At 64.2% G+C, this 56,811-nt stretch carries 49 protein-coding genes, 3 pseudogenes and 1 riboswitch (2 of these 53 running past the window's edge); of the genes and pseudogenes, 18 read left to right on the top strand and 34 right to left on the bottom strand.

What is annotated here, in order from left to right; genetic code table 11:
* Both AK81_RS15250 and AK81_RS15255 read right to left on the bottom strand, forming a co-directional pair.
* Window positions 1–434, bottom strand: the start of a protein-coding gene (locus tag AK81_RS15250; RefSeq protein ID WP_043200143.1) for a rhodanese-related sulfurtransferase. Its footprint begins 1,153 nt before the window's first position; 434 of the gene's 1,587 nt are visible here — the first part of the coding sequence; the start codon lies at window positions 432–434; the stop codon falls past the left edge of the window.
* Window positions 431–1,039: a cysteine dioxygenase gene (locus AK81_RS15255; protein WP_043200144.1), complete on the bottom strand. Its 609-nt coding sequence runs from the start codon at window positions 1,037–1,039 to the stop codon at window positions 431–433. Before AK81_RS15255 ends, AK81_RS15250 begins: the two co-directional genes overlap by 4 nt.
* Window positions 1,040–1,343: 304 nt before the next feature.
* Here AK81_RS15255 and AK81_RS15260 point away from each other — a divergent pair, with 304 nt between their 5' ends.
* Together AK81_RS15260 and AK81_RS15265 are read left to right on the top strand one after the other, a co-directional pair.
* A complete protein-coding gene (locus tag AK81_RS15260; protein ID WP_043200145.1) occupies window positions 1,344–2,279 on the top strand; it encodes an ABC transporter substrate-binding protein in 936 nt (311 codons plus the stop codon).
* A gap of 139 nt (window positions 2,280–2,418) precedes the next feature.
* Window positions 2,419–3,726, top strand: coding sequence for an LLM class flavin-dependent oxidoreductase (locus AK81_RS15265; protein WP_043200146.1), 1,308 nt, complete (start codon window positions 2,419–2,421; stop codon window positions 3,724–3,726).
* Here AK81_RS15265 and AK81_RS15270 read toward each other — a convergent pair.
* Complete coding sequence (locus AK81_RS15270) at window positions 3,720–4,910, bottom strand: type II secretion system F family protein (RefSeq protein ID WP_043200148.1); 1,191 nt, start codon at window positions 4,908–4,910, stop codon at window positions 3,720–3,722. The two genes, AK81_RS15265 and AK81_RS15270, sit on opposite strands and share 7 nt — an antisense overlap.
* Window positions 4,911–4,921: 11 nt before the next feature.
* Window positions 4,922–5,347, bottom strand: coding sequence for a type II secretion system major pseudopilin GspG (gene gspG, locus AK81_RS15275; RefSeq protein ID WP_043200230.1), 426 nt, complete (start codon window positions 5,345–5,347; stop codon window positions 4,922–4,924).
* A gap of 185 nt (window positions 5,348–5,532) precedes the next feature.
* Here gspG and AK81_RS15280 point away from each other — a divergent pair, with 185 nt between their 5' ends.
* The 4 genes from AK81_RS15280 (at window position 5,533) to AK81_RS15295 (ending at window position 10,928) form a co-directional block, all read left to right on the top strand.
* Window positions 5,533–6,126 carry a lytic transglycosylase domain-containing protein gene (locus AK81_RS15280; protein WP_043200149.1) on the top strand — a complete coding sequence of 198 codons (594 nt, stop codon included), beginning with the start codon at window positions 5,533–5,535 and terminating at the stop codon, window positions 6,124–6,126.
* 149 nt (window positions 6,127–6,275) lie between these two features.
* Window positions 6,276–7,733: a sensor histidine kinase gene (locus tag AK81_RS15285; protein WP_043200150.1), complete on the top strand. Its 1,458-nt coding sequence runs from the start codon at window positions 6,276–6,278 to the stop codon at window positions 7,731–7,733.
* A 305-nt stretch (window positions 7,734–8,038) separates the two neighbouring features.
* Entirely contained in the window at window positions 8,039–9,532 is a 1,494-nt protein-coding gene (locus tag AK81_RS15290; RefSeq protein WP_043200231.1) for a sensor histidine kinase, read from the top strand.
* Window positions 9,501–10,928 (top strand): sigma-54-dependent transcriptional regulator, encoded by a 1,428-nt coding sequence (locus AK81_RS15295; RefSeq protein WP_043200152.1) that lies wholly within the window; start codon window positions 9,501–9,503, stop codon window positions 10,926–10,928. The genes AK81_RS15290 and AK81_RS15295 overlap by 32 nt, the downstream gene beginning before the upstream one ends.
* A gap of 48 nt (window positions 10,929–10,976) precedes the next feature.
* Here the strand turns inward: AK81_RS15295 and AK81_RS15300 are convergent, their stop codons facing one another.
* The 3 genes from AK81_RS15300 to AK81_RS15310 form a co-directional block, all read right to left on the bottom strand.
* Window positions 10,977–11,279: a hypothetical protein gene (locus AK81_RS15300; protein ID WP_043200153.1), complete on the bottom strand. Its 303-nt coding sequence runs from the start codon at window positions 11,277–11,279 to the stop codon at window positions 10,977–10,979.
* An 84-nt stretch (window positions 11,280–11,363) separates the two neighbouring features.
* Window positions 11,364–12,716, bottom strand: a complete 1,353-nt coding sequence (locus tag AK81_RS15305) for a GntP family permease (protein ID WP_016499892.1) — start codon at window positions 12,714–12,716, stop codon at window positions 11,364–11,366.
* A 111-nt stretch (window positions 12,717–12,827) separates the two neighbouring features.
* Window positions 12,828–13,367, bottom strand: a complete 540-nt coding sequence (locus AK81_RS15310; protein WP_043200155.1) for a gluconokinase — start codon at window positions 13,365–13,367, stop codon at window positions 12,828–12,830.
* A gap of 207 nt (window positions 13,368–13,574) precedes the next feature.
* Here AK81_RS15310 and AK81_RS15315 point away from each other — a divergent pair, with 207 nt between their 5' ends.
* The 3 genes and pseudogenes from AK81_RS15315 to AK81_RS30800 all read left to right on the top strand — a co-directional run.
* A complete protein-coding gene (locus AK81_RS15315) occupies window positions 13,575–14,594 on the top strand; it encodes a LacI family DNA-binding transcriptional regulator (protein WP_043200157.1) in 1,020 nt (339 codons plus the stop codon).
* A 129-nt stretch (window positions 14,595–14,723) separates the two neighbouring features.
* A pseudogene (locus tag AK81_RS30795) lies at window positions 14,724–15,506 on the top strand (PAS domain-containing protein); the annotation flags it as partial.
* Between the two features lie 105 nt (window positions 15,507–15,611).
* A pseudogene (locus AK81_RS30800) lies at window positions 15,612–16,043 on the top strand (methyl-accepting chemotaxis protein); the annotation flags it as partial.
* Here the strand turns inward: AK81_RS30800 and AK81_RS15325 are convergent.
* The 19 genes and pseudogenes from AK81_RS15325 to AK81_RS15415 all read right to left on the bottom strand — a co-directional run bounded on the left by AK81_RS15325 (window position 16,018) and on the right by AK81_RS15415 (window position 39,025).
* Entirely contained in the window at window positions 16,018–19,287 is a 3,270-nt protein-coding gene (locus AK81_RS15325; RefSeq protein WP_043200161.1) for a transporter substrate-binding domain-containing protein, read from the bottom strand. The pseudogene AK81_RS30800 and the gene AK81_RS15325 overlap by 26 nt on opposite strands.
* Before the next feature lie 13 nt (window positions 19,288–19,300).
* Window positions 19,301–19,915: a response regulator transcription factor gene (locus AK81_RS15330; protein ID WP_043200164.1), complete on the bottom strand. Its 615-nt coding sequence runs from the start codon at window positions 19,913–19,915 to the stop codon at window positions 19,301–19,303.
* A gap of 222 nt (window positions 19,916–20,137) precedes the next feature.
* Window positions 20,138–20,380 carry a DUF1272 domain-containing protein gene (locus tag AK81_RS15335; RefSeq protein ID WP_043200166.1) on the bottom strand — a complete coding sequence of 81 codons (243 nt, stop codon included), beginning with the start codon at window positions 20,378–20,380 and terminating at the stop codon, window positions 20,138–20,140.
* 66 nt (window positions 20,381–20,446) lie between these two features.
* Complete coding sequence (gene cobM, locus AK81_RS15340; RefSeq protein WP_043200168.1) at window positions 20,447–21,199, bottom strand: precorrin-4 C(11)-methyltransferase; 753 nt, start codon at window positions 21,197–21,199, stop codon at window positions 20,447–20,449.
* A 33-nt stretch (window positions 21,200–21,232) separates the two neighbouring features.
* Window positions 21,233–21,622 carry a cobalamin biosynthesis protein gene (locus AK81_RS15345; RefSeq protein ID WP_043200170.1) on the bottom strand — a complete coding sequence of 130 codons (390 nt, stop codon included), beginning with the start codon at window positions 21,620–21,622 and terminating at the stop codon, window positions 21,233–21,235.
* Entirely contained in the window at window positions 21,622–22,308 is a 687-nt protein-coding gene (locus AK81_RS15350; protein ID WP_043200172.1) for a CbtA family protein, read from the bottom strand. Before AK81_RS15350 ends, AK81_RS15345 begins: the two co-directional genes overlap by 1 nt.
* A gap of 9 nt (window positions 22,309–22,317) precedes the next feature.
* Window positions 22,318–22,506, bottom strand: coding sequence for a CbtB domain-containing protein (locus AK81_RS15355; protein ID WP_016499882.1), 189 nt, complete (start codon window positions 22,504–22,506; stop codon window positions 22,318–22,320).
* A 94-nt stretch (window positions 22,507–22,600) separates the two neighbouring features.
* Window positions 22,601–22,824: riboswitch (cobalamin riboswitch) on the bottom strand.
* A 195-nt stretch (window positions 22,825–23,019) separates the two neighbouring features.
* On the bottom strand, window positions 23,020–25,494 hold the full coding sequence (locus AK81_RS15360) for a TonB-dependent receptor plug domain-containing protein (RefSeq protein ID WP_154100793.1): 2,475 nt from the start codon (window positions 25,492–25,494) through the stop codon (window positions 23,020–23,022).
* Window positions 25,495–25,746: 252 nt separating this feature from the next.
* A complete protein-coding gene (locus AK81_RS15365; RefSeq protein WP_043200176.1) occupies window positions 25,747–26,847 on the bottom strand; it encodes an LLM class flavin-dependent oxidoreductase in 1,101 nt (366 codons plus the stop codon).
* Between the two features lie 26 nt (window positions 26,848–26,873).
* The gene (locus tag AK81_RS15370; protein WP_043200178.1) at window positions 26,874–28,208 is read right to left on the bottom strand and encodes an LLM class flavin-dependent oxidoreductase; all 1,335 of its coding nucleotides are present in this window, start codon (window positions 28,206–28,208) and stop codon (window positions 26,874–26,876) included.
* 432 nt (window positions 28,209–28,640) lie between these two features.
* Window positions 28,641–30,223 (bottom strand): annotated as a pseudogene (locus tag AK81_RS15375) (dipeptide ABC transporter ATP-binding protein).
* A complete protein-coding gene (locus AK81_RS15380; protein WP_043200180.1) occupies window positions 30,220–31,110 on the bottom strand; it encodes an ABC transporter permease in 891 nt (296 codons plus the stop codon). Before AK81_RS15380 ends, AK81_RS15375 begins: the two are co-directional and overlap by 4 nt.
* Window positions 31,111–31,112: 2 nt before the next feature.
* Entirely contained in the window at window positions 31,113–32,063 is a 951-nt protein-coding gene (locus tag AK81_RS15385; protein ID WP_043200182.1) for an ABC transporter permease, read from the bottom strand.
* The gene (locus tag AK81_RS15390) at window positions 32,060–33,688 is read right to left on the bottom strand and encodes an ABC transporter substrate-binding protein (RefSeq protein WP_043200184.1); all 1,629 of its coding nucleotides are present in this window, start codon (window positions 33,686–33,688) and stop codon (window positions 32,060–32,062) included. Before AK81_RS15390 ends, AK81_RS15385 begins: the two co-directional genes overlap by 4 nt.
* 154 nt (window positions 33,689–33,842) lie before the next feature.
* Window positions 33,843–34,637, bottom strand: coding sequence for a class II aldolase/adducin family protein (locus AK81_RS15395; RefSeq protein ID WP_043200187.1), 795 nt, complete (start codon window positions 34,635–34,637; stop codon window positions 33,843–33,845).
* 24 nt (window positions 34,638–34,661) lie between these two features.
* Window positions 34,662–35,606: a D-isomer specific 2-hydroxyacid dehydrogenase family protein gene (locus AK81_RS15400; RefSeq protein ID WP_043200188.1), complete on the bottom strand. Its 945-nt coding sequence runs from the start codon at window positions 35,604–35,606 to the stop codon at window positions 34,662–34,664.
* Complete coding sequence (locus AK81_RS15405) at window positions 35,603–36,739, bottom strand: acyl-CoA dehydrogenase family protein (RefSeq protein WP_043200189.1); 1,137 nt, start codon at window positions 36,737–36,739, stop codon at window positions 35,603–35,605. The genes AK81_RS15400 and AK81_RS15405 overlap by 4 nt, the downstream gene beginning before the upstream one ends.
* Window positions 36,740–37,003: 264 nt before the next feature.
* Window positions 37,004–37,894, bottom strand: a complete 891-nt coding sequence (locus AK81_RS15410) for a LysR family transcriptional regulator (protein ID WP_043200191.1) — start codon at window positions 37,892–37,894, stop codon at window positions 37,004–37,006.
* A gap of 84 nt (window positions 37,895–37,978) precedes the next feature.
* On the bottom strand, window positions 37,979–39,025 hold the full coding sequence (locus tag AK81_RS15415; RefSeq protein WP_043200193.1) for a LacI family DNA-binding transcriptional regulator: 1,047 nt from the start codon (window positions 39,023–39,025) through the stop codon (window positions 37,979–37,981).
* A gap of 261 nt (window positions 39,026–39,286) precedes the next feature.
* On the opposite strand from AK81_RS15415, the gene AK81_RS15420 reads away from it, so the two are divergent.
* From AK81_RS15420 to AK81_RS15435, 4 genes are all read left to right on the top strand, one after another.
* On the top strand, window positions 39,287–41,503 hold the full coding sequence (locus AK81_RS15420; protein ID WP_043200194.1) for a TonB-dependent receptor: 2,217 nt from the start codon (window positions 39,287–39,289) through the stop codon (window positions 41,501–41,503).
* 165 nt (window positions 41,504–41,668) lie between these two features.
* The gene (locus AK81_RS15425; protein WP_043200195.1) at window positions 41,669–43,003 is read left to right on the top strand and encodes an LLM class flavin-dependent oxidoreductase; all 1,335 of its coding nucleotides are present in this window, start codon (window positions 41,669–41,671) and stop codon (window positions 43,001–43,003) included.
* On the top strand, window positions 43,000–44,043 hold the full coding sequence (gene mgrA, locus AK81_RS15430) for an L-glyceraldehyde 3-phosphate reductase (RefSeq protein ID WP_043200196.1): 1,044 nt from the start codon (window positions 43,000–43,002) through the stop codon (window positions 44,041–44,043). Before AK81_RS15425 ends, mgrA begins: the two co-directional genes overlap by 4 nt.
* 3 nt (window positions 44,044–44,046) lie before the next feature.
* Entirely contained in the window at window positions 44,047–44,976 is a 930-nt protein-coding gene (locus AK81_RS15435; protein ID WP_043200198.1) for an aliphatic sulfonate ABC transporter substrate-binding protein, read from the top strand.
* Between the two features lie 165 nt (window positions 44,977–45,141).
* Here AK81_RS15435 and AK81_RS15440 read toward each other — a convergent pair whose 3' ends face one another.
* Window positions 45,142–45,621, bottom strand: coding sequence for a GNAT family N-acetyltransferase (locus AK81_RS15440; RefSeq protein ID WP_043200199.1), 480 nt, complete (start codon window positions 45,619–45,621; stop codon window positions 45,142–45,144).
* A gap of 124 nt (window positions 45,622–45,745) precedes the next feature.
* On the opposite strand from AK81_RS15440, the gene AK81_RS15445 reads away from it, so the two are divergent.
* From AK81_RS15445 to AK81_RS15465, 5 genes are all read left to right on the top strand, one after another.
* A complete protein-coding gene (locus AK81_RS15445) occupies window positions 45,746–46,375 on the top strand; it encodes a LysE family translocator (protein WP_043200201.1) in 630 nt (209 codons plus the stop codon).
* Window positions 46,376–46,396: 21 nt separating this feature from the next.
* Entirely contained in the window at window positions 46,397–47,269 is an 873-nt protein-coding gene (locus AK81_RS15450) for an alpha/beta fold hydrolase (protein ID WP_043200202.1), read from the top strand.
* Window positions 47,270–47,365: 96 nt separating this feature from the next.
* Window positions 47,366–48,253 (top strand): pirin family protein, encoded by an 888-nt coding sequence (locus AK81_RS15455; RefSeq protein ID WP_043200204.1) that lies wholly within the window; start codon window positions 47,366–47,368, stop codon window positions 48,251–48,253.
* 186 nt (window positions 48,254–48,439) lie between these two features.
* Window positions 48,440–49,366: a DNA-3-methyladenine glycosylase family protein gene (locus AK81_RS15460; RefSeq protein ID WP_043200206.1), complete on the top strand. Its 927-nt coding sequence runs from the start codon at window positions 48,440–48,442 to the stop codon at window positions 49,364–49,366.
* A gap of 186 nt (window positions 49,367–49,552) precedes the next feature.
* Window positions 49,553–49,813, top strand: a complete 261-nt coding sequence (locus tag AK81_RS15465) for a DUF1652 domain-containing protein (RefSeq protein ID WP_043200207.1) — start codon at window positions 49,553–49,555, stop codon at window positions 49,811–49,813.
* Window positions 49,814–49,833: 20 nt separating this feature from the next.
* Here the strand turns inward: AK81_RS15465 and AK81_RS15470 are convergent, their stop codons facing one another.
* From AK81_RS15470 to AK81_RS15500, 7 genes are all read right to left on the bottom strand, one after another.
* On the bottom strand, window positions 49,834–50,448 hold the full coding sequence (locus tag AK81_RS15470) for a Yip1 family protein (RefSeq protein ID WP_043200208.1): 615 nt from the start codon (window positions 50,446–50,448) through the stop codon (window positions 49,834–49,836).
* A gap of 86 nt (window positions 50,449–50,534) precedes the next feature.
* Entirely contained in the window at window positions 50,535–50,822 is a 288-nt protein-coding gene (locus AK81_RS15475; RefSeq protein ID WP_028612962.1) for a hypothetical protein, read from the bottom strand.
* 168 nt (window positions 50,823–50,990) lie between these two features.
* Window positions 50,991–51,638 carry a DNA oxidative demethylase AlkB gene (alkB, locus tag AK81_RS15480; RefSeq protein WP_043200209.1) on the bottom strand — a complete coding sequence of 216 codons (648 nt, stop codon included), beginning with the start codon at window positions 51,636–51,638 and terminating at the stop codon, window positions 50,991–50,993.
* A gap of 234 nt (window positions 51,639–51,872) precedes the next feature.
* Window positions 51,873–53,318, bottom strand: coding sequence for a curlin (locus AK81_RS15485; RefSeq protein ID WP_043200210.1), 1,446 nt, complete (start codon window positions 53,316–53,318; stop codon window positions 51,873–51,875).
* Between the two features lie 16 nt (window positions 53,319–53,334).
* A complete protein-coding gene (locus tag AK81_RS15490) occupies window positions 53,335–53,808 on the bottom strand; it encodes a curlin (protein WP_043200211.1) in 474 nt (157 codons plus the stop codon).
* 15 nt (window positions 53,809–53,823) lie between these two features.
* Window positions 53,824–56,055: an Ig-like domain-containing protein gene (locus AK81_RS15495; protein ID WP_043200212.1), complete on the bottom strand. Its 2,232-nt coding sequence runs from the start codon at window positions 56,053–56,055 to the stop codon at window positions 53,824–53,826.
* Between the two features lie 32 nt (window positions 56,056–56,087).
* Window positions 56,088–56,811: the 3' portion of a hypothetical protein gene (locus tag AK81_RS15500; protein ID WP_043200214.1), read on the bottom strand. 605 nt of this gene lie beyond the right edge of the window; only the last 724 of its 1,329 coding nucleotides appear in the window; its start codon lies off the right edge, out of view; its stop codon occupies window positions 56,088–56,090.

The raw sequence follows: 56,811 nt of genomic DNA on the forward strand, positions 1-56,811 counted from the left end.
ACGTCGGCCTTGGCGTCCAGCAGCGCCTGCACGTGTTCAGCCGCCAATGACGGGGTATGGCGGACGCTTTCAACCAGCTCGCCGAAGGCTTTACTCGGCACGTTTACGTCACGGAACAGCTCGCCACCGGCCGCGCGCCAGCCGGCCAGCCCGCCTTCGAGCAATGCGATATCGCTGTACCCCAGCGTCAGCAGGCGTTCGGCGGCCTGGTGTGCCAGGCCTTCACCGTCGTCATACACCGTAATGGCGGTGTCACGCCGTGGCACGCGGGCGTAAATCTCCAGTTCCAGCTTGGACAAGGGGATGTTGGCAGTGAACAGGGGGTGTTCCTGGGCGAACGGGTCTTCCTCGCGCACATCGATCAGCGCCAGTTCTTCATGGGCCAGCAAGGCCCGGCGAATGTCTTGGTAGGAGCGGGTGGCAACGGTACTCATGAGGCAGGGTTCTCTTTGGACAGGTCCCAGATGTTGGGCAGAAGGCTGTTGGAATAGCCGGAAATGAACGGTTTTTCGCTGCCGTCGGGCAAGTACACCGCACGGCTGACGGCGCCGATGTTGGCGCCGTACACGTGGATGCTGATCGACACCCGGTCGTCGAACGCGTTGCTGACTTGATGCACATCGCCGATGCGCGGCGAAACGGCCTCTACATGGCCGGGATCAAGGCGCACGGGCTCACCCGCTGGCAATAACGCGCCGTGTTCGCTACGGGCGAAGCCTTGCGAGTATTCGGCGCCGCGCAGCATGCCGATCAGGCCCCAGACCCGGTGGTCGTGGATCGGTGTCTGCTGGCCTGGCCCCCAGACGAAGCTGACGATGGAAAAGCGCTGGCGCGAATCGCAATGCAGCAAATATTGCTGGTAACGGGCCGGGTCTGGCTGCGCCAGTGCTTCGGGCAACCAGTCGTCATGGGCGACCAGGCTGCGCAGCAGGCCCTGGCCGTGGTCGAGGAGGGTGGCTTCGTCGGTTTCTTGGTCCACCAGTTGCGCAAGGGCGTCGATGAAGTGGCGCAGGCGCTCAAGGCGCAGGGGTTGGCTCATGGTTCAGGCTCGGCTGACGGTTTGGTTTAACCCTAGCAAACGCACTGAATATTCTCAAAAGTAAAAATACGAATAAGCTAATATGCAAAAGACGCATTTACAGATTGGCTGATCTGTTTTGAAATGGGTGCATGGGGAAAGCATTAGGTTATGCCCAAAACGAATTTCACGGCGCTGCGCTTAATCGATAACTTATAAGCATTGTGCTGTTTATATTCAAAGTGAATATGCCAGCCCCCATGACCCCCACGAGACCGCACGCGCGGATCGGCCTGATGTACCCCTTCGGTACCTGGAGACGAACGTGCGATATCTCAAGCAATTGGCCGCTGGTGTGCTGGCCAGCTCCCTCAGCCTGGCCGCTGCCGCGCAAACCTTGGTGGTCGGTGACCAGAGCTTCAATGCCCGTGCGGTGATGGAAGCGGCCGGGGTGCTCGACGACCTGCCGTACACCCTGGAATGGAAGCAGTTCACGGCCGGCTCGCCGGTAGCCGAGGCGCTGAACGTGGGCAGCCTGGACATCGGCCTGCTGGGCGATGCGCCGCCGTTGTTCCTTGGCGCCCTGGGCGCGCCGATCAAGGTGATTGCGGTCAGCCGGCAGAACCTGGATGGCGTGGCGATCCTGGCGCGCAAGGACTCGAACATTCACAGCCTCGAAGACCTGCGCGGCAAACGTGCGGCGATCTGGAAGGGCTCCTGGAGCCAGCAGTTGTTGTTCAGCGCGCTGGACAAGGCCGCCGTGCCGCGTGATGCCCTGGAGCTACGCTACCTCAGCGCCCTGGACGCCTCGCATGCCCTGGATGGCGGTTCGGTGGATGTGATCGCCACCTGGGAACCCTATGTCACCCAACAGGAACGCCAAGGGGCACGGGTGCTGGCCACGGCTGAAGGGCTGATCCCTGCGCAGAGTTTCGTGGTGGCCAATGCCAAGGCGGTGGAGGCCAAGCGGGCGCAGATCAGTGATTTTCTGCAGCGCCTGAAAAAGGCCCGTGACTGGACCCTCAGCGACCCGGCCCATACCGAGGCTTATGCCGATGCCTGGGCCAAACGCACCCGTGCCGACCGCGACATTGCCCGCATCTGGTTTGCCCGCGCACGTACCGATGTCGCGCCGCTGAACCCGCAGGTGATCGTGGATGCGCAGAAGACCGTGGACTTCTTTGCCGGGCTGGGGCTGATCAAGAACTACCCGGCGTCGAGCCTGTTCGATACCTCGTTCGCGGCAGCGTTCGACCACTGATTTTTCCTGCAGTGGCCCAATCGCCGGCAAGCCAGCTCCCACAGGATCACCACAGGCCTGGGTTTAGTGGGAAACCTGTGGGAGCTGGCTTGCCGGCGATTGGGCCGGTACAGGCGACAACTGTTATGAGGAGCTGTACATGACCACCCGCAAAATCAAGCTTGGTGCCCTGACCATGGGCTGCGGCGGCCCTGGCCGGCACAACCTGTGGCTGGACCCGGAGCTGCCCGCCGACGCCAGCGTCAACATCGACTGGTACATCGACATCGCCCGCCAGGCCGAAGCGGCATTGTTCGACCTGATGTTCATCGTCGACAGCCAGTACATCACCCCTGGCTCGCCGTCTCACTACCTCAACCGCCTGGAGCCGCTGACCCTGCTGTCGGCACTGGCCGTCACCACCCGCAACATCGGCCTGGTCGGCACCCTGACCACGTCCTACAACGAGCCCTTCAACGTCGCCCGCCGCCTGGCCTCGCTGGACCTGATCAGCAAGGGCCGGGCCGGCTGGAACGTGGTCACCAGCGGTGACGCTGGCACCGCCGGCAACTATGGCCGTGACGAGCACTACGACTACGACACCCGTTATGCCCGTGCCCTGGAGCATGTGGCGGTGGTGCAGGGCCTGTGGCGGTCCTATGAAGATGGCGCGTTCCCGCGCAACCGCGCGACCGGGCAATTCCTTGATCCGAGCCGGATGCATGCCCTCAACCACAAGGGCGAGCACTTTTCGGTCGTCGGGCCGTTGAACATCCAGCGTTCTCCCCAGGGCCAGCCAGTGATCTTCCAGGCCGGCGACTCACAGCAAGGGCGCGAGCTGGGTGCCGCCACGGCAGATGTCATCTTCACCCATGCCGCCAGCATCGAGCAGGGCCAGGCGTTCTACCGCGACGTGAAAGACCGCGCTGTGCGGCTGGGGCGCGACCCGGAGCAACTGCTGGTATTGCCCGGTGCCGAGATCTACGTGGGCGACACCGACGAACACGCCCGCGAGATCGAACGCCACTACCACCAGCAGGACCACAGCTTCGAGCTGGCCCTCAAGGAGTTCGGGCGCAACTTCGGCTGGCACGACTTCAGCCAGTACGAGCTTGATGCTCCGTTCCCGCAACAAAGCCTGGAGCACGCACGCAGCAGCTTCTTCACCAACGCCAAACGTATTGCCGACCAGGCCCGGGAGCAAGGCTTCAGCCTGCGCCAGTCGGTGGAGTTCGGCCGTAAGCTGCGCCCTGGCGCCTTCGTTGGCTCGGCCGAAACGGTAGCGGCAAAAATGACCGAGTGGTTCGAGGCGCGGGCGCTGGACGGCTTCAACATCTACATCGGCCACCCCGGGCAGTTCCGCCGGTTTACCCAGGAGGTGGTACCGCTGCTGCAGGCGCGCGGGGTGTACCGCACCGCCTACGAGGGCAGCACACTGCGCGAGAGCCTGGGCCTGGCCATTCAGTGAATGCTTGAGGCCAGTTCGAAGATCGGCATGTACATCAGGATCACGATCAGGCCGATCAGCAGGCCGATGAACGTCATCAGCAGCGGTTCGAACAGTTTCACGAACCATTCCACCCAGCGGCCGATTTCCTGGTCATGGAAGTCGGCGCAGCGTTCCAGCATCTCGCCCAGGTTGCCGGACTGCTCGCCGGCCCGCAGCAGGCGCAGCGACACCGGCGTGACCAGGTGCCCGGCTTCCAGCGCATCGGACAGCGGCAGCCCTTCGCCCACCCGTTGGCTGGCCTGGCCCAGGCCCTGGGCTGCTGCGCTGCCGAGCAGGCCGCGGGCCATGCCCATGGCGGTGAGGATGGGAATGCCGCCTTGCAGCAGGATGCCCAACGAGCGATAGAAGCGCGCCAGCTCGTACATCATCAGCCGTTGATGTAGCGCCGGCAGGCGGCGCAACTGGCAGGATGCCCAATGCCGTACCCGTGGGTGGCGGCGTAGCAGCCACAGCGCCGTGACCCCACCGACCGTGCCCAGCGCGAGCGGCAGTTGCTGGGCATGTAAAAACAGCCCGATCTGCATCAACACCCGTGACAGCCAGGGCAGTTCGGTACCCATGCCCTCGAACACCTGGCTAAAACGCGGCACCACGTAGCCGAGCAGGAACAGCACCACGCCGCCACCTACCAGCAACAGCAGCAACGGGTAGACCGAGGCCCCGACCAGCTTCTGCCGTACCAGGTCCAGGCGCTGGCGGTAGCTGATGTAGCGGGTGAGGGCGTCGCCCAGCGCACCGGTCCGTTCGCTGGACTGCACCAACGCCACATACAGCGGCGGGAATATCCGCGGTTGCTGGCCCAGGGCCTGGGACAGCGAACGGCCTTCGTACAGCTGGCGTACCAGCTCGGCCAGCACCTTGCGTGTGGCAGATGCAGGGGCCTTTTCTGCCAGGCTCTCCAGTGCGTCGATCAGCGGCAGGCCGGCATTGAGCAGGGTCGACAGTTCCTGACTGAACAGCACCAGGTCGAATGCCGCTTCGCGTCGCCAAACCATGCCGCGCAAGGCGCCGCCGTTGCTGCGCAGGCTGAGTACGCGCAGGCCTTGGTCCTCGGCCTGGCGGCGGGCCTGGTCAGCGTCCTCGGCGTCAATCTGCAACTGCACCACGCCCTGTCTGCCCAGGGCCTTGAGGCTGTAGCGCATGGCCACTCTCCTTACTGCCAGCTGGTAATTTCGGCGTTTTCCCCATCACCACCGGGCTGGCCGTCCTTGCCCATCGACAGCAGGTCGTATTCACCACCGTTTTCGCCAGGTTGCCGGTAGATGTACGGGCGGCCCCACGGGTCCTGCGGCACGGCTTTTTGCAGGTACGGGCCGGTCCAGCGTGCCTCGCCATTGGGGGCGATTACCAAGGCCTGCAGGCCTTGCTCGCTGTTGGGGTAGTGGCCGACTTCCAGGCGATACAAATCCAGCGCCTTGCTCAGCCCTTCTATCTGCGCCCGCGCCACCTTGGCTTCGGAGCGACCGAGCTGGCTGAAGTACTTGGGCGCGACGATGCCGGCCAACAGGCCGAGCACCACCAGCACCACCAGGAGTTCGAGCAGGGTGAAGCCACGTTGCGGGTTGGTTCTGCGCTGCATGGTGAAGCCCTCCACTGCATGGGGACACGGGTTGACAGGCACCATGCAACAGCCGTGCACGTCTGCCTCGGGGCCTTGCGCCATGCGGTACAGGAAGCGGCACAGTGCTTGCGTCGTGGTCATCGACCTCGGGTTTTCCGGGGCATTTCCCCCACTTCGGGGGCCACGACGAAGAGGCAACCGTCATGCGTGGACTCATCCTCGGTTTGATCTGGCTGGCGGCAGGTGCTGCCCAGGCCGATGTGTACATCTCCATCGATGCCAAGGGCGGCTACGTACTGACCAACGTCCATCGACCCGGGCGCCACTATGAAAAGGTGATCAGCGAACAGTTGGCCCAGGCTGGCCCGGCCAATGCGCAAATGATCACTGGCCGGCCTTACGCCGAGGTGGTCGCCACGGCAGCGCGCATCCACAACGTGCCGCCGGCGCTGCTGCATGCGCTGATCAAGGCCGAGTCCGGCTACAACCCGAAGGCCCGCTCGCGGGCGGGGGCGGTGGGGTTGATGCAGCTGATGCCGGATACCGCCCGCGAAATGGGCGTGGAAGATCGGCTGGACCCGGAGGACAACGTGCAGGGCGGGGCACGCTACATAAAGCAGATGCTCACCCTGTTCGACAACGACATCACGCTGGCCGTGGCGGCCTACAATGCGGGGCCGGATGCCGTACTGCGGCGCGGCGCTGTGCCACCGTTTGCCGAGACCCGGCGCTATGTGCCCACGGTGCTGCGCGAATATCGCAAGTTGCAGGGGTTGGCGGATGATGGTTCTTTCTAGGTGGCCGGGGTATGGCTGCCGCTCCTGCGGTGATTGGGTGAACTAAGTGAAAAAAGCGTTACCCTTCGGCGGATGCCATCAATTTAGCACTATGGTTTCCCCAGGTCTGGGCTATAACCTTCAGAAGGTGCCCAGCTGTGGAGTCCGCCATGGACATCGCCCCTCGTTCCGACGCCATAGAAGTGCCTGCCGGTAACGAGCTGGCTGCCCCACGCAAGCCGTTCAACCTGCTGCGCTGGTATGCCTGGGTCAGCCTGGCCATCATCCTTTCGGTGGCTGCCGGACTGGGGCTGATTTCCAGCCGTTTCATCATCGATGAGAGCGTTGAGCGCGATGCCTTGCTGACCGCACAGTTCATCACCTCCATCGCCGACGCCGAAGTACGCCATGTGTCGATCCCCAACGTGCGTACCATGGGCGAGCTGCTGGACCCGCGCACCGACCGCAGCAACCTGCCGGACGTCGACCCGGATGCCCGGCGCAAGGCCCGCGGCGAGTTTCTTGACCATATCGCCCACCTGCCAGACATGCTGCTGGCCAATATCTATGCCCCGGACCGTACGGTGATCTGGTCCAGCAACCCGGCGCTGATCGGCAAGCTGATTGATAGCGACGATGACCTGGAACGGGCTTTCGAGTACAAGATGCGGGTCTCGGCCAGCTACCACAACTTCGAACAGGCCCGCGCCGAGCAGAAGTTTGTCACCCCGCCCGAGCAGCTGTTCATCGAAAACTACATTCCGCTGTTCGATGCCGATGGCGAGCACGTCACGGCGATGGTCGAGATCTATAAAGAGCCCCATGACCTGATCGTGCGCATCGAGCATGGCCTGATACTGATCTGGCTGGCGATCACCGTCGGCGCCGCGCTGGTCTACGTCGGCCTGTACGGCATCATGCACCGCGCTGCGCGGTTGCTGGCGGTGCAGCAGAAGCGGCTGATCAACAACGAAACCTACGTGGCACTGGGTGAGGTGTCCTCGGCGGTAGCCCACAGCCTGCGCAACCCGCTGGCCAGTATCCGCTCCAGTGCCGAGCTGGCCCAGGCGTTCGACGAAGGCCCGGCGCAGCGCAATATCAATGACATCATCAGCCAGGTCGACCGGATGTCGCAGTGGATCCGCCAGATGCTGCAGTCGCTGCGCCCACTGAACGATGAGGCGGTGGCGGTGGACTTGCCGCTGGCCTTGCAGGAAAGCCTGCAGAGCTACGCCGTGCAGTTGGCACGTGGCGGGGTGAGCCTGGACCTGCAACCGTTACCGGCGGTACAGGTATTGGGGCATCCGGCGTTACTGCGGCAGATTTTCAGCAGCCTGATCGCCAATGCGCTGGAATCGATGGAGCAGGGCGGGCGGTTGCGTATCGAGGTGGTGCGCCATGACCGGCGCAGCCTGACCCTTCGCCTGTCCGACAATGGCAAGGGCATGAACGAGGAACAGCAGCGCATGGCCTTCCGGCCGTTCTTTACCACCAAGCAGGGTGGCTTGGGGGTGGGGCTGGTGCTGGTGAAACGCATCATGGAACGCTTCGGCGGCACCGTCAGGCTCAGCAGCAGTGAAGGCCATGGCACGCGGGTGTCGTTGAATTTTCGTCTGGCGTCGACTTGATGTTTGGCGTTAAGAAAACTATTTAACCTATTGATATAAATAGTTTTATTGTTTTTCTGGGTAAATATTACCCAAATGTGGGGCCTGTTCTTCAAGTCGAATTTAACAATGCTTCTTAAGTGACTGAAAAACAAGGCTTTAGAGTTTCTTGGTGTTGGCTGGCCAAGTTCTTGCTAAGTGATCTGTGGAGCGCAACACGCGACAAATGGCAGCTACGGCTGCCCAGGCGGGGTGCTATCAACTGGCTGCTGATGTTGTCGGCCTTGATGCATTTCTGAATGGACGCCCTGTGCGGGAACCACGCGATGCAGATGCTGGAAAACGAAGTTCGCGACAAGGCCAGTGCGACTGCCAGCGGTCTGGCCGTGCCATTGCGTGAGTTCAACCTGCTGCGCTGGTTTTCGGTCATCAGCCTGTTGATCATCACGGCGGTGGCGGGTGGGTTGGGTTATGTGTCCACGCGCTTCGTGGTACGCGATAGCGTACAGCGTGATGCCATGCTTACCGCGCAGTTCATCCAGGCCATGGCCCAGGCCGAGGTGCGCCATTCGCAATTGCCACCGGGCACCACCATGGGCGAACTGCTCGACCCGCGCCTGGACCAACAGCACCTGCAGTTCACCCCGGCGCTGGCCGAATCCACCCGGGTCGAATTTCTCGACCATGTCGAACACCTGCCTGATACCTTGCTGGCCAATGTCTACGCGCGTGACCGCACCATCGTCTGGTCCACCAACGTCGAGCTGATCGGCAAACGGATAGAAGCCGATGGCGATCTGGATCGCGCCTTCCGCTCGCGCAAGGCGGTGTCGGCCAGCTACCACAAGGCCGAGGATGACCGCGAAGAACAGAAGTTTCTGCGTGAGCCGCGCTACCTGTTCATCGAGAACTACATTCCGCTGTTCGACAGCCAGGGCGAACAGGTAATGGCCATGGTGGAGATCTACAAGGAGCCGCAAGACCTGATACGGCGCATCCAGCGCGGCTACGTGCTGATCTGGGCTTCGACCTTGGTGGGCGGGGCGCTGATCTACTTCGGGCTGTTCTGGATCGTGCGCCGGGCGGCGCAGATGCTGCACCTGCAACAGGACCGGCTGGTGGCCAGTGAAACCTACGTGGCGCTGGGCGAGATGTCGTCTGCAGTGGCGCACAGCCTGCGCAACCCGCTGGCCAACATCCGTTCCAGCGCCGAACTGGCCCAGGAAATCGCCAACCCCGCAGCGCAGAAGAACATCACCGACATCATCAGCCAGGTAGACCGCATGTCGCGCTGGGTGCGCGACCTGCTGGTGTCGTTGCGCCCGCTCAGCGACGAGGCCGAGGCGGTGGACCTGGTGGCGGCCATCGAGGACACCCACCTGGCGTTCGTCCAGCAGATCGAGCGCAACGGTGTGCGCTTTCATTTCGAAGGGCCTGATGAGCAGTGGGTGGCCAGCCAGCCGCTTCAGCTCACGCAAATTCTCAACAGCCTGTTCTCCAATGCCCTGGAGGCCATGCCGGCGGGCGGCATGCTGACTGCCCAGGTCAATGTACAGGACGGCCAACGTGCCGAGTTTGTACTCACCGACACCGGCAAAGGCATGAGCCAACAGCAGGAGCGGATGGTGTTCAAGCCGTTCTTTACTACCAAACAGGGTGGCCTCGGTGTAGGCCTGGCCCTGGTCAAGCGCATCATGGAACGTTTTGGCGGCTCGGTAAGCCTGAGCAGCCGCGAAGAGGAAGGAACCCGCGTCAGCCTTACATTCAATATCGCAGCGGGAGGGGACCATGGAGCACAGCATCCTGGTAGTCGAGGATGATGAAATCCTCGCTGACAACATTCGCACCTACCTCAGCCTCAAGGGCTTTGAGGTCACCGTGTGCCACAGCGCAGAGCTTGCGCTGGAGCAGATCAAGCGGGCCCAGCCCGACGCGGTGCTGACCGACAACTCGTTGCCAGGCATGAGCGGGCATGACCTGCTGCGCAATCTGGTGGTGCAGGTGCCGGGCCTGAAAGTGATCATGATGACCGGCTACGGCAATGTCGAAGACGCCGTGCAGGCGATGAAGGAGGGCGCCTTCCATTATCTGACCAAGCCGGTAGTGCTTGCCGAGCTCAAATTGACCCTGGACAAGGCACTGGCTGCCGAGCGCATGGAACGCACGCTGTCGTTCTACCAGGAGCGCGAGGCGCAGAAGTCCGGGTTGCAGGCGTTGATCGGCGATTCGCCGGTGATGCTCACCCTCAAGCACACCCTGCGCCAGGTACTCGATGCCGAGCGGCGCATGGCCAGCGACGACTTGCCACCGGTGCTGGTCGAAGGCGAGACCGGCACCGGCAAGGAGCTGGTGGCCCGCGCCCTGCATTTTGACGGCTCTCGTGCCAAAGGGCCGTTCATCGAGTTCAACTGCGCCTCGATTCCGGCCAACCTGCTGGAGGCCGAACTGTTCGGCCACGAGAAGGGCGCCTTCACCGATGCCAAGGAACGACGCTTGGGGCTGGTGGAGGCCGCCGATGGCGGCACGTTGTTCCTTGATGAAATCGGCGAGATGGACCTGGTGCTGCAGGCCAAGCTGCTCAAGCTGCTGGAAGATCGCAGCATCCGCCGTATTGGCGCGGTGAAGGAGCGCAAGGTTGACCTGCGCGTGATCAGTGCCACCAACTGCAACCTGGAGCAGATGGTGCAGCAGGGCAAGTTTCGCCGGGACCTGTTCTTCCGCCTGCGCATAATCGCCATAAAGGTGCCGCGCCTGTATGCCCGTGGCCAGGACATCCTGTTACTGGCAAGGCATTTCCTGGCCCACCATGGCCGGCGTTATGGCAAGCCGAACCTGCGGTTTTCCGCCGAGGCCGAGAGCCTGATGCTGGGCTACAGCTGGCCAGGCAATGTGCGCGAACTGCGCAATATGCTGGAGCAGACCGTGCTGCTGGCGCCGAATGAGGTGGTGCAGTCGCACCAGTTGAACCTGTGCATGACCTTGATTGACGAGCCATTGGTGCAGCAACCGGCGCCAGCGATGTTCGAAATGCCACGGCACGAGCCGGAGCCGGGCACGAGCCTTCCGGACATGGAGCGCGACCTGGTGTGCAAGACCCTGGACCGCACGGACTGGAACGTGACCAAGTCCGCGCGGATGCTTGGTTTGTCGCGGGACATGCTGCGTTACCGGATCGAGAAACTGGGGCTGACCCGGCCTGACAAGCGCCAGTGGTAATTGCGGCAAGCCATCTCCCACAGGGGCGCTCCTACGGGGAGTGCGTACTCAGGGGTTACCTGTGCTCGTGCCGCTATTTCCCTGTGAGCCGGTACCCTCCGAACCACTGCCACCCATCCCCGGCAAATCTCGGTTGTCATTCTGCTTCGCCGGTGGGCTTTCTGGGTCGTTACCTTGAATGCGCGGGTCGGTATCCCGCGGCATGGGTTTCTCGATCGGGTTGAGCGTGCTGTCCACGCCCGGCTGCGGCGCGTTGTTGTGCGGGTCGTCAGGGTAGGTGGGGCCGGTGCCGGCCGCGAGGGCCAGTGGCGAGGCGAGCAGGGCGATCAGCAGAATGCTTGAGCGGGGCATGGCAGGCTCCTTTGCTTCGGGTAGGTCTGATACTTTCCTTCGGCCCTACCCAAAGCATCAAGGTGCCATTACCCCGATAAACGGTTACACCACCTGCGCCAACAACATGATGAAGATGATGCCAACCACCGAGAGGATGGTTTCCATCATGCTCCAGGTCTTGAACGTTTCCGCTACGGTCATGTTGAAATACTGCTTCACCAGCCAGAAGCCGGCGTCGTTCACATGCGACAGGATCAACGAGCCAGCACCGGTGGCCAGCACCAGCAGCTCACGGTTCACACCCGGTACCAGTTCGATTACCGGTGCAACAATACCTGCACCGGTAATGGTAGCGACCGTGGCAGAGCCAGTCGCGATGCGGATCACCGCTGCCACCAGCCAGGCCAGCATGATGGGCGAAATCTCGGCCTGCACGGCCATCTGCCCGATCACGTTGCCCACGCCGGTGTCCACCAGCATCTGCTTGAAGCCGCCGCCGGCACCCACGATCAGTACGATGGCTGCCGTGGGGGCCAGGCTCTGGTCCAGCATCTTCATGATCTGCTGGCGGTTGAAGCCGCGGGCCGAACCAAAGGTGTAGAAGGCCAGCAGCAGGGCCGCGAGCAGGGCGGTAATGGGGTGGCCGATCAGGTCCATCCACTGGCGCACGATGTGCTCGGCCGGCAGCACTACGTCGGCGAAGGTTTTCAGCAACATCAACGCCACGGGTAGCAGCACGGTGATCAGGGTGATGCTGAAGCTTGGCAGGTTGCCCTGGTCGGACTCCTTGGCGATCTGGTCCATCAGCTCCTGGGACGGGTTGCCCGGGATGTAGCGGGAAATGAAGTTACCGAACAGAGGGCCCGCGATGATCGCAGTGGGCAGTGCGACGATCAGGCCGTAGAAGATGGTCTTGCCGATATCAGCGTGGAAAATGCCGATCGCCAGCAGTGGGCCCGGGTGTGGCGGCACCAGGCCGTGCACCACCGACAGGCCGGCCAACAGCGGAATGCCGATCTTGACCAGTGATACCCCGGAGCGCCGCGCGACGATGAATACCAGCGGAATCAGCAGCACGAAGCCGATCTCGAAGAACAGCGGAATGCCCACCAGGAAGGCGGCGAACATCATGGCCCAATGCACGTTCTTCTTGCCGAAGGCGCGGATGAGGGTTTGCGCGATCTGGTCGGCACCCCCAGAGTCGGCCATCAGCTTGCCTAGCATGGTACCCAGGGCGAGCACGATGCCGACGAAGCCGAGCACGCCGCCAAAGCCGTCCTGGAACGACTTCATTACCTTGGCCACCGGCATGCCGGAGGTCAGGCCAAGGAAGCCGGCCGCGAGGGTGAGGGCGACGAAGGGGTGCACTTTGAAGTGGGTGATCAGCAGGATCAGCCCGACGATGGTAACCAGCGCGTCGAGCAGCAGGAAGGTATCAGTAGCCAGTCCGAACATGGTTTGAAGGCCTCGATCTTATCGTTGTTTTTGGCGTAGCACTTTGGAACTTTGCCCGCGTTTGCGGGTCGAGGTAGCGCTGTCTTTGGTGAGCCGGGAAAGCCGCCAGGGTCAGGCGGTTTGCGCCAGCCCCTGCTCACCGCAGCGCTTTAGCCAGCGGTCTACCGCTTCGGCGAGCGCTTCGATGGGCTGGGTGGCGTCCAGCGGCAGCGTGAGTGGTTCGCCACGTGGCGATTCCAGGGCAGCGAACTGGCTGTCGATGAGGCTGGCCGGCATGAAGTGCCCGGGGCGGGCCAGTACGCGTTTTTCCGCCTCGGCGGGCGACAGTTCGAGGAACACGAACACCAGGCCGGGCATGGCTTCACGCAGGGTGTCGCGGTAGCGGCGCTTGAGTGCCGAGCAGGTGAGGATCGGGCGCTCCCCAGCCTGGGTGGTGGCCTGCAACTCCTGGCCAAGGCGCACCAGCCAACCGGCTCGGTCGCTATCGTCCAGCGGGATGCCATCGCTCATCTTGCGGATGTTTTCGGCAGGGTGGAAAGCGTCGCCTTCGATCAGGCGGCCGCCGCTTCTGGCAGCGATGGCGGCGCCGATGCAGCTTTTGCCGCAACCGGCCACGCCCATCACCACGATGGCGGACAGGGGAGAATTCATCAGTACCTCCTGCGGGGTGAGATAGCGCTGTCTCGTCGCCGACGAACAGCCACCTCCCCGGTGTTATTGGTCTTGTGCTTACGCAGTATGGACGCTTGGTAGCGAGCGCGTGCTGGCTGCTGCCAAAGATTACATTGCCTGCGTCCTGAGACAGCGCTACCTTAGTGGCCGTTCCCTATCCTTGCAAGTAGTAAAATTACAACATCCATGTCCCGCACCGGCTCCCGTACTACAGGTCGTCCCACCCTGGCCGAAGTTGCCAGACTTTCCGGGGTTTCCCCGATTACCGCCTCGCGCGCCCTGCGCGGGGTCAGCACGGTCGCGCCTGAACTGGTCGAAAAGGTCGTCGCTGCAGCGGCGAGCCTGGGCTACGTGGCCAACCCGGCGGCCCGCGCCCTGGCCTCGGCCCGCAGCCAGTCGGTGGTGGTGTTGATCCCGTCGTTGTCCAACCAATTGTTCATCGACACGTTGGAAGCCATTCACGAGGTCATGCGCCCGCGTGGGCTCGAAGTGCTGATCGGCAACTACCACTACGACCTTGCCGAAGAAGAGAACCTGATCCGCAATTACCTGGCCTACCAGCCCTGCGGCATGCTGTTGACCGGTTTCGAGCGCAGCGACGCGGCGCGGCAGATGCTGGCCGCCAGCGGTGTGCCGTGTGTGCACATGATGGAACTCAATGGCGAGCCAGGGGCATTGTCGGTCGGTTTTTCGCAGCAGCAGGCGGGGCGCGCCGCGGCCAGGCACTTGATCGAACGCGGGCGCAAACGCCTGGCGTTCATCGCTGCGCAGCTCGACCCACGGGTGATGCAGCGGGCCGAAGGTTTCCGCCAGGCGTTGGCCGAGGCCGGTTTGCAGGCGGCCGAGCTGGAGGTGCTGGCACCAGAGCCTTCGTCGATTGCCTTGGGCAGTGTGCTGTTCAGCCAGTTGCTGCAGCAGGCGCCGGATGTCGACGGTATCTTCTTTTGCAACGACGACCTGGCCCAGGGGGCGGTGCTGCAGGCATTGCGCCAAGGGGTGGAAGTGCCACGCCAGGTGGCCATGGTGGGGTTCAATGACTTGCCGGCGTCGGCACACATGGTGCCGCGCCTGACCTCGATTCGCACGCCCCGGGCCGCCGTTGGGCGTGGCGCAGCGCAGGCGCTGCTGGCGTTGCTCGATGGCAAGCGGGTGGCGAATACGCAGCAGGATCTGGGCTTTGAGCTGATGGTGCGCGAGAGTTCGTAACGAGAGCTCGTAGCTGTGCAGGAGCGTTCTGTCACATCAATGTAGTAATCCTAAAGTGATAGCACTGTGCTTGCACGGCGCCAACGGCGATCTATGCTCAGGACACCGCGCATAAAGGAGCCCGGCGTCATGTTCGATTTCCATCGCAAATCCGATTTGGTTGAGATCCAGCGCAGTCACCAGGCCTTGAGCAGCACGCAAGCCAAATTGGCGGCGATCAGCCGTTCGATGGCGATGATCGAGTTCGCCCCTGATGGCACCATCCTCGATGCCAACGAGCGTTTCTGCCAGGCCATGGGCTACAGCGCCGACGAGCTGCGGGGCAAGCACCACCGGCTGTTCTGCGAGCCGGGCTATGCGAAAAGTGCCGAGTACCAGCAGCTGTGGCGTGAACTGGGCCAGGGCAAGGCCATCAGTGGTACGTTCGAACGCCTCGACAAGGCCGGCCGCGAGGTTTGGCTGGAGGCCAGCTACATGCCGGTGCTGGACGAACAGCGCCAGGTTACCAGCGTGATCAAGGTGGCAGCCGACATCAGTCAGCGGGTCGTGCAGGAGCACGAAAGCGAGAGCCTGCTCAAGGCCATCGGCCGCTCCATGGCGGTGATCGAGTTCACCCCGCAAGGCCGGGTGATCAAGGCCAACCAGAACTTCCTCGACACCATGGGCTATCGCCTGGACGAGGTAGTTGGCCGCCATCATGGGTTGTTTTGCCTGCCGCAAGAGCGCGAATCGGCCGAGTACCGTGAGTTCTGGGCCTCGCTCAACCGCGGCGAGTACCATTCGCACCGCTTCGAGCGCATCCACAAGCAGGGCCAGATGGTGTATCTGGAGGCCTCCTACAACCCGATATTCGACAGCAAGGGCCGCCTGTGCAAAGTGGTGAAGTTCGCCAGTGACATCACCCGCCAGGTCAGCACCCAGCAAACCGCCGCCGACGCCGCCCATGCCAGCTCCATGCAGACCGATGCCTGCGCGCGCAAGGGTACCGAGGTGGTGCAGCAGACGGTGCAGGTGATCGAGCAGATATCCCAGGAGCTGAACGACGCTGCACGCAGCATCGATGCCGTGAGCAAGCAGTCGGATGTGATCGGGCAGATCGTGCTGACCATACGTGGCATTGCCGACCAGACCAACCTGTTGGCCCTGAACGCGGCCATCGAGGCGGCTCGCGCCGGTGATCACGGGCGCGGTTTTGCCGTGGTGGCCGACGAGGTCCGCAACCTGGCTGCGCGGACCAGCAAGGCAACCTTGGAAATTGTCGATGTCGTGCGGCAGAACCACGACCTGTCACTGCTGGCCGTGGCCAGCATGCAGTCGAGTTTGACCCGCACCGGTCATGGGGTTGCGCTGGCCAATGAGGCCGGTACGGTGATCATGGAAATCCAGCAGGGTTCACGGCACGTGGTGGATGCCATCAGCCAGATCAGCTCGACGCTTCAACTGCATTGAGTGCGTCGCTCAGTTCGTTCAGCAGGGCTTGCAGGCTGATTTGCAGTTGTTCACGTTGATCAACCGTTGGCAGGCCTCTCGCCTGAGCGTTCTCGATGGCTTCGCAGTCCTTGACCACGCCGCGCACCCTGATCATCTTCGCACCGCCCTTGATGCGGTGAGCCAGGGTGCGCACGGCCTCATCGGAGGCCTCTGGTGCCAGCGCGCGTAACGTGGCCAGATCTTCGCCGACGCTTATTGATAGCTGTTCCAGCAGATGCTGCGTCAGTTGCTTGTCGTCCTGGGTCAGGTGGCGCAGTTCAGCCAGGTTTAAGCCGCTACTGCGCACTGGCGGCTGTTGGGCGCTGCGGGCCTGGGGCAGGTGAGCCTTCAGCGTGCGCAGGCCGATCGGCTTGAACAGGCATTCATCCATGCCACTGGCCAGGCAACGGTCACGCTCTTCGGCTTGGGCGTTGGCGGTCACGCCGAGGATCTGGCACGCGGGCAGACCGCGTTCGGCTTCAAGGCTGCGAATGCGACGGGCGAGTTCATGGCCGTCCATGACCGGCATGCTGCAATCGGTGATTACCAGGTCGAAGCGCGCTGCCTGCCAGCGCTCCAGGGCGATCTGGCCGTTTTCTGCCAGGGTCACGTGATGGCCCAGGGTGTGCAGTTGCCGCTCCAGCAGCATCAGGTTGGCAGGGTAGTCGTCGACCACCAGGATATTCAGCGGGCCGCTGCTGACTTGGGCTGCGGGAGTATGTTGCTGCGCAGGTGCCGGTGTTGGGCAGCCTGGCAATTGCAGGCTGACTTGCACTTTGGTGCCGACGCCTTCGACGCTTTGCAGGCTCAAGCTGCCGCCCATCAGTTCGGCAAAGGTGCGGCTGATGACCAATCCCAGGCCTGCCCCTTGGCGCGCCCGCGGGCCGTCAGCCTGGACGAAGGCGTTGAACAGCCGGGCCTGGTCAACGGGGCTGATGCCGATGCCGGTGTCGCGCACAGACATTTCGATTGGCAGGCTGCTGTGGGCATCGGCTGAAGGCATCAGCAAACTGGCCTGTACCTCGCCGCGGTCGGTGAACTTGATGGCGTTGCTGATCAGGTTGGACAGGATCTGCTTGAGCCGCAGCGGGTCTGCCAGCACCCAGACCGGCTCGGCAGGCAGCTCTGCGTGCAGATGCAAGCCTTTGGCCCGAGCGTTGCCTTCGAAAACCCGAACAGTGGCGCGTACCAGTTCGACCAGGTTGGTGGGTACCGGTTGCAGGGTAATGTGCCCGGATTCGATGCGGGAAATGTCCAGAATATCGCCTATCAGCTCAAGCAGGCCGATGGCCGAGTCATGGGCAGTCTGCAGGGTCTGGGCGTCGCACCGCCCGCCGCGGCTGTCTTCCAGGGCTAGCTCCAGCAGGCCGATCACGGCATTCATCGGGGTGCGGATTTCATGGCTCATGGTGGCCAGGAAGGTGCTTTTGGTCTGGCTGGCCTGTTCGGCGTCGTCCTTGGCCTGGCGCAGCTGTTCGAGCAGGCCACGGCTCAAGGCCAGCTGCGCTTGCAGCGCGTGCTGGGCTTCGGTGCGCTGGTTGATCAGCTTGCGCAGGTAGCTGTTCCAGAACACCACGCCCGCCAGCAGCAGCGCCGACAAAACCAGTACCTGCAAGGCCAGGGTGCGGTAGTCGCGCCAGGGGCTGTCGCTGACCAAGGTGCTGGTCCGCCAGCGATTGACCAGCTGGTCCAGCTCTTCGGGCGGAATGCTGAGCAGCGCCTTGTCGAGGATGGCCTGTAGCTGCGGCTGGTCCGCAGCCACGGCGAAGGCGGCAATGGCCGGGTCGTCGTCCAGCACGCTGGCGATGCGCAAGCGGCCCTTGAATACATGGCTGATGTAGTAGGCGGCATTGATGTAGCTGCTAAGGGCAACGTCAGCAGCCCCGCCGGCCACGGCCTCCATGAGTCCGAGCGCGTTGTCCACTTCGATCAGCCGGGCCTGCGGATAGCGCTGTTGCAGCATCGCCCGCTGCGGCGAGCCGCGTACCAGGGCAATGCGCTGGCCATCCAGCGCCTTGGCGTGTGCGGGGTTAGTGTTGTCGCTACGGGTAACCAGTACGCGTGGGCTGACCAGGTAGGGGCGGGTATAGCGCAATTGTTTCGAGCGATCCGCCCCGTAGCCCAGTGCACCGATCATGTGTGCATCGCCGCGGGCCAGGCGCTCGACCATCGCCTGCGCCGAATCACTTTCGACCGGCCTGAACTGCAGCCCGGTGCGCAGCGAGATCTGTTTAAGCAGTGCAAGGGTGATGCCGCTTGGGCGGTGTTCGGCGTCGTTGAACGTCAGTGGCGCCAGCGACGTGTTGACCAATACGTCGATGGTGGGGTGGGCAGCGATCCAGTCCTCTTCTTCTTTGCTCAAGGCGGTGAGGTGGCGCTGCAGCAGCAGGCTGGTGTTGCCACTGCTCCAGCGGCGCAGGATGTTCAGGCGCTCGCTTTCGGTGATGCGGGCCAGTGCCTTGTCGACCAACCGATGCAAGCGAGGGTTGTCGCTGGCCAGGGCAAAGGCAAAAGCGCCAGGAGGGGCCTGGCAGAAGTGGTCGATTTTCAGGCTGCCCTGGTAACTCTTGCCAATCGTGAAGTCGGTGCTGATGGCATCGCCCAGATAGGCATCGGCCTCGCCCAGATCGACGGCGGCCAGCCCGGCAAGGGTCGAACGGTACAGGCTTAATTGCGCCTTGGGGTACAGGGTGCGTACGGCGCTGGCCGGCAGGTAGTGATCGACCATGGCCAGGCGCAGGCCGGCGAGGTCGGGTGTGTTCTTCAGGCTGCTTCCCTCGCGGGTGACGATGACCGGCAGGTCGTCGGCATACGGGGTGCTCAGGTTAAGCTGGGCGTCTGCAGCCTCGAAGGCATTGGAGCTACCCAGCAGGTCGATACTGCCCTCACGCAAAGCAGCAATGGCCTCGTGGCGGCTGTCGAATCGCCGCACCTCAACGCTTATGCCCAGCTGCTCGGCGATGATGCCCGCGTAGTCTGCGCTAATCCCTTCGTAATCCTGTTGGCTGGCGTTCATTTCGAACGGCGGATAGTCAGGTCGCGAACTGCCCAGCACCAGGTGTTGGCGGCGCTGCAGCCACTCCCGGTCTTCGCTGGACAGTTGCAACGGGGCTGCGGCGCTGACTGAGCGCGCCAGCAGTTGACGAGGTTCGCTGCTGGCCAGCAGCGGGTTGGTACCGGCCAGGCCTATGGCCAGGAGCATGCACGCCAGCAGGCGCTTCATGGCGGCCGAACGCTCAGTAGACGCTGTTGCGTTTAGCCAGGTCGACCATCTCGACCAGCGATTCGGTCTTGAGTTTTTCCATGATACGGCCTCGGTAGGTGCTGATGGTCTTGGCACTAAGGTTCATGCAGGTACCGATGTTCTTGTTGTTCTCGCCGCGTGCCAGGCGCCGCAGCACCTCCATTTCACGGTTCGACAGGCTTCCCAGTCGCACCGGTTCGCTTTCCAGCGAGTTGCTGTTCACCGACATTTGCGGGAAGGTCGAATAGCCTTTGACCAGGGCCTTGAGGGCAAACAGCAGTGCTTCGTGGTCTTCTTCCTTGGTGACGAAAGCGCCGATGCCGGCATCCAGGCATCGCCGCACGTACAAGTCGGTGGCCTGGCCGGTCAGCACCATGATCTTGGGTACCGGCTCCAGGCATTGCAGGCGTTTTATCACTTCCATGCCATCCAGGCCGGGCAGGCCAATGTCAAGGACCACCACGTCCGGGCGCAGGTCGCGGGCTACCTGCGCCACTTCGCTGCCGTTACCCACCTCACCAACGACATGAAAACGTTCACGCTCAAGCAGTAGGCGCAAGGACAGTCGGACAATGGGGTGGTCATCGACGATCAGCACGGTTGTCATGTGGAAAACTCCTGTCGAGATGTGGTCCGCTTCCTGGATCACTCAGGAATACGTCTGCAAGTGGGTTAATCGGAAGCGCTGCAAGATACGACCAATCCCGAGGTTTGGTAATGCCGAGTATAGAAGTGTTGATAATCCGTGTAGCTGTTGTCGAAAAATCCTACAAGTAATGGGAAAGACATCACCCTATCAAAGCGGCAATGCCTAGTTTTAGGTGTGTAGTCAGGCGCAGGCAGCGTGCGCTTTGTTCACGCGTTGGGTGGAGGCGGGGTTATTGACCAGCGCCTGGCCGACCCGGGTTGGGCGGGCCACCAGCTGGCCGGCACAGTTAGGGCAGCGGCGCTGTAGGCGGGTGTCGGCGCAGGCGCGGCAGAAGGTGCATTCGAAGGAGCAGATCAGCGCATCAGGGCTGTCGCCCGGCAGGTCGGTATCGCAGCACTCGCAGTTGGGGCGTAATTCCAGCATGGGCGTGACTCCTGTTCGCAGGCGGGAACCTGGAGTCTGCTACGCCCGTGGCAATGCTGGCAATGCTCAGTCGCCAGGACGGTACAAGTGGGCGTGCCCGGCACGGTACAAGGCCGACTCGGCGAATGGCGTATCCCCTAGCACGTGGCCTACCAGGATCAGTGCCGTGCGGCGAAAATCCTTGGCCGCGACGCGTTCGACGATATCGCCAAGGGTGCCGCGCACCCAGTCCTGGTCTGGCCAGGTGGCACGATGTACCACCGCCACCGGGCAGTGCGCACCGTAGTGCGGCAGCAGTTCTTCGACGATCCGCGACAGGTGCTTGACCCCCAGGTGAATCGCCAAGGTGCTGCCATGGCGCGCCAGGTCGCCCAGTTGCTCGCCGGGTGGCATTGGCGAACTGTCGCCATAGCGGGTGAGGATCACCGTCTGCGCTACCTGTGGCAGGGTCAGCTCGCAGCCGAGCAGGGCAGCGCTGGCCGCCGTGGCGGTGACGCCCGGGATGATCTGGTAATCGATGCCCAGCGCTTGCAGGTGGCGGATCTGCTCACCGATGGCGCCGTACAGGCTGGGGTCGCCGCTATGTACCCGGGCCACGTCCTGGCCTTGTTCGTGCGCGCTGCGCATGGCGGCGATGATCTGTTCCAGGTGCAGCTCGGCACTGTTGATCACGGTCTCGGCCTGGTGGCCTTCGAGCACGGCAGCCGGTACCAGTGAGCCGGCATAGATGATCACCGGGCACTGGCGGATCAGCCGTTGGCCCTTGACCGTGATCAGTTCCGGGTCGCCGGGGCCGGCACCGATGAAGTACACCGTCATGGAAAGTCCTTGCAGGAAAGAGGAGCGAATTGTTCAGCAGGCCAGGGCGAGGGTCGCCGGGCCCAGTACCTGGCGCGTCAGCAGCAACCGGGCAGTGCTGCCGGGCCGCTGGCTGGCCAGGGCCAGCGCCGCGCTTTCGGCCACGCCCCAGCAGCCGCTGTGGGCATGGGCTGTGGCAGAGCGATGGCTGAGCAGCGGCTCAAAGGCTTGCAGTTGCGCGCTATGGTACAGCACCAAGGGCAAGCCAAGGCGTTCGGCCAGTTGCTGCAAGCCGGCTTCGTCGGCCTTGAGGCTGATGCTGGCAATGCCGCGCAGGTCGGCAAGCGCCAGGCCCTGGCTAGCCAGGGCTTGGAGCAGCAGGGTTTGCAGGGTATCCGCCGGGCAACCCCGGCGGCAGCCAAAACCTGCGTAGAACGCCGCCATCAGGCCTTGCTGGAGCGGCGGAACAGCCATGCACTGAGCAGGCCCAAGGCTACCCAGAAGGCAGCGTTGGTCAGCCAGGAGGCCACCTTGAACTGGGTTTCCAGTGCTTCGGGGGCCAGGCTTTCATGGACTTCGGGCTGTGGAGCGCCGATCACATGGGGGATTACCAGCAGCACGGCGCCCAGCGCCTTCAGCAGCCAGTGGCGGGCGAACACCAGCAAGGCCAGGCCAAGGGCGGTGGCGCTGGCCGTGCCAATCCACCAGGCCTGGCGTTGCCCCAGGTCGGCGGCGGCAGTGCCGGGCAGCTCCGGCGGCAACCCCAACGTCGGGGCCAGGCAGAACACGGCAAAACCGGCCAGGCCCCACAACGCACCGGTGCCGGCCCGCTGAGGTTCGCGCAGGCTGTACAGGGCGGCGAGAATCAGGGCGAAGCCGACTGCGACCACCAGGTTGCCCCCGGTGGTGGACAGCACCCGCTGCCAGCCGTCTTCCGGCGACCAGGCTTCGGCACTGTGCTCATGGGCGGCCACTTCGCCACCATGCTCGTGCTGTGCGGCCGGGGCCGAGGATTCGTAGGTTTCCGCCTCAAGAATCAGCGGGGCGACCCAAAAGCTTTGCAGCAGGGTCAGCAGCAGGGCAGCAAGCAGCCCGCTGAAGCCCGCGGTACGGGCAATGCGCGTGATCATCTGGCGTACTCAGTGGCAGGGGAAGGCGGCGCTGTGGCGTGTATCGTGGGCAGCGTTGTGCACGGCCTCGATGTGCGAAAAGCCGGCAAAGTACACCAGGCACAGGCCCAGCAGGCTGGCGCCGACGGCGATGACGACGCGCTGGCTGAGGGTGACGGGGGTGGCAAGGCTGTGTTGCTTGGTGCTGGTGACGGGCATGACGCGTTCCTCTGCTTTTTGTGGGCAACGGGCAAGCGCGGCATCCCCGATGCGTGGCCGCCCAGGGGAATGCAACAGCGCCCGCCCACCGCGGGGTGTTCATGAACGTCAGGCCGGTCTCCGGGCTTGCGAGGAGGAGCAGGGCTCCTGGAAAGCGTCACCTTCCCATGCCGGACTACAAGGCACAGTGGTACAGACACTTCACTCGCTTACCGTTGCGGGGGCAGCACCGGTCTTGTCCGGCCCTGCTGGAGGGCCTGCGACGCACCGGTTTCCCGTTTCACCCCCTGTGGGGGCACCTGAACGTGAGGCATAAGGAGACCATGGGGCGGGCTTTGCGTCAATTGCCATATGTGGGTGTAACGGCCTTGCTCAGGGTCTGAAAGTTTGCACGATCATTGTGGGAGCGGGCGTGCCCGCGAACACGGGCGAAGCCCGTGCCATCCACCGCACAGCCTGCTTCGCGGGCATGCCCGCTCCCACAGAGGTACCCGCTAAACCCAAAGGATGTTTTCAGAAGTCATAGGCCAGCTTGGTGTACCAATAGCCGCCACCCGGGTGAAACGGCGGGTTGCCGTACGCCGCCTGATTGCCGTTGGCGTTGTACACGCCGTTCTTGTCGGGCCGCACATTGAAGATGTTGGTGCCACCCACACTGACGGTCAGGCTGTCGAACAGCAGGTAGGACAGGTCGAGGTCGGTGATCCACTTGGCGCCGAAGGTGCGGTCCTGGGCCTGGTTCTGCTGCCAGGTCTCGACCTTGCCGTAGCGGGTGGTCTGCAAGGTGCCGGTGAAGTTGCCCAGCAACCACTGGCTGCCCAGTACCCACTTGGTTTTCGGCGAGGCTGCCACCAGGTCGCCTTCGCGGCCATGGCCGACCACGTCGATACCGGCAGCGGCCAGCGCTGCGGGCGTACCCCGGGTGCCGCGCACGGTGGTCTTGTTCCAGTTGAAGCCCAAGGTCCAGCGCACATCGCCCCAGGCACCGAACTCGCTGGTGTGGTCACCCACCAGGTCGAGGCCGCGGGTGCGGGTGTCGAAGGCGTTGGTGTAATAGTTGATCCAGGTGGTGCGTGCCAGGCCCAGGGATTCGAGGATGTCGCCAATGGCACCGGCACCGTTCTGCCGGTCGTAGAGGTTTTCGGTCAGCAGGATGCGGTCGTCGATGTCGATCAGGTAGGTGTCCAGGGTAACGCTGGTGCGGCGGGCCGGTTGCCAGGTCAGGCCAAGGCCGGCGTTGCGCGATTTCTCCGGGTCGAGCTTGTCGCCGCCGAATGCCAGCGCGGCGGCACTGCCGGGCGCCACGGTGCGGCGCAAGGCCGGCACCACATTGCCGTCGGCGTCCAGGGCGGTGCGGTTGTCGCTGACCGTGTAGCCGCTCTGGGTCAGCGATGGTGCGCGGAAACCGCTGCCCAGGGTGCCGCGTACCGCCACGGTTTCGCTCAGTTCATAGCGTGAATTGAGCTTGAAACTGGCGGTGTTGCCCGAGTCGTCGTCGTAGTGTTCGACGCGCGCGGCGGCGCCCAGGTACCAGCGCGGGCTCAGGTCCAGGCCGAGGTCGATGTAGGCGGCATAGTTGTTGCGCTTCACATCGGCCTCGTCTTCCGGGCGGATGGTCAGCGCAGCCTGGGCGCCCACGGCGGTCTGGCCGTTTGCCAGCGCATACAGCGGGTTGGGGCGCCCGTCGGCCAGGGTGGCCGGGTAGGTGTAGGGCCCGACGCTGTAGGCGATGGGGTCGCCGGCAAAGGTCCGGAAGCGCTCCCAGCGGTGCTCCAGGCCGGCCGAGACGCGGGTGGGTACCGCCAGGCCGAACAGGCCGTCGAAGGCGCGGGTGATGTCCAGGTTGTTCACCCACTGGTCGAACTGCAAGGTTGCCAGGTCATCGAACGAGGTTGGCGAGGCCGGGCCGTAGGTGGGGTTGATGGTCAGGTCACTGGACTGCTGGTTCTTGTTGCGCCCGTAGGTGGTGGACAGGTCCCAGTCCCAGGCACCGGCGGCGCCTCGGGCGCCGAGCAGCCACTGGTAGTCGGTGTCCTTGATATTGTTGAGCGGGAAGTAGCCGTCGGGGAACAACTCGGGGATCGAGGCGTTGCTGTTGGGCAGGCGGTAGTTGTTGAAGGCCTCGAGCTTGCGCTCGGCATAGGTGGCGAACGAATACAGTTTCAGGTCGTCGCTGATGGGCAACTCGGCGTTGTAACCGAGGTTGAAGGCGCGCAGGTCAGGGTCGCCGTTCTTCACCGCCCGGTGGTCCCAGGCGGCCTGGCGGTCGTCTTCGAAGTAGGCGCGGTAATCGGGGGCGGCCTTGTCGATCCAGTTGGCGGTGCCGCGCTTGCGTGCCTCGCCCGACAGGTGCAGGAAACCGCCGTCCCCCAGGCTGAAGCCCTGGTCGCCCGCCAGCTTGATGGTTTCGCCCTGGCCGCTGTACAGCTGGCCGTAACTGCTTTCGTAGTGGCCGCCGCTGCTGGCGCTCTTGAGGATGATGTTGATCACCCCGGCCACCGCATCCGAGCCGTACTGGGCGGCGGCACTGTCTTTCAGGACCTCGATGTGCGACACCGCACTGACCGGGATCATGTCGATATCCACGGCGTTGGCACCGCTGTTGTCGGTCGAGCCGCTGGCCGGCACGGCGCTGTTGTGGCGGCGTTTTCCATTGACCAGCACCAGGGTGTAGGCCGGGCCCAGGCTGCGGTTGCTCAGTGGCCGCACGCCAGACTGGAAGCCGGCGATGTTGGTGCCGAAGTTGAACGAGGGCAGCAGTTTGGAAATGGCCTCGGACAGCTCGGCGCGGCCGGTACGCAAAAGCTGCTCGCTGCTGATCACGTCGATGGGCGCCGGGCTGTCGGCGACGGTGCGCTGGTTGCCGCGCAGGCCGGTGGAGATCACCGTGACGGTGTCCAGGCGTTGTTCTTCGGTGGTTGGAGCGGCGTCGGCCAGCGGGGTGAGCAGGCAGGCCAGGGGCAGGGCGAAAAGCGGTGTTCTAGACATCATGTCCTCGGAATACGGTGGAGCACGCAGGCGAATAGGCGCCAGGCCCGGGCAGGGCTGGCGTGAGGGGTATGGGAAAGTGTTTTTGCCTGCACCGGCCTCTTCGCGGGCAAGCCCGCTCCCACAGGAATATCAATGCCTTCAGATTCAGGGGCATACCTGTGGCATCAGGTATGCCCGCGTTTTCAGATCCAGTGAAATACTTGTGGGAGCGGGCGAGCCCGCGAAGAGGCCCGTTAAGGCGAAGGAGATTCAGGCCGTGCGAGCGCTGCGCCCAGTCTCACGCTGTTCAACCAACGCACGAATCCGCGGGATCAGGTCCTGCCCGTATTCCACCGCATCGCGCAGCTGGTCAAAACCGCGGAACAGGAAGGTGGTCACCCCCAGTTCGTAGTACGCCAGCGCCGCCTCGGCGACTTGGTCCGCAGTCCCTACCAACGAGGTGGAGTTACCTGCACCGCCACCCAGCGCTGCAATCTCGGTCCACAGCCGGGTGTCATGCACCTTGCGCTGGCTGGCCAGCTGCACCAGGCGTTCGGAGCCGGCGTTGCTCTTGCCAAAGTTTTTCTCGCGGCGGTTGCCCTGGCGGATGCCGATGCGCTCCTGGGCATCGGCCAGAATACGTTCGGCGCGGGCCCAGGCTTCGGCCTCGGTGCCGCCCAGGATCGGCCGCAACGACAGGCTGAAGCGGATGTGCTTCTCGCGCCCGTAGCGGGCGGCAGCCTTGCGCACCTTGGCGATGCGCTCGCGTACCTGCTCCAGCGGTTCGCCCCACATCATGTAGACGTCGGCGTGCTTGGCGGCCACTTCGACTGCAGCGTCTGACGCGCCGGAGAAGTAGATTGGCAAATGCTGCACCGGTTTGACCAAGGTCAGGTTGTCTTCGACACGGTAGTGAGTGCCCTGGTGATCGAAGGGCTCCTGGCGGGTCCAGGTGTTGCGCAGCACCTGCAGGTATTCATCGGTGCGGGCATAACGGGCATCCTTGTCGAGGAAGTCGCCATCGCGCTGCAGGTCGCCGCTGTCGCCGCCGGTGATGACATTGATCGACGCCCGGCCCCGGCTCAGCTGGTCAAGGGTGGCGAACTGGCGGGCAGCGAAAGTTGGCGCCTGGAAGCCCGGGCGGTGGGCGACCAGCAGGCCGATGCGCTCGGTAAGCGCTGCCACGTAGCTGGCCAGGATCATCGAGTCCGGCGCACTGGTGTTGACTGCCAGCAATGCTTTGTCGAAGCCGCCATATTCCTGGGCCTGGGAGAAGGCCTTGATGAACTCCAGATCAACCAGCGGGCCACGTGGCGCCTGGGATTCGCTGCTTTCCTGCGGGCCGATGAGGCCGATGAATTCGAGGCTCATGAAACAAACTCCTTGTCTGGGTGGGCTCAGGCAACCGCTGCCTGGTTGCGGCGCAGGGTGTTGCGGTTTTCTGGCACGTTGAGGCCGAAATTGTCGCGCAGGGTTTTACCGGTGTACTCACTGCGCACCAGGCCACGGGCTTGCAGCAGCGGCACCACGTGATCGGTGAAGTACTGCAGGCCGTCCGGTAGCAACGAGTTGATGATGAAACCGTCCGCAGCGTCGTTTTCGAACCAGTGCTGCAAGGCATCGGCAACCTGCTCCGGGGTGCCGACGAAGTCTCTGCGTGGGCGCGAGAAGCGCAGTGCCAGTTCACGCAGGCTCAGGCCCTCATCACGGGCCAGTTGCTTGAGCTGGTCCGAGGTGCCCTTGTGGCTGTCGTTGCCCAGGGTGCCCAGGTCGGGGAAGGGCGCGTCCAGGTCATGCTGGCTGAAGTCGTAGTCGTTGAAGGGGCGACCCAGGGCAACCAGGGCATCCTCGATGCTCACCAGGTCGACGGCCTGCTGGTAGCGCTGCTCGACCTCCTGGGCGTTGCGGCCGACGATGGGGCGGATGCCGGGCAGGATGAACAGTTCGTCGGGGTCGCGGCCATGGCGCGTGGCACGCTGTTTGAGGTCCTGGTAATAGGCGTGGGCGTCGTCGAACGATTCCGGGCTGACAAAGATGGCGTCGGCGTTCTGCGCAGCAAAGTTGCGGCCGTCCTCGGACACCCCAGCCTGGAAGATCAGCGGCTGGCCCTGGGGCGAACGCTGGATGTTGAGCGGGCCCTTTACTTTGAAGTACTCACCCTGGTGGCCGAGGGTGTGCAGTTTGGCCGGGTCGAAGAACTGCCCGCTTTGCTTGTCGCGGGTAAAGGCGTCGTCCTCCCACGAGTCCCACAGCCCTTTGACCACATCCACGTGCTCACGGGCAATGCGGTAACGCACGGCATGCGGCGGGTGTTCAGCCTTGCCGAAGTTGTCAGCGGTGCCGGAAAGCCAGGAGGTCACCACGTTCCAGCCTGCGCGCCCACCGCTGATCAGGTCCAGCGAGGCGAACTGGCGAGCTACCTGGAACGGCTCGGTGTAGCTGACCGTGACGGTGGCCACCAGGCCGATGTGTTCGGTGACCGCCGCCAGCGCCGAAAGGATGGTCAGCGGCTCGAAACGGTTGAGGTAGTGCGGACTGGAGCGGGCGTGGATGTGCAGGCTGTCGGCGATGAAGGCGAAGTCGAACTTTGCCGCTTCGGCCAGCTTGGCCTGCTGTTTGTAGAAGCCGAAATTGACACTGGCATCGGCCAGCGCGTGCGGGTGGCGCCATTCGCCCCAGCCGTGGCCGACGCCATGGATCATGGCGCCCAGGCGGATCTGTCGTTTGCTCATCGGAATACCTGTGGGTTGTGTTGCAAATGGAATGGGGACAGCCATGCGTCACCTGGCCCGTAGGCGAAGATGAAGCAGGGTTGTGGGAGAGAGAGGTGCATGCGCGCGAGGCTCCTGGCGTGGTCGAGGTGGACGGCCTCCGCCAGGAATGGGGTCGGTCTGGAGTGACCTTAGCGGGTGTGGGGTGGGGTTGTGAAAGGCTTTGTGGTTCTATGCTAATTATAAAATTAAAAAATAATAGACATATTTAATGATGATTACTGCGCATTTTAAATTTGGGGCTGACCTGAGATTTCTGGGGGCGCTTTGCGCCCCTTTCGCGACACAAGGCCGCTCCTACAGGGGGCCGCGTTGCTTTGAGGAAACGCGGTCCACTGTGGGAGCGGCCTTGCGTCGCGATGGGCTGCAAAGCAGCCCCCGAGGCCCTCAAGCTCAAGCCGCAACAGTGACCAACCGCCCGGGGACAGCGGCAATCAACTCTCGCGTGTACTCACTCGTCGGCCTGTCGAACACCTGCGCCACCGTCCCTCGCTCCACCACCTGCCCCTGGCGCAGCACCAGCACCTGGTCGGCCATGCTCGCCACCACCGCCAGGTCATGCGACACCAGCACATAAGTCATGCCCAGCTCCCGTTGCAGCTCATCCAGCAGTGCCAGAATCTGTGCCTGCACCGACACATCCAGCGCGCTGACCGGCTCGTCGAGCAGCAACAGTTCTGGCTGTAGTGCCAGCGCCCGGGCGATGGCCACCCGCTGGCGCTGGCCGCCAGACAGTTCGCGGGGCAGGCGGTCAAGGTAATGGGCTCCAGTGCCGCGCCTTTGAGCAGGCCAAACGACACCAGCGGCTCGACGATGCTGTCAAACACCGTGAAACGCGGGTCGAGTGCGGCGAAGGGGTTTTGCTGTACCAGTTGCATGCGTCGGCGCAAGGGGCGGAACTGGCGCCAGCCGTGGCCCGTGACATCCTGCTGGTCGAACAGCACATGGCCTTGGCTGGGCGCTTCCAGGCCCAGGGCAATGCGCAGGGCGGTGCTTTTGCCCGAACCGGATTCACCGACGATGGCCAGCGTTTGCCCCGTGTGAACCTGCAAGTCCAGGCCCTGCAACGCGACAAAGCGGTTGTCCTGGCCTTTCACCTTGGGCAACTCGAACGTTTTACCAACACCCTGCAGGCTGAGGATCGGCTTTGCGCCCGGTGCCAGTTGCCGGGGCTGGCGACGAGCGCTGAATGCCGGAGCGGCGTTGAGCAGGGCGCGGGTGTACGGGTGCTGCGGGGCTTGCACGATCTGCGCGGGTGGGCCTTGCTCTACCAGTTCGCCCTGCTTCATCACCAGCAGGCGGTCGGCGCGGTCGGTGGCCATACCCAGGTCGTGGGTGATGATCAGCAACGAGATGCCACGCTCGGCCACCAGCCGCTGCAAGTGATCGAGAATCTTGCGTTGCACCGTCACGTCCAGCGCGCTGGTAGGTTCGTCGGCGATGATCAGGCGTGGGTTGCCCGCCAGGGCGATGGCGATCAGCACCCGCTGGCGCATGCCGCCAGACAGCTCGTGCGGGTACTGGCGGGCGCGCATGGCCGGGTTGTCCAGGCCAACCTGGGCAAGCAATTCCAGCACATCGGCATCAATGCTGCGCGAGCGGCCGCCTTGGGCCAGCACCAGCGCCTCGCCGATCTGCTGGCCGATGCGCAGGGTGGGGTTAAGGCTGACCATCGGGTCTTGCGGCACCAGGCCGACGGTACGCCCACGCAGCTGGCGCTTCTGCCGTTCGCTGGCGCGCACTACATCCAGCCCGTCGACCCACAGCTGACCGCTGTCTATGCGCGCCGTGCCCGGTAGCAGGCCGAGCAGGGCGTTGGCCAAGGTCGACTTGCCCGAGCCGGACTCGCCGACAATGGCCACGGTCTCGCCCTGGGCCAGGCTGAAGGCAAGGTGCCGGACGGCTTGCGTGGCCTGGCCGGAAGCGTGATAGCTGATGCAGAGGTCGCGTACCACAAGCAATGGCTGGTCGTTCATCGTGGGTGCTCCTCGAAGGTGCGGGCAAGGTGGTTGAGGCTGAAGACCACGGCGACCACGAACAGGCCGGGCAGCAGCGACACCCAGGGGGCGGTGATCAGGAAATGCCGGCCGTTGGCAATCAGGGTGCCCCATTCGGCCGCTGGCGGTGCTGCGCCAAAACCGAGGAAACTCAGGCCGGCCGTGGCCAGGATGGCGGCGCCGAAGTCCAGCGTGGCCAGCACGGCCACCGGCCCCCAGGCATTGGGCAGCACATGCCGCAGCAAGGTGCGGCGCCAGCTGGCGCCACCCAGGCGCGCGGCCTCGACATAGGGCAGGGTCTTGACCCGCAGCACTTCGCCGCGGGTGGTGCGGGCAAAGCCGGGGATGATGCCGACGCCGACCGCGATCGCCACCGGCACCGTGCCAAAACCGATGGCGGTGACAATGGCCAGGGCCAGCAGCAGGCCGGGCAGGGCCAGCAGCACATCGACCAGGCGCATGAGGGCGGCATCCAGGCGCCCGCCGGCAAACCCGGCGAGTACGCCCAGGCTCAACCCGCCTGCCAGGGCAATGCCAACCGCCAGCAATGCGGCCTGCACCGACAGGCTGGCGCCATACACCACGCGGGTATAGAGGTCGCGGCCCAGCTCGTCGGTGCCAAACCAGTGGACGGCGCCAGGTGCCCGTAGCTTGTCGGCGGGGGACGTGGCGTAAGGGTCGAAGCTGGTCAGCCAATGCGGCGCCAGAGCCGCCAGCAGGGCGAACAGCACCACCAGCAGCGCCAGGCTGAAGCCCGGGCGGGCTAACAAAGGGGCGAGGGTTTGGCTCAGGCGCTGCAGGCGTGTGCGGCGCTTCCAGGTGGCTGGTGGGGCGGCGGCACGCAGGGGGTGAGTATCGGCGGTCATGGTCAGGTCACCTTCGTGGCGTGGGCAATGCGGGGGTCAAGGTACGGGTACAGCAGGTCGACGATCAGGTTCACCAGCACGAAGGCCGCCGCCGACACAGCAACAATCGCCAGCACCACTGGGATGTCCTGGCGCAGCACGGCTTCCTGGGCCAGGCGGCCAACGCCATTGCGCGAGAAAATGGTCTCGACCAGCACTGCTCCGGACACCGTGTTGCCCACCTGCAAGCCGACCAAGGTAAGGATTGGCAGGGCCGCATTGCGCAGGCCGTGCCGCGCCTGAACCTGTGCGCGGCTCAGGCCCTTGGCGAAGGCGGTGGCGATATACGGCTCCTGCCATACGCTCTGGAAGCCGCGCTGCAACACCTGCGCGTACACCGCAGCACTGGGGATGGCCAGGGTCACGGCCGGCAGCACCAGGCTGGCAAAGCCCTGGCTGCCGGTGGCCGGGAACCAGCCCAGGCCAAAGGCGAACACCTGGATCAGCAGCAGCCCCATCCAGAACACCGGTACCGAAAAGCCCAGTGAGGGCAGGCGCGACAGCGCCACTTTCAGCGGTTGCCATTGCAGGTAGGCGGTGAGGTAGGCCAGGCCGATGCCACCCAGTAACGACAGCACGATGGCAAAGCCGGCCAGGGCCAGGGTTTGCGGCAGGCGCTCGGCCAGCAGCGCGGTCACCGGCCGGTTCAGTGACAACGACTGGCCCAGGTCGCCGTGCACGGCCCGCCACAGCAGGTCGAAGTACTGCTCGAAAATGCCCTTGTCCAGCCCGTAGTAGGCACGGGCCTTGGCCAGGTCCTCGGGCGACAGGCCATCGGCTTCCATGCCCGATGCACTGAGCATGATCGCCAGGGTGTCACCGGGCAGCAGGTAGAGGATGAAGTAGGTGATGGTGTAGGCGCCCCACAACACCAGCAGCGCCTGGCCGATGCGGCCGATCAGGTAGCGGTTCATGGTTGCGCGACCTGGATGTCGCTGAGGAAGGCAAAGCCTTCGGCTGTCCAGCGGAAGTCCTTGACCCGTGGTGCGGTGGCGGCTTGCCACACGCGCTCGTACAGCGGGAACGCCGAGGCTTCGTCAACCAGCAGGTCTTGCAACTGGCCGTAGGCCTGGGCGCGTTGTTCGTCGCGGGTGGCGGTAATGCCGTTATCGAACAAGGTTTGCGCCTTGGCCAGGGTGTGTGGCTCGTAAGTGTTGGTGGCCAAGGTGGCACTGCTGGCAGCGCGCGGGTCGAGGATGGTCTGCAGGATGATCGGGTCGGCGCGGGTCATGTAGGTGGAGGTGAGGTCGTAGTTGCCCGAGGCGTTGCCGGCCACCCATTCGGCACGGGTCAGCACGTTCAGCTTGAGGTCGATGCCTACCTTGCGCAGCTGGTCCTGCACCAGCACATCGCCGGCACTTTCGGCGGGGGTGAGGTTGTAGCGCAGGGTCAGGCGTTTGCCGTCCTTGTGCCGGTAGCCGTCGTCACCCTTGCTCCAGCCTGCGGCGTCCAGCAGGCGTTCGGCACCCTGTGGGTCGTAGGCCAGCTTGTCGGCCTGGGGCTTGAAGTACGGCGTGGTCACGTCATACACCCCGGTCACCACCGGGAATTCGGCGTTGTATACGGTGTGGGCGTAGCTGGTGCGGTCGATGGCCTTCTGCAGGGCCAGGCGCACCTGGCGGTCGCCCAGCAGGCGGTCGTTGCGGGTGTTGGGGTAGAGGTTGAGTGCCGGGCCTGGCAAGGAGCGGCTCTGGATGGTCGCGCCTTTTGCCTGGAACAGCTTCAGGTCAACTTCAGAAAACGGGTTGCGTGGCCAGAGGATGTCGGCCTTGCCTTGCAGGAACAGGCCGTTGCGCACGCTTTCTTCGGGGATGTAGCTGATCTCCACGCGGTCCAGGTGGGCGGCGCCGGGGTTCTTGACGTTGGCCGAGGCCCAGGCATAGTCCGCCCGCTTGACCAGGCGCGCGCCGACTTCCGGGGTGTAGTGTTCGAGGATGAACGGGCCGGTGCCGATGATTTTGCCCAGCGAACGCTCCTGGGCGCTGAGCGCGTAGGAGGCCGGGGCGAGGATCGCCAGGTTGGTGGTGGACGTGGCCTGCAGGAAGCCGGCGTTGGGCCGTGACAGCACCAGGCGCACGGTGAACGGATCGACCACTTCGGCATGGTCGAAGCCGGCCAGGTAGGTGGCGCCGAACGTGGCAGGCAGTTGTGCCGCGAAGGCCTTGTTGCTGTCGAAGGCGTTTTTCACGGCTTGGGCGTCGAAGCGCTCGCCGTTGCTGAAGGAGACGTCCTGACGCAGGTGGAAGGTGTACTGCAGGGCGTCGTCGCTGACCTCCCAGCTGCTGGCCAGCCAAGGGATGATGCGGCCTGTGGCCGGGTCCTGGTCGGTGAGCGATTCGGCGACGTTGCGCAGCAGTACGCGGTGCTCCAGCCAGTAGACCTGGAACGGGTCGACGCTGACCAGCGTGGTGTTGTCGCCCCAGAAGGCGATGTTCAGGGTTTTGCTGGTGGCATCTTCGCTGGCGGGGGAGCAGGCGGCGAGTGTGAAGGCCAGGGTGGCGCAGGCCAGCAGGCTTCTGGCCAGGTGGAATGGGGGCATTGGGCGTTCCTTCAGTGAGGGTTGTTTTTGCCTGTTCTGGCCTCTTCGCGGGCAAGCCCGCTCCCACAGGTTCTGCGCAGTTTTCGGACGTTGTGGAGTCCCTGTGGGAGCGGGTTTACCCGCGAAGAGGCCGGGTCAGGCCACAGAAAATTTGTCAGTTCTGGTAATCCAGCCCCTCCCGATCCAGTTGCCGGATCAAGGCATCCCAATGCCGCTGTATCCCTTCACCCAACCCGTCGGAAAACCGCTTGGACTGCTCATGCACCTTGGCAATCGCCGCCGGCGCAGCGTGCAGCAACTGGTCATTGCCCCCGGCCTGCGCCGCTACCTGGATGTTGCAGGCACGTTCTAGCCCGTGCAGCTCACGGAAGGCATGCTCCACGCTGATACCCCCGGTCAGCAGGCCATGGTTGCGCAGGATGAGGATGTTGCTGTCGCCCAGGTTGGCCACCAGCCGCTGCTGCTCGTCCAGGTCCAGGGCGACGCCTTCGTAGTCGTGGTAGGCCACCCGGCTGTAGTACGCCAGGGCGTGCTGCGAGATCGGCAGCAGGCCGTCGCGCTGGGCCGACACCGCCGCGCCATCGCGCGTGTGGGTGTGCAGCACGGCCTTGAGGTCATGCCGGGCGCGGTGGATCGCGCTGTGAATCACATAACCCGCCTGGTTGATGCCCAGGCCCAGCGGGTCGTCGATGATGGTACCGTCCACGTCCACCTTCACCAGGTTGGACGCGGTGATTTCGTCGAACAGCAGGCCGAAGGCATTGATCAGAAAGTGCTCGTCAGGCCCCGGCACACGTGCCGAGAAGTGCGTGTAGATGTGGTCGGTCCAGCGGAACAGTGCGGCCAGGCGGTAGGCCGCCGCCAGTTTTACCCGCACCTCCCATTCTTCGGCGCTGACCCGTTGGCGTACGGTGTTTTCCGGGGCGGTGACGACAGACAGTGCAGTCATGGTGTTCTCCAAATAGGTATGGGTTCAGTAGCCGCGCTGGGTGTCGACCAGGTTGAGCAGCGGCGCCTGTTCGCGGTAACGGGCAAAGTTGTCGAGGAATGCCTCGAGCAGCGCGGGGTAGCCGTCCTCGGAAATCGCCGAGGTGTGCGGCGACAGGAAGACCCGTGGGTGGTGGTACAGCGGGTGGCCTGCCGGCAACGGTTCGGGGTCGGTGACATCAAGGCTGGCGCGGCCGATCAGCCCGTTGTCCAGAGCTTCGAGCAAGGCCTCTTGGTCCAGCAGCCCGCCACGGGCGATGTTGATCAGGTGCAGCCCGGGCTTGGCGTGGGCCAGCACCTGGCGGTCGATCAGGCCACGGGTGGCGGGGGTGAGCGGGGCGGCGATGACCAGGTGATCGCTGCCGGCAAACAGCTGTTGCAGGTTGTCGACGCGCTGCACGCCCGGCACCTCGGCAATGGGCTGGCCTGGGCGGTTCAGCGCCAGTACCGGCATGCCCAGGGCGTTTGCCTTGCGTGCCAGGCTCTGGCCGATGCTGCCAAAGCCGAAGATGCCCAAGGTGCGGCCACGCACCGGGGCCAGCGGGGTCAGGCGCCAGTCGGCGTCCTTGACCCACAGGCCCGGCAGCTGTTTGGCCGCGGCAAACACCAAGGCCAGGGCGAATTCGGCCACCTGCTCGGCATTGGCGCCGCGGCCACTGGTGACCGGCGGGCCCTGAAACACCCAGCCGGGGTAGAAGTCGATGCCCGAGGACACCACCTGCACCCAGCGCAACGACCACGGCCAGCCCGCTGGCGGGTTGTCCACGCGGTTACCGCGTACATTGATCGGGCGCACGATGAACACATCGGCGGGTACGTCCAGTTGCAACTGGCCCGGGGCGATATCAATCACCTCATGGTCGGGCAGCCGATCACGCAGGTATTGGTTGGCCGGTGCGTCCAGCTGGCTGGCGATGATCGAGTGGCTCATGCCGCCACCTCCGCCAGGGCGGCACGGCCGACATGGCCGAGCACAACGTCGTCCTGAGGCGTGTGGATGCGGCTGCACAGCACATCACGGTAGTGCCGCTCCAGGGGGTTGCGCCGCGACAGGCCAGGGTTGCCGGCAGCCTCGATGGCCAGTTCCACAGCCTGGATGGCGTTGCGGCTGACCAGGTGCTTGAGCTGCCCGGCGTGGCGCGGGTCGACCTGCCCGGTCACGGCCGCATTCAACAGGCTCTGGTTGGCGAACAGCAAGGTGTCGATGCGGCCGACCACGTCCTGAAAACGTGGCAGGCTGGCCAGCGGTGCACCGAGGTTGGACGGCGTGCGCTGGTTCAGGAACTGTACCAGCCAGTCACGTGCGGCCTGGGCCACCCCGTCGTACAGCGCAGGCAGCAACACCGCCATCCACAGCAGGGCTGTGCTGTCGAGCTCGGCGCGCGGTGCGCTGGCCGGGCTGACGCTGACGGCATGATCGAGCGGGATCAGCACCTCGTCAAACTGCACTTCATGGCTGCAGGTGGCGCGCATGCCCAGGTGGTCCCAGTCTTCGACGATACGGATGCCCGGGGTGTCCTTGTGCACCAGGAAGCCGCCCACCAGTGGGTCCTGGTCGTCGCTGCGGGCCCAGACCAGGTACCAGGTCAAGCCATGGCTGCCAGTGGAGTAGATCTTGCGCCCGGACAACCGCCAGCCTTCGGCGGTGCGCCGGGCGACGGTGGCCGGCAGGCCGCCACGGGCGGGTGTGCCCAGTTCTGGTTCGACGCGAAAGGCGTTGATCAGCGCGCCATCGGCCACCGCGTTGCGGGCCACCTGCAGGCGCAGGTGCTCGGGCCAGCGGTCTTCGTCCTGCAGGCGGAAGTGCTGCAGGTACTGCATCACCAGGATCAGTGCGGTGGACGGGCAACCTTTGCCGACCGCGGCGATGACCTGGCGCGCACTGGCCAGGTCGGCGCCACCGCCGCCCAATGCGCGGGGCACGGTGAAACCCAGCAGGCCGTGGCGGTGCAGCAGGTCGAAGTTGTCGGCGGGGAACTGGCCGCTGCGGTCATAGCGTTCGGCGTTGGCGGCCAGGGCCTGGGTGAGTTCGACAAGCGCGCTGGCGGAAGGGGGGTGACTCATGGGTATTCATCCCTGGAACACGGTGGGTTTCTAAGACCGTATTCGTATGAATGACCGCTGTAAAAGTCTTTTTGGTTCTATGCTAATTATTAATTGTGAGAATTACATTTGTATTTGGTTATGCGTGTTAGTTATTTTATTGCTGGTGAATTGCTAGGGCTGCTACGCAGCCCAATCGCGACGCAAGGCCGCTCCCACAGTGATCGCGCAAACCTTTAGATTTTGATCAGGACAGTTGCTCCCATAAGGGATTGCGCTATTAGCTCACCCGCACAGTTGCTGCCCGGCCACCCGGCCAAACAGCTCGACCGGCTCTTGCAGGTTGCCCAGGTAGCGTGGGTGGAACAGCCACAAATCCACCTGCGGCTTGAAGTCCGTCACGTTGACCACGTCTAGCGCATCGCGGTGTCGGCTGTTCTGCAACAAGGGTTCGGGCACCAGCCCAAGCCCCTGCCCATTGGCCACCAGCCCCAGCTGCAGCTCGGTGCCAAAGGTCTCCAGGTTGATCGACAGCCTCAGCCCCTGTTCGCTCAGGGCGCGCTGCAGCCCGGCGCGAAAGCCGCAACCATCGGGGTTGAGCACCCAGCCACGGGTGTAGCAGTCCTTGAGCTTGAGGCTGCGTTTGCCGGTACTGCCCTTGGCCGCTACCACCCGCAGCGGCATGCGGGCGATCGACTGGCTGGCGATGCCCTCGGGGAAGATCTTGCCGGGCGGGAACAGTGCCGCCGCGGCATCCAGCTCGCCGTTTTCCATGCGTGCAATCAGGCTGCTGCCCCAGCCACTGGTGACCTGGGTGCGCAGGTCGGGGTAGGTTTCACGAATCTGTGCCAAGGCATCGAGCAGCACCACATCGCCAAGGGTTTGCGGCACGCCCAGGCGCAGGGTACCGGACGGGGCCCCGTCGTTGGCCACCAGCTCGCGCAGCGAGTCGATCTCACGCAAGATGGCCTTGCACTGCTCGTACACCCGCAGGCCCATGGGGGTTGGTTTCAGCGGTTTGGTGTTGCGGTCGAGCAGGGTGGCGCCCAGGTCTTCCTCGAAGTTCTGCACCCGGCGGGTGATGGCCGGCTGGGTCAGTTGCAGGGCCTCGGCGGCAAGGTTGGTCGACTGGCAACGGATGACCGCCACGAAGGCGTCCATGTCATCGATTTTCATATTCGGCGCTCACATATTGGGGCGGTGGGACATACCAGAGGAGAATAATCCTCAATGGCCGGATTGTCACAGCACCTGTGCACCTCATGCGCTCTCGCGGGCAATCAACTCACACGCCAACAGGTTCAGCCGCTGCACTTCACCCTCACACGCCACCACACCGAGGTGCTGTAGCACGCGCAACGCCGCCATTTCACCAATTTCCCGCGAAGGCGGGCGGAGTGTGGTCAGGCTGGGCAGCAGCATGTCGGCAAAGGGGTAGTCACCAAAGCCGACAATGGCCATGTCTTGCGGCAGGCGCAAACCGGCGCGCTGGCCCGCCAGCAGGGCGCCGGCAGCCAGGTTGTCGTTGGCGAAGATGATCGCCTCGGGCCGTGGGTTGCGGCGGATCAGCGCTTCCATGGCCTGCTTCCCCGCCTCGAACGGCGCGCAGTCGGCCGAGGGCACGAACACCCACGGCTCCAGCCCGGCTTCCCGCAACGCCTCGATATAGCCATCGCGCCGCTCCAGCGCACTTAAATCGCCGGCCGCGCTGTTCTGCACGAAAGCGATGCGCCGGTGGCCCTTGTCCAGCAGGTAGCGGCAGGCCTGCATGCCCACCTGATGATGAAGGAAACCCACTTGCAAGGGCGACCGCTCAGGGCGGTAGTCCCAGATTTCCACCACGGGCACGTCTGCGTCGGCCAGCATTTTTTCGGTGGCCGGGCTGTGGAAATGGCTGGTCACCACCAACGCTGCCGGCGACCAGCCGAGAAAGGCCCGCACCGCGCTTTCTTCCTGCGCTTCGCTGAAGTAACTGGACGCCAGCAACAACTGGTAGCCATGGCGGCTGAGGGTATCGCTGAACGCCTGGATCGTCTGGGCGAAGATCGGCCCGGAGATGTTCGGTATCACCATCCCGACAATGCGCCCGCGGGCAGACGCCAGCCCCCCGGCCACCAGGTTGGGCACATAGCCCAGCGCCTGCACGGCGGCTTCGATGCGCTCGCGCAAAGGCGGCGAAACCTGGTCTGGCTGGTTGAAGTAGCGCGACACGCTGATGGCCGAAACCTCAGCGGCCCGTGCCACCTCGGCGAGGGTGACACGGCCTGCGCCGCGGCGCTTGCGGGGGGGATCCTTGGCCTGGCTCACCGGGCTGCCTCCTGGGGAAATGGCGCGATGGTAGCGCTAACGGAACGGCGCTTGGCAAATAGCTTTATTGCATATCAATCTGACTTTTAAGTATTTGACGTGCTAAGCGAAGCCCTCCGATACTTGCTCATGTTAGCGCTAACAAGCGCAGCTGTTGGCAAGCGCCTGCCACTCGCACGAGCGAGACCAGACAACCGCAGCAACTTCGTGTCGGCCCCGTCAGAAGGGGGCCTGGTCTGGTTTCCCGAGGCAGTGAGCACCATGCAGAAAAGCCGTACAGCATTCCCCGCTACGCAACGTCGGCCGCTGGCCGCAGCCATCCTGCTGGCCGCTTTTGGCCAAGGCGCCCAGGCCGCCGAGCCGGCCGAAGCAGCGGCTCCGCAGGCCACTGCATTGGGCGCCGTCACCGTGACCGCCACGCGCCGCGAAGCCACGCTGCAGGAAGTGCCGGTGGCAGTGTCGGTTATCGATGGCGAACAGCTGGAGCGAGACAACCGCAACAACGTTGCCAGCATCGTCCAGCAGGTGCCTGCCCTCAATTACCGCGCTGGCGCCTCGAACAAGGACACCTCGCTGTTCATCCGTGGTGTGGGCACCATTTCGACCTCGCCCGGCGTCGAGCCAACCGTGGCAACGGTGGTCGATGGCGTGGTGTTCGGACGCCCGGGCCAGTCGACCCTCGACCTGCTCGACCTTGAACGCATCGAGGTACTGCGCGGGCCGCAGGGCACGCTGTTTGGCAAGAACGCCTCGGCTGGTGTACTGAACGTGGTCAGCAAGGCCATCCCCGAACAGACCCAGGGCTATGTGGACTATTCGCACTTTGGTGGTGGCGACGAAAACCGACTGCGCTTTGGTATTGGCGGGCGCCTGAGCGAGCAACTGAAGGGGTCGTTGAGCACCTTGTGGGGCGACTACGACGGCAATGTCGAGAACGTTGCCAATGGCCACGACGTCAATGGCTACGAACGCAAAGGCGCCCGCGGCAAACTGGAGTTCGAACCCAACGAAGCCCTGCGCCTGACCCTGATTGCCGATTACATGAAGGGTGAGGACACCTTGCCCAGCGGCGTGATCACCAGCGCCAGCGCCGCATTCGCCAACCAGCTGCGCCCGGTGGCGCCAAGCGCTCACAACCGCGACATCAACAGCGACTTCAAGACCCACGTCGAGGACGAGAACCAGGGGCTTTCGGCGCAGCTGGACTGGCAGCTGGGCGACTACACCCTGACGTCGATCAGCGCCTGGCGGGGCTGGGACAATACCCAGTACCAGGACGGCGACCGCCGCGCCTTGCTGCCGGTGACGGCGTCCCATGACAAGGGCACGGTGGACTATGACCAGTACAGCCAGGAGTTTCGCCTGACGTCGCCCAAAGGGCAGTTCAACGAATACGTGCTCGGCGCCTTCTACATGCATGGCACGTCCAACGAGACCTACCAGCGGCTGTCGGTCAATGGCGGCGTGGCCAACACTGGCCGCGCCGACTATTCCACCACCAACGACAGTGTCGCGCTGTTCGGTGAGAACACCTTCAACTTCACCGACGACTTCCGTGCCATTTTCGGCCTGCGCTGGACCCACGACGACCTTGAGTACGACCATCGTCGCGTCTCCAGCTCGGCCACCGCAGTGACCGGTATCCAGCCCTCGACCGCGAGTTCCGGCTCGGTGGACGAGGACGGCTGGAGCGGGCGGACCGGCTTGCAATACGACTTCAACGACAACCTGACCGGCTACGTCACCTACTCGCGCGGCTATAAAGGGCCAGCCTACAACGTGTTCTTCAACATGCAGCCGCGCGACACCGGGGCGCTCAAGCCCGAAACCTCGGATGCCTACGAAATCGGCTTGAAAAGCACGGCGCTGGACAATCGCCTGACCGCCAACCTGGCCGTATTCCACACCGACTACGACAACTACCAGGCCAACTTCTTCGACACCGTGGCCAACCAGGTGGTGACCCGCCTGGTCAACGCCGGCAAGGTCAAGACCCAGGGTGTGGAGCTGGATGCCAGCTTCCAGGCCACCTCGCGCCTGAAGCTGTCGACAGCCGTGGCCTACACCAAGGCCCGCGTCGACCACTTCAACTGCCCGGCGGGCGCGGCGGCCAACTGCAACATCGACGGCGGCCGCCTGCCGTTCACGCCCGACTGGAAGACCTACCTGCGCGCCGATTACGTGATCCCGCTGGACAACGGCCTGGATGTGGAGCTGAGCAGCGATTACAGCTGGCAGGACGCCGTGCAGTTCAGCCTCGACCAGAACCCGGACACCGTGCAGGGCGCGTATGGCATCTGGAATGCCAGCATTGCCCTGGCCGACTACAACGACGGCTGGCGCGTGGCCCTGCTGGGCAAGAACCTGGGCGACAAATCGTACGCGCAGATGCTGGCCAGCGGCGGCGACTACATCTACCGCTCGGTACCGCGGGATGACGGGCGCTACTTCGGCGTGCAGCTGCGCAAAGATTTCTGACGCGCCACCGCTTTTTGTGGGAGCGGCCTTGCGTCGCGAAAGGGCTGCATAGCAGCCCCAGAGTTTCAGCGCCGCTGCAAATATTGCTGGGGCCGCTTTGCGACCCTTTCGCGACACAAGGCCGCTCCCACAGGGATCGCGGTCTTTTCGGACAAGGAGAACAACATGCCCCGCCAAATGAATCTGGGCGCCTTCCTCATGGCCACCGGTCACCACGTGGCCGCCTGGCGCCACCCGGACGTGCCGGCGGACCCGCTGGATTTCGCCACCTACAAGCGCACCGCACAAATCGCTGAAGCCGCGTGCTTCGATGCCTTGTTCGTCGCCGACAGCGTCGCCGCGCCCAGCGACCCGCTGGCCAGCCACAGTGCCCGCTCGGTGTACTTCGAGCCGCTGACCCTATTGTCGGCGCTGAGTGCGGTCACCGACCGCATCGGCCTGATCGCCACAGCCACCACCAGTTACAACGAGCCGTACCATGTAGCACGCAAGTTCGCCTCGCTGGACCACCTGTCCGCAGGGCGTGCCGGCTGGAACCTGGTCACCTCCGACGCTGCCGCCGAGGCCGGTAACTTTGGCCGCCAGGCACACATCCCGCATGCCGAGCGCTATGCCCGCGCCCGTGAATTCCAGCAGGTGGTGCAGGGGCTGTGGGACAGCTGGGCCGATGACGCGTTCGAACGCGACAAGGCCAGTGGCCTGTTCCACCACCCGCAGGCCGTGCGTGCCCTCGATCATGTGGGCGAGCACTTTCGGGTCAAAGGCCCGCTCAATGTGGCTCGCTCGCCCCAGGGACGACCGGTGCTGGTGCAGGCCGGCTCGTCCGAAACCGGCCGCGAGCTGGCCGCACAAAGTGCCGAGGTGGTGTTCACCGCCCAGCCGAGTCTGGCCCGCGCACAGGCTTTTTATGCCGACCTCAAGGGTCGCCTGGCCCGCCATGGGCGAGATGAGCATGCGCTGAAGATCATGCCCGGCGTGTTTGTGGTGGTGGGCCAAAGCCAGGCGCAGGCCGAGGACAAGTACGAACAGTTCCAGGGGCTGGTCGACCCGCGTGTCGGGGTTGGCTTGCTCGGGCGCATGCTCGGCAACTTCGACCTTTCCGGCTACCCGCTGGACGGCCCGCTGCCCGAGTTGCCGCCCACCGAGGATGGCCAACGCAGCCGCCAGCAACTGTTGACCGAACTGGCCGGCAACGAACAGCTGACCCTGGCCCAGCTGGGCCGGCGCATCGCCGGTGGGCGAGGGCACTACAGCCTGGTCGGCACCCCGACGCAGATCGCCGATGAGCTGCAAGCCTGGTTCGAAGGCGGCGGTGCCGATGGTTTCAACGTGCTGGTGCCGCACCTGCCCCTGGGCCTGGAAGACTTCGCCCTGCACGTGGTGCCGGAGTTGCAGCGCCGCGGGCTGTTCCGCCGTCAGTACCAGGGCCACACCCTGCGCGAACACCTGGGCCTGCAGCGCCCAGCCAACCCCTACTTTGCCGAACGAGGCCAACCATGAGCTACACCGCCAACCCCGAGCGCTATGCGCGCATGCCTTACCGCCGCGTCGGCCGCAGCGGCCTGGTGCTGCCGGCCCTGTCCCTGGGCCTGTGGCACAACTTTGGTGATGCCACGCCCATCACCACCCAGCGCGCCTTGCTGCACACGGCGTTCGATGCCGGTATCAACCATTTCGACCTGGCCAACAACTACGGCCCGCCCTACGGCAGTGCCGAGACCAACTTCGGCCGGCTGCTGCGCGAGGACCTGCGCAGCTACCGTGACGAGCTGATCATTTCCAGCAAGGCCGGCTGGGACATGTGGCCGGGCCCGTACGGGCAGGGGGGCAGCTCGCGCAAGTACCTGATCGCCAGCCTGGACCAGAGCCTGGCACGCCTGGGCCTGGATTACGTCGACATCTTCTATTCGCACCGCTTCGATGCCGACACCCCGCTGGAAGAAACGGCCATCGCATTGGCCGACATCGTGCGCCAGGGCAAGGCGCTGTACATCGGTATCTCGTCCTATTCGGCCGGCAAGACCGCGGAAATCGCGGCGTTGCTTCATGCGTTGAAGGTACCGCTGCTGATCCACCAGCCGTCGTACAACCTCTTCAACCGCTGGATCGAACGGGACCTGCTCGACACCACCGATGCCTTGGGCGCGGGGGTGATCGTGTTCACTGCGCTGGCCCAGGGCCTGCTCAGCGACAAATACCTGAATGGCATTCCGGCAGACGCCCGGGTGAACCGTGCGGGTGGCGGCTCGCTGCTGCCCCAGCATTTGTCGGAAGCCAACATCGCCCGTGCACGCGCCCTGAATGAGATTGCCCGTGAGCGTGGCCAGAGCCTGGCCCAACTGGCCCTGGCCTGGACCCTGCGCGACCCACGGGTGAGCTCCGCACTGATCGGTGCCAGCCGGCCCGAGCAGATCACCGAGAACGTGGCGGCGCTCGACAACCTGACCTTCACCGCCGAAGAGCTGGCCGCCATCGACCAGTACGCAGTAGAAGGCGGGATCAACCTGTGGGAAAAACCATCGACCGACTGGAAGGAGTGACCCATGCGCTTGCTACGCCTTGCCATGCTGCTGTTGCTGGCCCTGGCCGGCGCGGCCCAGGCCGCAGACCCGGCTACCTTGCGTATCGGCTACCAGAAGGGCTCGATCAGCCTGGTGCTGGCCAAGCAGCATCAACTGCTGGAGCAACGCTTTGCCAACACCCGCGTGCAATGGATCGAGTTCCCCGCCGGCCCGCAGATGCTTGAAGCGTTGAACATCGGCAGCCTCGACATTGGCTCGACCGGTGATATCCCGCCGATCTTTGCCCAGGCCGCTGGCGCCGACCTGCTGTACATCGGTGCCGAGCCGCCCAAGCCCCAGGCCGAAGTGATTTTGGTGCCGAAAGACAGCCCGATCAGCGCAGTGGGTGAACTCAAGGGCAAGCGCATTGCACTGCAGAAGGGGTCGAGCGCGCACAACCTGCTGTTGCGTGCCTTGGCCAAGGCCGGGCTAAGCATTCGCGATGTTCAGCCGGTGTACCTGGCACCTGCCGATGCCCGGGCAGCGTTCGAGCGGGGCAGCGTGGATGCCTGGGCAATCTGGGACCCGTTCTACTCGGCCATCGACCTGGAGGGCAAGGCGCGGCTGTTGGTCGACGGCCAAGGGTTGGGGCTGATCGGGCCGTTCATGCTGGGCTCGCGCACCTATGTAGAAGCCCATGGCGCTTTTGTCGGGCAATTGCTGGATGAAATCAGCCGCGCCGAAGCGCTTACCCGCAGCGACGAGGCCGGGAGCATCCGCTTGCTGGCGCAGTTCATGGGCTTGCCAGAAGAAGTGGTACAGCGCAGCTTCAGCCACCGCCCGGCGTCACCGGTGCTGCCGGTGAGTGATGAGATCGTGGCGGCGCAGCAGCGTACGGCGCAGCTGTTCTTCGACAACAAGGTACTGCCCAAGCAGGTCGACATAGCCGGGGCCGTATGGAGGCGGGAGTAACCTGACCTCTCTGGCCGGCATCGGCCCTTGTAGGAGCGGCCTTGCGTCGCGATCGGGCTGCGAAGCAGCCCCAACTATTTGTGCATTTGCGCAGAAACATAGGGCCGCTTCGCAGCCCGATCGCGACGCAAGGCCGCTCCTACAAATGACCGCGTAACCCAGCGATCAACCGCGGGCGAATGCCGCCAGCTTCTCGCCATCCAGCCGGTAGCGCACCCACTCATCCTGCGGCTCGGCCCCCAGCTTCTGATAGAAGCCGATCGCCGGCTCGTTCCAGTCCAGCACGCTCCATTCCAGACGCCCGCAGTTGTTCGCTACCGCCTCGCGGGCAATGTGCCGCAGCAATTGCCGGCCAGCGCCGTCGCCACGTTGTTCAGGTGTGACGTACAGGTCTTCCAGGTAAATACCGTTGCGCCCGAGCCAGGTCGAGTAGCTGTAGAAGTACACGGCAAAACCGACTGCCCGGCCATCGCGTTCGCACATCAGGCTACGCACGGTGCTGCCCTCGTCGAACAGGCTGTGCTCGATGTCGGCCAGGGTGGCGACCACCTCGTGGCGGGCACGTTCGTACTCGGCCAGCTCGGTGATAAAGGCCAGGATCTGCTCGGCATCGGTGCGAACGGCTGGGCGAATGGTGAGGCTCATGGTGACGGCTTCCTTGATCCGGGTTAGCGGTACAGTGATTTGTATCCGAATAATTTAATACAACTGTATCGGTCGCAGGAGAGGGCGACTCCGTTAGTGTGACAGCACCTATAAAGAAAGTGGAATGCCCGCCATGCTTGCCTCTGCCGACCTGCTGACCGCTTTCGTGCTGTTTGCCTTCGTGTCCTCTATCACCCCCGGCCCCAACAACACCATGTTGCTGGCCTCGGGGGTGAATTTCGGCGTGCGTCGCTCCATCCCCCACGCCCTGGGCATCAGTGTCGGTTTCATGGTCATGGTGCTGGCCGTCGGCCTGGGCCTGGGTGAGGTGTTCAAGGCCTGGCCGCCGCTGTACACGGTCCTGCGCTACACCGGCGCCGCCTACCTGCTGTACCTGGCCTGGAAGATCGCCACGGCCGGGCCGGTCGGCACAGCCTCGTCCAGCGCCCGTAAACCGCTGGGGTTCTGGGGGGCGGCAGCGTTCCAGTGGGTCAACCCCAAGGCCTGGGTGATGGCGGTGGGTGCGATTACCACCTACACACCGGCACAAGGCTATGTGACCAACGTGATCGTCATCGCCGCCTTGTTCGCCTTGGTCAACCTGCCCAGTGTCGGTGTGTGGGTCATGTTTGGCAGCGCCCTGCGCAACGTATTGCAGAACCCGCGGTGGCTGATGCTGTTCAATGTCCTGATGGCCTTGTTACTGGTGATTTCCCTCTACCCGCTGCTGTTTGTAGAATCGGCGTTTTCCTAGCCCCGCGAGTACAGCAAGCCGATGGAGTTGATCCCCTGGTCCCATGAATGCGCCGAAGGTTTCACCCTGCGGGGTTGGCGAACCCCGGCCAGTGGCAAGCCGTTGCTGCATTTTTTGCACGGCAACGGTTTCTGTTGCCTGGCCTACCAACCGTTGCTGATGCGCCTGGGCGAACATTTCGACCTGTGGCTTTGCGACGTTCAGGGGCATGGCGACAGTGACCATGGTGGGGTGTTTCGGGGGTGGAATCGCACGGCCGAGTTGGCAGTGGAAGCCTTTCAGGCCGGGCGTGGGGAGTACGGCGATGTGCCGCGGTTTGCCGTGGGGCACAGCTTTGGCGGCGTGCTGACGGGCCTGATCCTGGCCGCAGAACCTGAGCTGTTCGAGCGTGCGGTGTTGCTTGACCCCGTGTTGTTCAGCCGCCGCATGCTGGGTGTGATGGGCGCGGCAGCACTGGTTGGCCTGCACCAGCGCCATGCTCTGGCGCGCAAGGCCGCCAGCCGCCGCAGCCACTGGCCTGATCGCGAGGCCGCGCTGGCCTCGCTGCAAGGGCGGGGCATTTTCAAGGGCTGGACCGATGCGGCGCTGCAGGCCTATGTCGAACACGCCATCGGCGATTGTGGTGATGCAGTGGTGCTCAAGTGCCGGCCCAGCCGGGAAGTGGAAATCTTCAGTTCATTCCCTAAGCGCATGTGGGCGCGCCTTGCAGCGATCAGCACGCCAACACGGATCCTGTATGGCGAGCGGACTTATCCCTTCGTGCCACATTCGGTGAACCGCCTGGCCACGCTCAACCGGCATGTGACCGCCCGGCAAGTTGCCGGTGGGCACTGTTTCATGCAGGAAGACCCGGCCATGGCGGCCGAGCAGGTGCTCGCTTTCTTGCAGGGCTGACTGTTCCACAGGTGGAACGATGTATGCCATATCAGCCGTCTACCGCCTGATTGGTATCATTGATAAGGTTATCCCAGCCAAGAGAGGAGCCTTCTCATGAAAAACATTCTGGGTATCCACCGCAGCCCACACGCCCATTGGGTAGGTGATGGTTTTCCCGTGCGCAGCCTGTTCACCTACGACAACCTGGCCAGCCGGATCAGCCCGTTCTTGCTGCTGGACTACGCCGGCCCCCATGACTTCACCCCGACCACTGCGCGGCGCGGCGTTGGCCAGCACCCGCACCGCGGTTTCGAGACCGTGACCATCGTCTACCAGGGCGAGCTGGAGCACCGTGACTCCACGGGTGCTGGCGGCCTGATCGGGCCGGGTGATGTGCAGTGGATGACCGCCGCCAACGGCATCATCCATGAAGAATTCCATTCCCCGGCCTTCGCCCGTAGTGGCGGTACGCTGGAAATGGTCCAGCTGTGGGTCAACTTGCCAGCGCGTGACAAGCGCGCAGCGGCCGGTTACCAGACGCTGCTGGCCAGCGACATCCCGGTGGTGGCGCTGGACGCAGACGCCGGTAGCTTGCGGGTGATTGCCGGTGACTACCGTGCACACCAGGGGCCTGCCCGAACCTTTACCACCATGGATGTGTGGGACCTGCGGCTGAATACCGGCGCGGCCTTGCAGCTGCCAGTTGCTGCCGGTCGAAACGCCGCGCTGGTGGTGCTGCGCGGTAACGTGCGAATCAACGGCGAGCGCGAAGCGGGGCCGTCCAGCCTGGTACTGCTGGACCGGGAGGGTGAGGATGTCACCGTCGAGGCGCTGGAAGGTGCCAGTGTGCTGTTGCTCAGCGGCGAGCCCATCGATGAGCCGATTGTCGGCTATGGCCCGTTTGTGATGAACAGCCAGGCGGAGATTGCCGAGTCGTTCGACGATTTCCATGCCGGGCGGTTTGGGCAGATGCAAGATGAGCGGGAAGGGGCTCAGCACTGAGTCTTGCCTGAAAAGCTGGGGCTGCTTCGCAGCCCATCGCGACACAAGGCCGCTCCCACAGGTTCAGCATGAGCCCGTAGCTGGCGCTGTGCCTGTGGGAGCGGCCTTGCGTCGCGATAGGGGTGCGAAGCACCCCCGGCATTCTTGAACATGGATTGGCCCCCAGGGTTTTGGCATGATCAGCCCATGCCCAAGCCCACACTCCAGCACGCCGTGCGCCGATCATTGCCCACCCCCGGCCAACACACCCTGTGGCTGCGCTACCGTGCCCCTTATCACTGGCCCTCGACCCTGGGCTTCCTGACCGCCCGCTGCATCCCCGGTATTGAGACCTGCCTCGACGGCACTTATCGCCGCACCCTGGTCGTTGCCGGCCACCAAGCTGTCCTGCACGCCACCCCCTTGCGCAACCAGTTGCGCGTTCACCTCCAAGGCGTTCCCTCAACTGCATTGCCCGGCCTGATCGCCAGGCTGAGGCGCTTCTTCGACCTCGACGCCGACCCTGCGCGCATCGCGGCCGAGTTATCCCGCGACCCCTTGATGGCCCGTTTGGCCCACGAGCGCCCAGGCCTGCGTGTGCCTCAAGGCTGGGACGCCTGTGAACAAGCCATGCGTACCGTGCTGGGCCAGCAAATCAGCGTGGCCGGCGCCATGACCCTGGCGGGCCGGCTGGTGCAACGTCACGGTGCAGCGCTGCGTCTGCCGGTAGCGGGCCTGAGCCATGTGTTCCCGGCTTTGCCGGCATTGGCAAATGCACAGTTCGAAAACATGGGCATGCCGCGAGCGCGCGCCACCACCCTCGGTACCTTGGCCAATGCCCTGCTGGCTGAACCCGGTTTGCTGCGTCGCGGCCAAGCACTGGATGAGCTACTGCGCAACCTGTGCCGTCTAAAAGGCATCGGGCCGTGGAGTGCGCACTACCTGGCGCTGCGCCAGGCCGGCGCTGCTGATGCCTTGCCGTTGGGCGATGTAGCCCTGATCAAGGCATTGCGCTTGCTTGAGGGCGATGACGCGAAACTGGCCGAGCGGGCGCTGGCCTGGCGACCGTGGCGGGCCTATGCGGCGCAGCACCTGTGGGCATCGCTGGGGCCGGCAGGGACCGCTCGTCGTTAAGTCGGCCATTGCAATCGAACACTCGGCCCATCCCCGCGATCTTCCACTAAGGTGCTAGAGGATTCCCCGCATCATCATTGCCCCGGCGCATGGACGCCTGCCTTGGCATGCGCAATATCAATTGGCGCCCCGCCCGATAAAGGCGTACTCACACACAACAGGCCATCGCACAGAGAGGGTCGTACCATGTCGTTGATAGGAGTTTCGATGCTGGAAATGCGGCAGATGATCGAGCAGGCCTGCTTGCCTGATCGCTGTGAAGTCAGCTGCCTGGATGGCGCCAACCTGACCATCCGCCTGGGTCAGGGTCAGAGTCTCGACGAGGGCGTGACCCTGAACGGGGTCCCGCTGCAAAGCCTTAATAGCTGCCGTGATCTGGTCCACCTGGTGGGGCAGCTGCACGCGCTGCGTGACAGCCGCCCGGCGCGATTCAGGTCGATGGCCTGAGTGCGCCCGTCGTGCCCCGGTCAGCCCAGGCTGGCCGGGCGCACGTATTCCGGCATCAAGCCGTCGGACCAGAACAGGATCATCGCCACCAGGATGGTCACCAGCAGCAATAGCCCCACACCCCAGACGCATGTTGCAAATAGCATCGCCTGTTCCTTCTTAAGCCGCAGGAATGTCTGTAACCCGCCATATAGCAACACGCTGGCGTAAGCAGAGGCAGCCATCAGCGCGAAGAACGCCAGCCAGCGAACCGGCACCAGCCCGACCACTCCGGCAAAGAACCACGGGGTGGCGCAGTAGGCGGCAAAACCAATGCACTGGTTGAGGCTGGGCTGCGCATCGAACCCTCGCGACATCCAGCGGATCATCACCCCCATCAGCATCACGCCCACGACGGTAGTGGCATACAGCAGCCCTGACAGTTGCGCGGCGCTACCCATACTCAGGCGTACCCGCTCCTCGGCTGCCAGGCTCCAGCCGAAGGTGGTAGTACCAACGAACAGGCACACGGCGGGTATCAGCGCCAGGGCCAGCAGGCGTGGCAGGTATTGCTGTGGGTGGTCCTCTTCGGCCCGGCGGATATCCAGCCAGGCGTCGGCGGGGTGGGTGAAGAGCTTGAGTAACGGACTGTTCATGGCGTTCTCCAGCAGGCATGAGCCCTTTTGCTATGGAGACACGCCGCGCCCGGCCGGTTCAGCTGGGTTGGCCGCCGTTGATCGGCTTATTGCAGTTCCAGCAGCAGATTCAGGCCACCATCGCCGCACTTGCCCTTGTCGCGCACCACGCCATGGTAACTACGCCCATCCCAGACAAAGGCCACGCTGTGAGCACGGTCGACCTTGTCAGGCAGCGGCGGGCAAATGTGCAGGCGCAGCCCCGGGCGGCCTTGCAGGTTGAGGGCGGCGAGCTGGCATTGGCATTCCACGCTCTGCGCCACCGGGCCGAACAGGGTGTCGCGTACGTAATCAAGTTGCAGCGAGGCATTGGGGGCGCGGCCAGGCATCTTCATCGGTACGGGGCTCCATCGCAACGGCTTGAAGGGCAGGGCGGGTTCGGCATGGCAGGCTCCAGGCAAAGGAAGGCGGCTTATCATTTGAAGCTTGCCTGGCCAAGATGTTCAACGTGTTTCATGTGCATTCATCTTGTTTTGCGCCGGGTGGCAGACCACAGGCCCTGTTCAGGCGCCCGCCTTGCGCAAGGTGAGGTTGATCCGCCGCTCGCCCAGGCGCGGATGCACGGCGGGTTTGATGGGCAGTACGCCGTGAAAACGCAATCGGTCCTCACCGCCCCAGACCAGTACATCGCCGTGGCTCAGCGGGATGCGTCGGGGCTTGTCGGCGCGCTGCAGGCCACCGAACAGGAACACCGCCGGCAAACCCAATGACACCGACACGATCGGCTGGCCGAAGTCCTGCTCGTCACGGTCCTGGTGCAGGCTCAGGCGAGTGCCTGGCAAATAGTGGTTGACCAGGCAGGCATCCGGTACGAAACCCTCGAAACCTGCCAGGGCTGCGGCGCGGGCGGCGAGGGCGAGCAAAACCGGGGGCAGGGCGGGCCAAGGCTTGCCGCTAAGCGGGTCGCTGGGGCTGTAGCGGTAACCGTGTTCGTCACTCACCCAGCCCAGCGTGCCGCAGTTGGTCAGGCCTACTGCCATGCGCAGGCCACCCGGCGTGTGCATGTGCCGAAAGGGCGCTGCACGCAGGACCGGGCGCAGGGCATCGAGCAGCGCCTCGGTTTCGGCCAGGGCGAAGCCAGGCAGCAGCACGGTGTGGCTGGCCAGGCGTTGCGGCTGAGGGCCGAACAGGTCGAGGTCGGACTGGATCATGGCACTGCACATGTTCGAGGGATTAGACAGTGTATCCCTGTAGGAGCAGCCTTGTGCTGCGATGAGGCCGGTATGCCTCACAATGATGTGTCGGTGCTGCAGGCCCTTTCGCAGCACAAGGCTGCTCCTACAGGCATTGCATATACCGGGCAGAATGAAAAGTTGCACAGGGTGGGAGCGAAAAAGGAACCGCGGCACCAGGGAGAGGAGCACCGCGGTTCAAGGGGGAACGGTTTACTTCTGGGTCACAGTGGCCAGGTTCGTGCTGCCCAGCTGGGTAATGGTGGCGGTTTGGGCGATACCGCTCTGGTCGACGAACGCCTTGTTGCCCTGGCCTCCCTGGGTCACGTAGGCGACGTTGATGCTGTCAGTCTGTTTGATGGTGGCTTCGTTGCCGCTACCGTACAGCTGGTTGGTGTAGCTCTGGTTGCTGTAGCCGGACTGGTCCAGGGTGATGGAGTTGCCGGTGCCCTGGCTGCTGCCGTAGGCATAGTTGTCGGTACCGCGCTGGTCGGCGATCAGGATGTTGTCGGTGCCGTTCTGCTCGAAATACAGCTCGTTGTTGACGTCGTCCTGCTTGGTCTGCATCTGGTTGCCTTTACCCGTCTGGCTAAGCGTGGCCACTTGGTCAGCGCCTTTCTGGGTCAGGTTGACGCCGTTGCCATTGCCGTTCTGGTTGATGGTGGCGTTCTGGTTGGTGCCGAACTGGCCACCCATCTTGGCGCCTTTCCAGTTGCTGGCAGTGATGCTGTTGCCATTGCCTTTGGTGTTGATGGTCAGGTTCAGGTTTTCACCATTCTGATAGGTGAAAAACAGGTTGTTGTTGCCCGTCTGGGTGATGGTGGCGGTCGCGTTGCTGGTATCGAACTGGTCTGACCAACTGGCGTTGGCATTGCCTTGCTGCGAAAGGCTGACCTTGTTGCCGGCGCCGAAGCTCTGGTCGATATAGCCTTCGTTCGACTGGCCGCTCTGGACCACGGAGGCCTGGCTGCCGACCTGGGTGTCCTGCCACACTTCCACCGAGTTGCCGCCACCGTACTGGCCAATGCCAATGGTGCCACCGGTACCCTCGCGCTGGTCGCCGTAGGCCCAGTTGTCGTGGCCATCCTGGTAGACCTGGATGTCGCCATCGAGGTGGTTCAAGTGCTCGGCGGCGGCGTAGTTGTCCTGGCCGGTCTGGTTCACGGTACTGCGGTTGTTGGTGCCACCGAAGGTCTGCTCGATGAAGGCCTCGTTGCGCTGGCCGGATTGCCAGGTGGTGGCTTTGCTGCCTTCCTGGGTGTCCTGCCACACGGTGGATTTGTTGCCGACGCCTTGCTGGGTTTGCAGCGATTCGTTGTTCTGCCCTACAGACTGGCTGGCGAAGGCATCGTTATAGCTGCCCCCGGCACGCTGGGTGATCTTGCTGCCGTTCTCGAACAGTTGCTCGGCGTAGCCGGCGTTGTACTGGCCGGTGGCACTTTGCTGGATTTCGCTGGTGCTTTCGGTTTGCACCGCCATATGGTTGTGGCCCTTGCCCGTCTGGTTCTGGGTGGCCGAGGCGAAGGATGCCTGGGTCTGGGAGACTTCGGCGATGTTTTCCTTGCCGTCCTGGGTCTGGGACGAGGTGCTGTCAGCAGCCATGGCCTGACCTGCGAGGGCCAGGACGATAGCGGCACTTAAGGGAGCGAGCTTGTACATGGTGGTGCCTCCAGGTCTATCGATATTGGGTGATCTGAACATGCTGGCCATTGCCGGTCTGGGTCACGGAGCTGTTGAGGCCCGAGCCGGACTGCACGATGCTGGCGCTGTTGTCGTTGCCGATCTGCTCGATGGCTGCGCTGTTGCTGCTGCCGCTCTGGCGAATCGACGCGCTGTTGCCATTTCCCTGTTGGCTGATGCTGGCCATCAGGTCACTGCCTTCCTGCAAGATGTACGCTTCCTGCGCACCGCCAGACTGGACGATGCGGCCCAGCAGGGCCTGACCGTTCTGGTCGAGGGCGGCGCGGTTGCCCGACCCCTGCTGCTCGATCACCGCGGCCTGGCCGGCACCGACCGGTAGCAGGCGGATGATCACCGGTTCGCCGAGGTCGTTGCCGGGCGCGAGGTCGGCATTGTCCATCAGGTCGTCGGCCCAGCTGGCCTGGCCCGCCAGGGCCAGGCTGAGTAGCAGTGGATACAGGCGCTTCATGGTGTTACCCCGTCTTTACTGCACAACCACGTTGACGGTACGGGTAGTCCCCGGGCTGGTGGTAATGGTTGCCGTCGGCGCGGCGGTCGGGATGATCGTGGTGCTGTTGCTTACTGCGAGGCGCCAGCGGCCGTTCACCGGTACGGTGGCGGTGCCCAGTGTCTGCACCCCGGTGGTGGTGGTAACCCGGACGGTGACAACGTTGCCCGTGGTTACCGACGAGGTACCGCTGATGTCCCAGTTGTAACGGTTGTTGGAGCGTGCCGTGACGGTGGCTGCCGTAACCGCGAAGGTTTCGGCGGCGGGCCGTGGCGACACGTTGACGGTGACCGTACCCGGGGTAGACAGCGCCCCCAGCGAGTCACGTGCCTGGTAGGTGAAAGTGGTGGTGAACGCCGCCGTTACCGTGGCCGGTGGGGTATAGGTCACGGTGGCGCCGTCGGTGCTGACCGCGCCCCGGCCGGCAGCCGGTTGGCCGACGGCAGCAACGGCCAGCGGCACGTTGCCTTCCGGATCGGTGTCGTTGGCCAGCACGTTGATGGTCAATGGCACGCCCAGGGTGGCGACGGTTTCCGGGTTGGCGACCGGTGGCCGGTTAGGCGCCACGTTGATGGTGACCGTGGCCGGTTCCGACTTCAGGCCCTTGGCGTCCACCGCCCGGTAGCTGAAGGTGGCCACCAACGGTTGCGTAGCGCCGACTGGCGGGGTGTAGGTGACCGAGGTGGTACCGTTGAGCACCACACCGCCCAGGCCGGTACCCGGTTGGGTGAGGTCACTGAGGGTCAGCGGCACGTTGCCGTCCGGGTCACTGTCGTTTTGCAGCAGGTTGAGGGTGATTGGCACACCCACACTGGTGCTGCCGACATCGGCCTGGGCCAGCGGTGGCTGGTTGGCCGCCTCGACAGGTGCGTTGCCGACCACCAGGACCGGTTCCACGTCAGTACCACCATGGGCAGACTTGACCGTGACGGTGGCCGGCGGTTGCGCCACGTCGTTGACCGTGATGCTTTGCAGCGTGCCCGCTTTGGACATGCGGCCGTAGCCTTGGGCGAGCATGTCGGGGATAGCCACCTCGTCACTGGACCTTGCCTCGATCAGCAGGCGCTTGTTGGCCCAGTCGTAGCGCGCGGTGCTGACCTTGACCACGTCGGTCAGCTTGCTCGACAGCGCGGTCGGCTGGGTGCCGCCGGCACTGTTGCTGGCCGTGACCACCACTACCGCAGGTGGCGCTGTCTGGCCAAGCTGTTGGTGGAAGAACAGGCCGTTGTTGTCTGCCGTCAGGTTGAACTGGCAGGGCGAAGGGGGCGTGCCGATCAGTGCCAGGCCGTTGCGCATGCACAGGCTGGCCTCTTTCGGCGCCTTGGCGAACACTTCCACGCGGGTGCCGCTGCCGTTGCGCGAGTAGGTGGCGCGCTCCAGGGTGACCGGGGTTTGTGCGCGCTGGTCGAGTACCTTGCCCGAAACCGTGAACAGCGCGGTCTCGATGCGCCCGGGCGGGCCGTCGATGCGGATGAAGTTGGTGTTGAACGGGCTGCCGACCACGGCCTCCAGGCGGTTCGGGTCACCAATGAAGGTTTCGCTGGCGCCGGTATCCGGGTTGACCTCGACATACGGCCCACCCACCCCACGCAGCCATGGCCCGAGCGCGCCGTTGAGCGCGCCCCGGAAGTTGCCGGGTGCGCCGATGCCGATGTCGCGGGTGATGTTGATCGCCCGCCGGCCGGGCGTGGTGACGTTGACCGTCTCGACGCCGAAGGGGTGGGTGATGGTGTAGACACCCGCCCGCGGGACCGACACGCGAAGCCGGATGCGGGCGAAGCTCTGCTGGTCGCCGTCTACCGGGTTTTCGGCGGCAAAAGCCGCTTCCAGGCCAGCGACGTAGGCATCCAGTTCATAGCCGCTGTTACCGACGGCAGGGATGGTGGCTTCGGCCAGGAACCAGAACATTTCTGGCGGCCAGTTGTCGGGGAACACCAGCGGCAGGGCGTCGTCGTAGATGCCGGGTTCCGGCAGCAAGGTGCACATGTAGGACGGTGCGGCCGGGGTGCCGGGCACCCGGGTACTGGTGGCACGTGACTGGCACAGCTCCAGGGACTGGTTGAGGCCGTCCTTGTACCACATCGGGTAGCCGCCAGTGGCGAAGGTGTAGGGCCCCGGGTCGACATCAGACAACGCGGCAAAGGCGGCGCTGGTAACGGTGAGGGAAAAACCGGCGGCGAACAGCGCACGGCGCGACCAAGTGTTCATGCGGCCTCCTTGAAGGCTGAGCCTTTGTCTGTTCATGGCACCAGCACCACGTCTTCGCTGTCGCTACCCCCATTGGCGCTGGTGACCTGCACCTTGGCCGGCGGGATGGGCGACAGGGTCATGCTGAGCGTCTTCACGGCGCCGGTGCCGCCAAGGTTGCCGATCAACGTGCCGTTGCCGGTATGTGCGGTAAGCACGGGCGGGGTGGTTTCGTCGCTGGTGCTGGCCACCAGGGTCAGCTCGCCGGTGGACAGGCGGTACTGGGCCTGGGTGATGGTGACCAGGTCAGTCAGTGGCACGTTGCGGGTGGTCAGGCTGCTGGTCGGGATGGCCACGCTGTTGTCGGCGGTCAGTGTCACGATGGTACCGGCCGCCGGGTTGAGGGCCGACTGGGCGTACCAGGCGCCGGTGGCGTTGGCCTCGGTCAGTTTCAGGTTGGGCGTCTGGCTGGTCAGGGTGACGCTGGCCGGTGGCGGCGGGGCCATCACGAAGATGTCTTGCTGGGCGCGCAGGTCGCCGTTCTCGGTGTGCCGTGAGTAGGTGCTGCGCTGTGGCATCAGCGGGGTAGGCAGGGCAACGGTCGAGAGCTTGCCCGAGATTGCGAACAGCTCGGTGCGCAGGTCGATGCCACCCGGGCCTTCGATGCGCACGAAGTTGGTATTGAACGGGCTGCCGGTTACCCGTTCGTCCAGGTTGGGGTCACCGACGAAGCGCTCGTTGCCTTCGGTGTAGGGGCCGTTGACACTGCGCAGGAAC

It is taken from the genome of Pseudomonas putida W15Oct28, assembly GCF_000708715.2.
GTDB classification, from domain to species: domain Bacteria; phylum Pseudomonadota; class Gammaproteobacteria; order Pseudomonadales; family Pseudomonadaceae; genus Aquipseudomonas; species Aquipseudomonas putida_R.

Bases quoted from the DNA above. Each gene is read 5' to 3' on its own strand.
- AK81_RS15470 (WP_043200208.1), bottom strand. From the start codon at position 50,448: ATGAACAGTCCGTTACTCAAGCTCTTCACCCACCCCGCCGACGCCTGG.
- AK81_RS15305 (WP_016499892.1), bottom strand. From the start codon at position 12,716: ATGTTCGGACTGGCTACTGATACCTTCCTGCTGCTCGACGCGCTGGTT.
- AK81_RS15400 (WP_043200188.1), bottom strand. From the start codon at position 35,606: ATGAGCCACTCGATCATCGCCAGCCAGCTGGACGCACCGGCCAACCAA.
- AK81_RS15255 (WP_043200144.1), bottom strand. From the start codon at position 1,039: ATGAGCCAACCCCTGCGCCTTGAGCGCCTGCGCCACTTCATCGACGCC.
- AK81_RS15390 (WP_043200184.1), bottom strand. From the start codon at position 33,688: ATGCCCCCATTCCACCTGGCCAGAAGCCTGCTGGCCTGCGCCACCCTG.
- AK81_RS15355 (WP_016499882.1), bottom strand. From the start codon at position 22,506: ATGCCCGTCACCAGCACCAAGCAACACAGCCTTGCCACCCCCGTCACC.
- AK81_RS15440 (WP_043200199.1), bottom strand. From the start codon at position 45,621: ATGAGCCTCACCATTCGCCCAGCCGTTCGCACCGATGCCGAGCAGATC.
- AK81_RS15345 (WP_043200170.1), bottom strand. From the start codon at position 21,622: ATGGCGGCGTTCTACGCAGGTTTTGGCTGCCGCCGGGGTTGCCCGGCG.
- gspG (WP_043200230.1), bottom strand. From the start codon at position 5,347: ATGCAGCGCAGAACCAACCCGCAACGTGGCTTCACCCTGCTCGAACTC.
- AK81_RS15465 (WP_043200207.1), top strand. From the start codon at position 49,553: ATGTCGTTGATAGGAGTTTCGATGCTGGAAATGCGGCAGATGATCGAG.
- AK81_RS15450 (WP_043200202.1), top strand. From the start codon at position 46,397: ATGGAGTTGATCCCCTGGTCCCATGAATGCGCCGAAGGTTTCACCCTG.
- AK81_RS15300 (WP_043200153.1), bottom strand. From the start codon at position 11,279: ATGCCCCGCTCAAGCATTCTGCTGATCGCCCTGCTCGCCTCGCCACTG.
- AK81_RS15410 (WP_043200191.1), bottom strand. From the start codon at position 37,894: ATGAAAATCGATGACATGGACGCCTTCGTGGCGGTCATCCGTTGCCAG.
- AK81_RS15405 (WP_043200189.1), bottom strand. From the start codon at position 36,739: ATGAGTCACCCCCCTTCCGCCAGCGCGCTTGTCGAACTCACCCAGGCC.
- AK81_RS15475 (WP_028612962.1), bottom strand. From the start codon at position 50,822: ATGAAGATGCCTGGCCGCGCCCCCAATGCCTCGCTGCAACTTGATTAC.
- AK81_RS15290 (WP_043200231.1), top strand. From the start codon at position 8,039: ATGCAGATGCTGGAAAACGAAGTTCGCGACAAGGCCAGTGCGACTGCC.
- AK81_RS15380 (WP_043200180.1), bottom strand. From the start codon at position 31,110: ATGACCGCCGATACTCACCCCCTGCGTGCCGCCGCCCCACCAGCCACC.
- AK81_RS15330 (WP_043200164.1), bottom strand. From the start codon at position 19,915: ATGACAACCGTGCTGATCGTCGATGACCACCCCATTGTCCGACTGTCC.
- alkB (WP_043200209.1), bottom strand. From the start codon at position 51,638: ATGATCCAGTCCGACCTCGACCTGTTCGGCCCTCAGCCGCAACGCCTG.
- AK81_RS15455 (WP_043200204.1), top strand. From the start codon at position 47,366: ATGAAAAACATTCTGGGTATCCACCGCAGCCCACACGCCCATTGGGTA.
- AK81_RS15495 (WP_043200212.1), bottom strand. From the start codon at position 56,055: ATGAACACTTGGTCGCGCCGTGCGCTGTTCGCCGCCGGTTTTTCCCTC.
- AK81_RS15315 (WP_043200157.1), top strand. From the start codon at position 13,575: ATGTCCCGCACCGGCTCCCGTACTACAGGTCGTCCCACCCTGGCCGAA.
- AK81_RS15270 (WP_043200148.1), bottom strand. From the start codon at position 4,910: ATGCGCTACAGCCTCAAGGCCCTGGGCAGACAGGGCGTGGTGCAGTTG.
- AK81_RS15385 (WP_043200182.1), bottom strand. From the start codon at position 32,063: ATGAACCGCTACCTGATCGGCCGCATCGGCCAGGCGCTGCTGGTGTTG.
- AK81_RS15435 (WP_043200198.1), top strand. From the start codon at position 44,047: ATGCGCTTGCTACGCCTTGCCATGCTGCTGTTGCTGGCCCTGGCCGGC.
- AK81_RS15365 (WP_043200176.1), bottom strand. From the start codon at position 26,847: ATGAGCCTCGAATTCATCGGCCTCATCGGCCCGCAGGAAAGCAGCGAA.
- AK81_RS15335 (WP_043200166.1), bottom strand. From the start codon at position 20,380: ATGCTGGAATTACGCCCCAACTGCGAGTGCTGCGATACCGACCTGCCG.
- cobM (WP_043200168.1), bottom strand. From the start codon at position 21,199: ATGACGGTGTACTTCATCGGTGCCGGCCCCGGCGACCCGGAACTGATC.
- AK81_RS15445 (WP_043200201.1), top strand. From the start codon at position 45,746: ATGCCCGCCATGCTTGCCTCTGCCGACCTGCTGACCGCTTTCGTGCTG.
- AK81_RS15360 (WP_154100793.1), bottom strand. From the start codon at position 25,494: ATGTCTAGAACACCGCTTTTCGCCCTGCCCCTGGCCTGCCTGCTCACC.
- AK81_RS15420 (WP_043200194.1), top strand. From the start codon at position 39,287: ATGCAGAAAAGCCGTACAGCATTCCCCGCTACGCAACGTCGGCCGCTG.
- AK81_RS15350 (WP_043200172.1), bottom strand. From the start codon at position 22,308: ATGATCACGCGCATTGCCCGTACCGCGGGCTTCAGCGGGCTGCTTGCT.
- mgrA (WP_043200196.1), top strand. From the start codon at position 43,000: ATGAGCTACACCGCCAACCCCGAGCGCTATGCGCGCATGCCTTACCGC.
- AK81_RS15490 (WP_043200211.1), bottom strand. From the start codon at position 53,808: ATGAAGCGCCTGTATCCACTGCTACTCAGCCTGGCCCTGGCGGGCCAG.
- AK81_RS15310 (WP_043200155.1), bottom strand. From the start codon at position 13,367: ATGAATTCTCCCCTGTCCGCCATCGTGGTGATGGGCGTGGCCGGTTGC.
- AK81_RS15295 (WP_043200152.1), top strand. From the start codon at position 9,501: ATGGAGCACAGCATCCTGGTAGTCGAGGATGATGAAATCCTCGCTGAC.
- AK81_RS15370 (WP_043200178.1), bottom strand. From the start codon at position 28,208: ATGAGCAAACGACAGATCCGCCTGGGCGCCATGATCCATGGCGTCGGC.
- AK81_RS15285 (WP_043200150.1), top strand. From the start codon at position 6,276: ATGGACATCGCCCCTCGTTCCGACGCCATAGAAGTGCCTGCCGGTAAC.
- AK81_RS15395 (WP_043200187.1), bottom strand. From the start codon at position 34,637: ATGACTGCACTGTCTGTCGTCACCGCCCCGGAAAACACCGTACGCCAA.
- AK81_RS15265 (WP_043200146.1), top strand. From the start codon at position 2,419: ATGACCACCCGCAAAATCAAGCTTGGTGCCCTGACCATGGGCTGCGGC.
- AK81_RS15325 (WP_043200161.1), bottom strand. From the start codon at position 19,287: ATGAAGCGCCTGCTGGCGTGCATGCTCCTGGCCATAGGCCTGGCCGGT.
- AK81_RS15280 (WP_043200149.1), top strand. From the start codon at position 5,533: ATGCGTGGACTCATCCTCGGTTTGATCTGGCTGGCGGCAGGTGCTGCC.
- AK81_RS15460 (WP_043200206.1), top strand. From the start codon at position 48,440: ATGCCCAAGCCCACACTCCAGCACGCCGTGCGCCGATCATTGCCCACC.
- AK81_RS15485 (WP_043200210.1), bottom strand. From the start codon at position 53,318: ATGTACAAGCTCGCTCCCTTAAGTGCCGCTATCGTCCTGGCCCTCGCA.
- AK81_RS15425 (WP_043200195.1), top strand. From the start codon at position 41,669: ATGCCCCGCCAAATGAATCTGGGCGCCTTCCTCATGGCCACCGGTCAC.